This window comes from Enterobacter sp. CFEC122 (assembly GCF_052983755.1).
Genome location: NZ_JBRIQR010000015.1, coordinates 57128 through 114019 on the forward strand (window position 1 = coordinate 57128; position 56892 = coordinate 114019).

A 56892-nucleotide genomic window follows, 5' to 3' on the forward strand; every position below is an offset into this window, starting at 1 on the left:
AGCGCACGCCTGTCAATATGATCACCAGCATGCCCAGCATGATGACAATTTTTAACCCGTTCAGGGTAATGATGGGTTTAGCCATGGTGACTCCGCAATTTTCGTTATTTTTATAATAAAGGCGAAAGGCGTTGCAATAAACTAACCAAAATCAAACGGGGTGGGTAAAGAATTGCAAAGACTTTGAGTAAAATCCTGGCTTATGGTACAAATTCGGTGTGTTTAACTACCGAGGACAATTTTCATCCGCAAAGACGAGAAGCAACAACGCGGATAATTGTAATTTTATGGACAATATGTTCAGGACGTACTCTTCAAACAATACTGCTGTATACTCCACCTCTTTCTGCCTGCTTTCTGGTGAGCAACACTGGCGCACCGCACTCTAGTCATTTCTTCTGCCTGAGCTGGCGCTAAGCGCTTAGCTGACTGATTTCAATTCGTATTTTTGGGTTTGCTGCACGCAGCGGGCCACGATGGATTATATTCTCAAGCAGGAGAAAAACATGTTTTACTGGATTTTATTAGCACTGGCTATTATTGCTGAAATTACCGGCACGCTGTCGATGAAGTGGGCAAGCGTCAGCGATGGCAATACTGGTTTTATTTTGATGCTGGTGATGATTTCGCTTTCTTATATTTTCCTCTCATTTGCGGTGAAAAAAATTGCGCTGGGCGTCGCGTATGCCCTGTGGGAAGGGATCGGTATTTTGTTGATTACGCTGTTCAGCGTGCTGATATTTGACGAAACATTAACAACAATGAAGGTCGCCGGATTAACGACGCTGGTCGCGGGTATTGTGCTGATTAAATCAGGTACCCGTAAGCCGTCTAAAGTGCAGAAGGAGCAGAACCATGCAACAGTTTGAGTGGGTTCATGCGGCCTGGCTGGGGTTCGCCATCGTGCTGGAAATTCTGGCGAACGTCCTGCTGAAATTCTCCGATGGTTTTCGCCGTAAGCTCTACGGCCTGATGTCGATTGCTGCGGTTCTGGGCGCGTTCAGCGCGCTGTCCCAGGCGGTAAAAGGGATTGACCTGTCGGTGGCCTATGCGCTGTGGGGCGGTTTTGGTATCGCCGCCACGCTGGCCGCAGGCTGGGTGCTCTTCGGTCAGCGTTTAAATAACAAGGGCTGGATGGGACTCATCTTGCTGCTTGCCGGTATGATTATGATAAAACTCGCCTGACGGTCATTAAGCCATCCTTTACAGGCAGCGAAATTCGCTGCCTGTATTACGCTTAGAAAAGCAAAACCCTGAAGAGGATGGCGGATGTATCGCACATTAAGCTGGCGCAATATTCCCACCGCGAGAACGTTGTTTGCCATGGTCTTTATGGCGGGCATCGGCTTAATCATCTCCGTCGTCGCACTCCTCTATCTTTCCCTGCATCTTATCAGCACCAAAACCAATGAAATTGATGAACACCGCGCGGCGCTTTCCGTACAGGGGGCCATTCAGACATCGGTCAACCGCGTCTCCTCGCTGGTGCTGGATAACGCCGTCTGGGACGATGCGGTGCGGGAGGCCTACCGTCCCACGCTCGATACCAACTGGTTGTATAACACCTGGGGCGCCGGCTTTAAAATCAACAACCTCTATGATGGCACCTTCGTGCTTGATGAGCATTTCAACGTCATCTGGGGATCGTTTCAAAGTCAGCCATTTCAGGAGACGAATCTCGATTTTTTCGGTAAGGGGCTGAAGGCGCTTATTGCTCAGCACGCGCGCGCCTTATCAGGCGATAAAAATATCTATGCCGGGATCAGCAAAACGCGAAGCGGCGTCGCCTTTGTGGGCATTGGGCTGATTCGCCCGATGGTCGGAAGATTACAGGTTACCGACGGAACGCGCCGCTATCTGGTAATCACCCGTCATCTGAACGCCAGAATTTTATCCGACCTGGGGTCGACCTTTCAGATCGATAACCTGCACTTTACGCCGGATAAAATTAACGAGCTGAGTATGCCGCTGCGCAGTTCGGCAGGGGAGCTGCTGGGCTATCTTAACTGGCAGGCACGGCTTCCGGGAGCGCAGGCCGCCCGGGCGGCATCCTCTGATATCACCCAGATTGTCGTGCTGGCATCGGCCCTGATCCTGCTCTTTATTCTGGTGAGCAGCGTGGGGCTGTACAAGCTTGCGCGAGGAGAAAGCCAGGCACGTCTTGTGGCCAGAACGGACTGGCTAAGCCATCTGCCGAACCGGCGAGCGCTCATCGAGGCGCTGGATCGGGTGAGCTTACGCGGAGATATCGACGTCAAAAGCGTGGTGTTTATCGATCTGGATGGCTTTAAGGACGTGAATGACATCTACGGCCACAGCGTGGGTGACGATCTCATCGTGGCGATTGCGAAAACGCTGAGTGAACGGGTGCCGCCGGGGGGAATGCTGGCGCGTATGGGCGGGGATGAGTTTGCCATGACAATCGGCGGTGATAAGGCAGAGACACAGGCCACCGCTTTTGCCGTGTCGGTGCTGGATTCTCTCTCCACCCCGATTCAGCTGGGGGAACGCACCATCCATATCGGGGCCAGTATCGGGATCGCCAGCGGAACCCTGATTGAATGCACCAGTTCCGAGCTGTTTCGTCGCGCCGATATTGCCATGTACCATGCCAAAATGAGCGGGAAAGGGCGTATCACCCACTACGACGCCGAGCTGAACAGCGCCCGTGAGCGCAAGCTGGCGATTGAAAATCAGATTCGTAACGGTCTGGAGCGCGATGAGTTTGAGGTCTGGTATCAGCCGATTATTGACGCCCGCAGCCAGAAAATGAGCAGCGTCGAAGCGTTAGTCCGCTGGCCGCGTCGCCCGGAAGGGCCGCTGGGCCCGGATACCTTCATCGCCATCGCGGAGACCAGCGGTCTGATTTACAAACTGGGCCAGTTTGTGCTGCAGCGCGCCTGTCAGGACCTCCAGCCATACGGTGACTTAACGCTTTCCGTTAACATTTCTCCCGCACAATTCCGCGATCCCGCCTTCGAAGACAAAGTGGCCAGCGTGCTGGAAACCACCCATTTTCCTGCCAACCGACTGCAGCTGGAGGTCACGGAGTCTTATGTGCTCGAAAACCCGGAGCGTGCCCGCATGGCGATAGCCAATCTTAAAGCGCTGGGCACCGCGGTGGCGCTGGACGACTTTGGCACCGGCTATTCCAGCATTGGCTATTTGCGGCGTTTTAACTTCGACACCATCAAGATTGATAAATCGCTGGCCGGGCTGGTGGACCACGATGAACAGGCGGCCGCGCTGGTGAGCGGCACGGTGCGGATCGCCAACGCGCTGGGGATGGCGGTGGTCGCCGAAGGGGTCGAAACCGAAAGACAAATGAAACTGCTGCGGCTGGCTGGCTGCGATCAACTGCAGGGTTTCTGGTTCAGCCAGCCGATGCCGATTGAGTCAATCAGGGCATTACATCAGGTCAGACGATGCTGATTTACTGCTGCGCCAGCGCTTCCAGCTTGTCGCGAAAGCCGGTCACGGACAAGGCCCGGTTATCGGCCCGCCAGCGATCTTTCGCCGCCGGTGCAGAGCTCTGCACGCCAATCAACTGCCAGCCGTTATCTGTTTTCAGCATCAGCGGTGAACCACTGTCGCCCGGCAACGTATCACACTGGTGCGAGAGTACGCTGGTTTGCGCCCAGCCCGTCACAATACAGTCGGTGTGGGTGTAAAGGGTATCCAGATGGTCGACAGGATAGCCGGACTGCGTCACCTTCCGGTCGGCGGCTTTCAGCGCGGCGGTGAGTGCGTCTTTATCGCCGTCAAATAACGGCAGCGGCGTAATGCCGGAAGGGGGGTAGCGTAAAACGATCAGGCCAAAGTCCCATGAGGCGGCCGCCGGTGGCACGATCCAGCCGTCACCATCCGGTTTCAGCCGTTTGCCGAGAGACGGATCGACCCGGCCTTCAATGCCGTGTATTTCATAGCGCCAGGTCCCTTTTTGCGACACAAACCGCAAGGCCACCGCTTTATCCGGCTTGCCGTTTGGCGGCGTTAACAGACAGTGGCCTGCCGTCAGGGCAAGCTGAGGGGTGATCAGCGTCGCAGTACATAAGTTACCGCTGGCGGTTTCCAGTTGACCTATAGCATCCCAGGGCGCCTGGGTGGGATCGGCGACGCGCGTACGGTCGTCATGATTGAAAAAAAGCGTCTTTAGCTCTTTCGCGCTAATGGTGTCATCACCGCCATCATCCGCATGTGAGAATCCAGAAAAAAGACCAAACGTTCCCAGTAACAACACAACAGATTTACGCATATCTCACTCTGGTGGGGGTAATTATGATTATTAAAAGTGAACCCTATGAAAATACTATAGACGGGACAGCGCTAAAGTGGGAGTAAAATCAGCGTGCTACATTCAGGAAAGATAAAAATGGCTGGCGATGAGCGCGCATAAAATAAGCAGGATCAGAATCAGCTCAAACCGATAGCGCCGCAGCATACGCCCTCCGGATAAAAAAAACGGCGCGGAACCTGTTCCGGTTCAGCGCCGGTTTACCAACGTGCCCCGAAGGGCACGGTTTAGCTTGTACTCTTACGCAGCTGGCTGTGCAGCTGGTTTAGCAGCTTCGTGTTTTACTGCTTTTTTGTGATGCTTTTTAGCAGCCTGGGCTTTCTGCTCTACAGCCGGTTTGGTCGCTTTTTTGTGGTGCTTTTTAGCAGCCTGGGCTTTCTGCTCTGCAGCTGGTTTGGTCGCTTTTTTGTGGTGCTTTTTAGCGGCCTGGGCTTTTTGCTCTGCAGCCGGTTTAGCGGCTTTATGATGTTTCTTGTGATGGACAGTTTTTGCTGGCGCCGCGGTGGTCGTTGCAGCAGGTGCCGCAGCAGCCGGTGCAGCAGTGGTTTCAGCAGCGAACGCAGCAGAAGACAGACCCATAGCAGCGGCAACAACCAGAGCTAATACTTTTTTCATGTTCATACCCTCGAATTTGGTTTTTCATTTAACCCCACTGCGGGGCCGTTGAAATAACTATATCCCTGTAAATTCGGGGTTTCCGTGAGTGATTGGTATCGGCGTGTAACCATATGTACATTGCCGGGGTCCTGCACAGACGGCTCCCTCTCCCATGAGGGTGTACGGGCTGGGGTGAGGGGGAACATACGACTTCTTTACCTGAGGTCCCTCATCCCCGGCCAAACAGATTACAAATAGCGGGAGTTCAGATGCTCGCGGAAGTAACGGATATTCAGATCTTCACCCGTCGCCTGGGTGATTAACTGCGACGTGCTGAAGCGACTGCCGTGCTGCCAGATGTTCTGACGCAGCCACTCAAAGAGTGCGGAAAAATCGCCCTCAGCGATGGAGGCCTGCAGACCCGGAAGCGCCGTTTTGGCCGCATGGAACAGCTGCGCGGCATACATGGCCCCCAGCGTATAGGATGGGAAGTAGCCAAAACCGCCGTCGGTCCAGTGGATATCCTGCATGCAGCCGTTGCGGTAGTTGTCTTTGGTGGATAACCCGAGCCAGGCCTGCATTTTCTCGTCCCACAGGGCAGGGATATCGTCCACTTCTATCTCGCCGTTGATCAGCGCGCGCTCAATCTCATAGCGCAGCACCACGTGTGCCGGGTAGCTCACTTCGTCCGCATCGACGCGGATATAGCCCGGCTTCACGCGCTGGTTCCAGGCAATAAAGTTCTCTTCGCTGAACGCCGCCTGGCTGCCAAAGCGGGCGTGCACCGCAGGGAGAAGATGCTTGAGGAAGGCTTCACTGCGTCCCAGCTGCATCTCAAAGAACAGGCTCTGGGATTCGTGGATCGCGGTTGAGCGGGCGAGGGCAATCGGCTGTCCTGCCCATGCGCGCGGCAGGTTTTGTTCGTAGCGCGCGTGTCCGGTTTCGTGGATTACGCCAAACAGCGCGCTGAGCAGTTCATCCTCGTCGTAGCGCGTGGTGATGCGCACGTCTTCCGGCACGCCGCCGCAGAACGGGTGCGCACTCACGTCGAGGCGACCGCCGTTAAAATCGAAGCCGAGCATCTTCATGGCTTCCAGGCCCAGCTCACGCTGTGTTGCCGTCGGGAAAGGCCCCTGAGGAGGAACAAACGAGCGCTGAGCCTGCTTTTCCACGACGTTTGCCAGCAGGTCCGGCAGCCAGGATTTCATATCGCCGAACAGAACGTCCAGACGGGCGCTGGTCATGTCGGGCTCAAAAATATCCAGCAGCGCGTCGTACGGCGTACAGCCTTTGGCTTCCGCCCGCAGGCGCGCCTCTTCACGGCTGAGTTTGACCACCTCTTTCAGGTTGGCGGAAAAGCCCTGCCAGTCGTTGGCGGGACGCTGCGTGCGCCAGGCGTGCTCGCACCTGCTGCCCGCCAGGGATTTGGCTTCCACCAGCGATTCTGGCAGCAGGGTTGCCTGCTGGTAGTGGCGCGTCATTTCGCGCAGGTTGGCCTGTTCGACGTCATTCAGATCTTCACCTGCCGCCGCCGCTAACAGGTCGCCGACTTTTTTATCGGTCAGGATCTGGTGCTGCAGGACGCTCATCTCCGCCAGCGCCTCGCCGCGTGCGGCGCTGCCGCCGGGTGGCATCATGGTGAACATGTCCCAGCTGGCGATGGAGGTAAGGTGCGAGAAGCGGGAGAGACGCTGGAAGGTTTTCACAAGTGACTGATAGGCTGATATTTTTTGCAATTCTTATTTCCTCATGCCGGGGATGTGTTTCAGGGAGCATACAATGAAACAGACCCAATTCCCCAACATTTCCCACGCGGAGGAAATCTGTGCCGATCTCCTCCGTTGAAACCGTCCCCGGCATTCCGGGAGACGGTTTTCGGTGGGCACTCAGGACTTATCGCGCATAACCTGTTGCAGGATCGCCAGCGCCTGGTTGAACTGGGCATCCGGAATGGTCAGCGGATAAAGGAAGCGGATCACGTTGCCGTACTGGCCGCAGATCAATAACAGCAGACCCTGGGCGAGCGCCTTTTGCTGGATCGCCTGCGCGATGGCGGCCGACGGTTCACGGCTCTCGGGGTCAAAAAACTCCGCCGCAATCATCGATCCTCTTCCCCTTATCGCCACGAGCGCAGGGAAGGTGCCCTGAATCTCCTCCAGCGTGGCTTTCAGCCGATCGCCCAGCTCACGGGCGCGCGCGCACAGCGACTCGTTGTCGATAATCTTCAGCACCGCGTGCGCGGCGGCCACCGCAAGCGGGTTGCCTGCATAGGTGCCCCCCAGGCCGCCGGGAGCCGGCGCGTCCATGATTTCGGCGCGGCCCACCACGCCGGACAGCGGCATTCCGCCTGCCAGGCTTTTCGCCATCGTCATCAGGTCGGGTTTGTCCGCGTAGTGTTCCATCGCAAACAGTTTCCCCGTTCGGGCGAAGCCGCTCTGCACTTCGTCGGCAATCATCACGATCCCGTGTTCATCACAGATACGGCGGATGGCGGCCACCAGCTCTGGCGGGGCGACGTTGAATCCGCCTTCACCCTGAATGGGTTCAAAAATAATCGCCGCCACCTGTTTCGCCTCAATATCTGCTTTGAACAGGCGTTCTATCGCCGTGATGGCATCCTGCGTCGTGATGCCGTGCAGCTCGGAGGGATACGGCACGTGATAAACCGAGCCCGGGAAGGGGCCAAATCCCAGCTTGTAAGGCGTGACCTTGCCGGTTAAGGCCATGGTCATATAGGTTCGGCCGTGAAAGCCTCCCCCGAAGGCAATCACGCCCGGTCTGCCGGTGTGGGCCCGGGCGATTTTAATGGCATTTTCCACCGCTTCCGCGCCCGTTGTGAAGAACGCTGTTTTGGCCGGGCTCTGCACCGGGGCCAGCTCGTTAAGTTTTTCGGCCAATGAAACGTAGCTTTCATACGGCACAATCTGGTAGGCCGTGTGGGTGAACTGGTGAAGCTGTTTTTCCACTGCGGCCACCAGTTCAGGATGACGATGGCCGGTATTCAGTACCGCGATCCCGGCGGCGAAATCAATATAGTCGTTGCCTTCCACGTCGGTGAGCGTGGCATTCTCCGCCGAGCGGGCAAAGAAATTACACATTACGCCAACGCCGCGCGGGGTGGCAGAAAGTCTGCGCTGATGAAATTCCTGGTTACTCATGTCAGATACCCTTTTGTCGAAACGATCATACGCCAAGACGATCGCGCAGGCTGTAGTACGCCGCGCCCATCGCCGTAAATGGAATCCGCAGGCTGCGGCCGCCCGGGAAGGGGTAGTGCGGGAGGTTGGCAAACGCATCAAAGCGCTCAGCGTCACCGCGCAACAGTTCCGAGATCAGCCGTCCGGCCAGGTGGGTGCAGGTCACGCCATGGCCGCTGTAGCCCTGCATGTAATAGATGTTTTTATCCAGACGACCAAACTGCGGCATACGCGACAGGGTCAGCAGGAAGTTGCCCGTCCAGCGGTAGTCGATTTTGACGCCTGCCAGCTGAGGGAAAGTTTTCAGCAGCTTTGGCATCACCAGGCGCTCGACATCGTCCGGGTCGCGCGCGCCATAGACGACGCCACCGCCGTACAGCAGGCGGTTGTCGGCGGTGAGACGGTAGTAATCCAGCAGGTAGTTACAATCTTCCACGCAGTAGTTATTGGGGATCAGCGAGCGGGCGACCTCTTCCGGCAGCGGGGCGGTGGTCACCACCTGGGTGCCGCAGGGCATGCTGCGTTTTGCCAGCTCCGGTTCGATCTTATCGCCCAGATAAGCATTCCCGGCGACGATCACGTAGCGGGCCGTCACCTGACCATGCTGCGTGCTCACCACGGCCGGGCTGGTGTGCTGAATGGCGGTCACCGGGGACTGTTCATACACCCGCCCACCGTTCAGGCGAATGGCGTCCGCTTCGCCGATCGCCAGGTTCAGCGGATGAATGTGCCCCCCGCTGCGATCCAGCAGCGCGCCGGTATAGCGTTCGCTGTCGACTTCCCGGCGGATGGCGCTGGCGTCCAGCAACTCCAGCTGCGTGTTGCCGTAGCGTTCCCAGTTGGCTTTTTGCTCCTCCAGCGTCTCCAGCTGCTTATGGTTAAGCGCCACAAACAGCCCGCCGGGACGATAGTCGCACTGGATCTGATAGCGCTGGATACGCTCCCGGATGATCTCCCCGCCTTCAAACATCATGCTCCCGAGGGCTCTGGCAGCATCGGGGCCGTAGTTTTTCTCAATCACGTCGATGTCGCGGCTGTAGGAGTTAACCAGCTGGCCGCCGTTGCGTCCGCTGGCGCCGAAGCCGATGCGCGCCCCTTCAAGGAGCACCACGTCGTAGCCCATTTCGGCGAGATGCAGCGCGGAGGAGAGGCCGGTATAGCCGCCGCCCACCACGCACACGTCACAGCTGATCGATTCGTTAAGCGTCGGGAAAGGTTCGTAAGCGTTCGCGCTGGCCGCGTAGTAGCTGGTGGTATGTTCGGTCATGATTGAGGCTCCAGGGCAATCCAGATGGTTTTCAGTTCGGTAAATTTTTCCAGCGCGTGCAGGGACTTATCGCGACCGTTGCCGCTCTGCTTATAGCCGCCAAAGGGGACGGTCATATCACCGTCGTTATAGTTATTGACGAAGACCGAGCCGGCTTTCAGGCGGCGGCTCATGCGGTGCGCGCGGGAGAGATCGCGGGTCCATACCGCCGCGCCAAGCCCATATTCACTGTCGTTGGCCAGCGTTAAGGCGTCCTCTTCGGTTTTAAAACGGGTGACGACCAGCACCGGCCCGAAAATCTCTTCCCGGCACAGCGGGGAGGCAGGGTCGATGTCGACGAAAATGGTTGGACCGACTGCGGAAGGCCACGATTGTTCCCGCCCGTCCAGCAGCAGCGTACCTTTCCGGGTTCCCTCGCGAATAAACGTGTGGACGGTATCGGCGTGCGCGGCGTCGATGAGCATCCCCATCGTGCTGTCGGGGTCGAGCGGATCGCCCGGCTGCCAGTGGCGGGCCTGCGCCTTCAGCCTTGCCAGGAAGTCATCAGCGATGCTGTCTTCGAGCAGCAGGCGGGTGCCGGCGATACAGACTTGCCCCTGGTTATAAAAAATCCCGGCGGCGGTCGCGCTCACGGCCTTGTCCAGGTCCGGACAGTCGGCAAAGATAATGTTGGCGCTTTTGCCGCCCGCCTCCAGCCAGACGCGCTTCATGTTGCTTTCTCCCGCGTCCTTCAACAGCTGCTTGCCGGTACGGGTAGAGCCGGTAAACGTCAGCACCTCGACCTCCGGATGCAATGCCAGCGCCTGGCCCGCTTCGTGGCCGTAACCGCTTATCACGTTCAGCACGCCGTCAGGCAGGCCCGCCTCTTTCGCCAGTCCGGCCAGCCGCAGGGCGGTGAGCGGTGATTTCTCCGATGGTTTCAATACCACGCTGTTGCCCGCGATCAGCGCCGGGCCCAGCTTCCAGCAGGCCAGCAGCAGTGGGAAGTTCCAGGGGACGATGGCCGCGACAACTCCGATGGGCTCGCGCACGATCATCGCCAGCTCGCCCGGACCCGTAGGCGCCACTTCGCCGTAGACTTTATCCGCCGCTTCGGCGTACCAGCGAATGGCGCGTGCCGCGCCGGGAATATCGTCGCGCAGGCTGTGGCGGATGGGTTTACCGGTGTCCAGCGTTTCCAGTAAGGCCAGCTCTTCGCCGTGACGTTCCATTAAATCGGCGAGCGTATTGAGCACGGCCTTGCGCTGCGCCGGAGACGCCTGCGACCAGTCACCGCGCTCAAATACCGCACGCGCGGCCTGAACCGCGCGGTCCACGTCCGCCTGCTTGCCCCGTGCGACGTTCGCCAGCGTCTGCTGGGTCGCGGGATTGACGGTTTCAAACGTGGCATTATCGGCGGCGTCACAATAGGCACCGTTAATAAATAACCGGGTCTCAATGGCGCTGTTTTTTGCTTTATCCTGCCAGTAAGTCAGGTGCTGAAAATGCATATTCACTCCTTTCTTTCGCAATCAGATAAATAAAGGCATGGCCGTTTCAGGCAATACGAAGCCGTGGGGCATCCCGGGAATTAACCCGTTAAATGCCGACAGCGATCGTTTTTATATTTCCCGGCGTAAGCGCGCTTACGCCGGGACTGAGTGGTAATTAGAACGTGGTGGGAGTGTGGGCACTGATAATGCGGCAGATGCCTGCCGAGGTGTTGCTGAAGCTGTGCGGTATGCCGGTATTGATGGCATAGCTCTGCCCCGCAACCAGGTGATATTGCTGGCCATTAATGGTCAACAATATTTCACCTTCCAGTATCGTACCGATCTCCTCACCCTGGTGTTTGATCCTCTCTCCGGTCGTGGTTCCAGGCTGGTAAGTTTCAAAAATCATCGCCAGCGTACGGTTCGGATTTCCGTTATGAACCAGCTTCATCGAAACCCCCTGACTGCCTATTTCGATAAGGTCTTCCTGATTAATAACCACCTGCGGTTCATCAGGTTTTTCCGGTTCCGAAAAGAATTCCGAGAGCGACAGCCCATAAACTTTCAGCAGCTTTTGCAGCGTACTGATAGCAGGACTGACTTTGTCCTGCTCAATGGTGCTGATGGCACTGTGTGTTAACCCAGACAGTTCGGCGGCACGCCGCTGCGAGAGACCCAGTTGCTGGCGGATCTCAGACAGACGTTTCCCTGGCGCCAGTCCGTCATCGCTCATAGTTGCATTTCCTTTACGGTAGTGGTCAAAGCCGTTGCTTCTCGGCAATGTGGCTTTGACAGGCGGTGATAAAACCTTCAAACAACATACGGGACAGGGCGTACTCGCTGCTGTTCCATTCGGGGTGCCATTGCACGCCGAGGGCAAAAGGGTGGTCATGAACGCTGACCGCCTCGACCAGCCCATCCGTCGAGCGGGCCTCCACGCGAAGCCGTGGTCCTAACGTTCGTGCACCTTGCCCGTGTAACGAGTTTACCCAAAATGTGTTACAGCCTGGTATTAATTGAGACAGCAGTCCTCCCTCCTGAACCTGAACTTCATGAGACGGGGCGTATTGTAGCTCAACCGGCAGTTCAGGATCTTCCCGGTGCTCGAGCAGGTCGTTCTGCTCGAACAGGCGGCGATACAGCGTCCCCCCCGTCGCAACAACGAGTTCCTGCAGCCCCCGGCAGATGGCGAAAATGGGGATGCGCCTTTCGAGCGCGGCGGCAATCAGCGCCATACTCAGAAGATCTCGCCCGGGATCGGCGTCAGGCTCATCGCCGTTTTCACCATAAAGGTGCGGCTGCACGTTACTTGGGCTGCCCGGCAGGTAAATCCCGTCCAGGGTGGGCAGCAGAGCGGTGAGCAGCTCTGGCTCTGCCAGCGCATGCGGTAAGGCAATTGGTAAACCCCCCGCGTTAATAATGGCATTCAGGTACTTTTCTTGCAGGGTCTGGGTCTCATGACCCTTAAGCCTGTTTCTACACATCACCACGCCAATAACTGGCTTGTTCATTATATTTTCCATGATCGCCCTCACAAAGTGGACTAAATTTAGGCCATTTTCGCCTGATAAACGGCCTTTTCGTTCAATATTTTCTCAATCTAGCAACGGGATCTGCCTTTTGCAAACTTAATTTAACATTTGACAAACAATTTATTTGCATACAGATTCGATAGGGTGGACATTATATTTGACAGTCCAGAGCAGCGAACGCAAATCCCAAAAACGGTGGTAAATCATGGAAACCAATATCGTAGAAGTTGAGAACTTTGTGCAGCACACGGATGAGAGGCGGGGCAGCGCCTTTACGCAGGAAGTGAAGCGCTATTTAGAAAAGTATCCTGACACCCAGTTTATTGATGTCCTCCTGACCGACCTGAACGGCTGTTTTCGCGGCAAGCGCATCCCGGTTGCCGGACTGAGCAAGCTTGAAAAAGGCTGCTATTTCCCGGCATCGGTTTTCGCCATGGACATTTTAGGTAACGTCGTGGAAGAGGCGGGTCTGGGGCAGGAGCTCGGCGAGCCGGACTGTATCTGCGTGCCGGTGCCGGGCACCCTGACGCCGTCCGCCGCCGACCCGGAATACATTGGTCAGGTGCAGCTCACCATGGTCGATGAAGATGGCGCTCCCTTTGACGTTGAGCCGCGGAACGTACTCAACCGACTCTGGCAGCAGCTGCGCCAGCGCGGCCTGTTCCCCGTGGTAGCGGTAGAGCTGGAGTTCTATTTACTTGACCGTAAACGCGATGCCGACGGCTATCTGCAGCCACCCTGCGCGCCGGGGACCGACGTGCGTAACACGCAGAGTCAGGTCTACTCGGTTGATAATCTTAACCATTTTGCTGACGTGCTGAACGACATTGACGAACTGGCGCAGCTGCAGCTGATCCCCGCCGACGGGGCAGTGGCTGAGGCCTCCCCGGGCCAGTTTGAGATAAACCTGCACCATACGGAAAACGTGCTCGACGCCTGCGATGATGCGCTGGCGCTTAAACGTCTCGTCAGGCAGATGGCGGAAAAATATAAGATGCACGCCACGTTTATGGCAAAGCCGTATGAAGAACATGCGGGCAGCGGGATGCATATCCACATCAGCATGCAAAACAATCGAGGCGAAAACGTGCTCGCAGACGCCAACGGCGAGGATTCCGCGCTGCTGAAACGCGCGCTGGCCGGGATGATTGACCTGATGCCTGCGTCCATGGCGCTGCTGGCACCGAACGTCAACTCCTACCGCCGTTTCCAGCCGGGGATGTACGTGCCGACGCAGGCGTCATGGGCACACAATAATCGCACCGTTGCCCTGCGTATCCCCTGCGGCGATCGCCATAACCATCGGGTCGAGTACCGGGTGGCGGGCGCTGACGCGAATCCGTATCTGGTGATGGCGGCGATTTTTGCCGGCATTTTACATGGGCTGGATAACGATTTACCCCTGCAGGAAGAAGTGGAAGGCAACGGTCTGGAGCAGGACGGACTGCCGTTCCCGATTCGTCAGAGCGATGCGCTGTGGGAATTTATGCAAAACGATAGCCTTCGCGAGCGGCTGGGCGAACGTTTCTGCCACGTCTATCACGCCTGCAAAAACGATGAATTGCTGCAGTTTGAACGCCTGATTACCGAAACGGAAATTGAGTGGATGCTGAAAAACGCCTGATGACGTGCCCCGGTAAGGGGCCGCTTTGTTTCATCTGACACGTATCACCAAACGGCCTGCGCGGAGCCTGGCCTAACTGTTCGCTGGCACGCCAGCTTTCTCCCGGGAGTCGCGTTATGGAGCGCAGGCGGCACAGGGATTTTCTTAACGACACTGTGTGACGAGGTAGGAAATGATGCAGATGTTCAACTATCCGCAGGGCGAAGGGGGCCAGTCAGGCGCCTGCTGTGAGTGCGAGCCAGAGACGGTGCGCTGGTACGATCGCGTGTGTTCTTTACAACTTCCCCCTTTGCTAAGCAGGTTTGCGTTAAGGACAGCGCGATTGCAAACCACGGTAAGCATGGGGGGGACGATTTATGGCGACTAACACCTCTCTTGACTCGCCGCGCATGGCAGGAAGAACCCGGCTGCGCAGTTCCCTCAAGCTCTGGCAGGTGGTCATGATGGGGCTGGCTTATCTCACCCCCATGACCGTGTTTGATACCTTCGGCATTGTGTCCGGTATCAGCAACGGCCACGTGCCCGCCTCGTATCTCCTGGCGCTGGCGGGCGTTATGTTTACCGCCATCAGCTACGGCAAACTGGTACGACAGTTTCCGGAAGCGGGCTCCGCGTACACCTACACGCAGAAATCGATCGGCCCCCATTTAGGTTTTATGGTCGGCTGGTCATCGCTGCTGGATTATCTCTTCCTGCCGATGATCAACGTGCTGCTGGCGAAGATCTACCTTTCCGCGCTGTTCCCTGAAGTCCCGCCGTGGGTCTGGGTGGTGGGGTTTGTAACGATCCTGACGCTGGCGAACCTGAAGAGTGTGAATCTGGTCGCCAACTTTAACACCCTGTTTGTGCTGGTGCAGATCGCCATCATGGTGGTGTTTGTCATACTGGTGGTGCACGGTCTGCATAAGGGAGAGGGCGTCGGCACCGTCTGGTCGCTCCAGCCGTTTATCAGCGAGAACGCACACCTGATTCCGATTATTACCGGCGCGACTATCGTCTGCTTCTCTTTCCTCGGCTTTGACGCGGTCACCACGCTGTCGGAAGAGACGCCAAACGCGGCGCGGGTGATTCCCAAAGCCATCTTCCTCACCGCTTTGTATGGCGGGCTGATATTTATTGTTGCCTCGTTTTTCATGCAGCTCTTTTTCCCGACGATCGCGCGCTTCAAAAACCCGGACGCCGCGCTGCCGGAAATCGCGCTGTACGTGGGCGGCAAGCTCTTCCAGTCGGTGTTTCTGTGTACCACGTTTGTGAATACGCTCGCTTCAGGCCTGGCCTCGCACGCCAGCGTCTCTCGCTTACTGTATGTGATGGGGCGTGACAACGTGTTTCCGGAGCGGGTGTTTGGCTACGTGCATCCGAAATGGCGTACGCCAGCCCTGAACGTCATTATGGTTGGGATAGTGGCGCTGTCGGCCCTGTACTTCGATCTCGCGACCGCGACGGCGCTGATCAACTTTGGCGCGCTGGTGGCGTTTACGTTTGTTAATCTCTCGGTGTACAACCATTTCTGGCGGCGCAAGGGGATGAACAAAACGTGGAAAGATCGGTTCCACTATCTCCTGCTGCCGCTCATTGGTGCCGTCACGGTCGGCGTGCTGTGGATAAACCTCGAAGCGACGTCCCTGACGCTTGGCCTCATCTGGGCGGCACTGGGGATCCTTTACCTGACATGGCTCACGCGCCGTTTCCGAAAACCGCCTCCGCAGTTTGAAGCCGGTAAGATAGAGCAGGCCTGGGATTCCTGAACGAAAAACGGCACCAGTACGCTGGTGCCGTTTTTCTGAATGACGCGTCTTACCAGACATCAGCCCGCAGGCGTATTATCTCAGACGTTTATGCAGGCTTCCCCCCACCAGCAACGCCGCGCACAGCATCAGCGCAATAAACCCGCCCACGCCGTTCCAGCCGTAGTGATGCCAGAACACGCCGCCGAGCGTCCCGGCGATGCTGGACCCCAGGTAATAGCTAAACAGATAAAGAGACGATGCCTGACCTTTGGCGCGACGCGCGCGCGGGCCAATCCAGCTGCTGGCAACCGAGTGGGCGGCGAAGAAACCCGCGGAGAAGAGCAGCATGCCGGCAAAAATCAGCCACAGGGAGGAGAAGAGCGTCAGCAGCAGGCCGACCAGCATCACCGATGTGAAGAACAGCATGACCGGGCCGCGGCCATAGCGGGCGGTCATTGCCCCGGCCTTCGGTGAACTCCACGTTCCGGTCAAATACGCAACCGAGAGTAAACCGACAAGAGCCTGGTTCAGATGCCACGGCGAGAGCATCAGGCGATAGCCAATATAGTTAAACAGCGTGACGAACGAGCCCATCAGCAGGAAGCCGGTCAGGAACAGGCGCGGCAGCCCCTTGTCGCGCCAGTGCAGGCGGAAGTTGATAAACAGCGTTTTCGGGCGCAGCGATGTCGGGCGGAAATGACGCGATTCCGGCAGAATTTTCCAGAACATCAGGGCGGATGCCAGCGCGAAACAGCCGATGACCGCCAGCGCAATACGCCAGCTAAAGAAGTCCGTGAATACCCCGCTCAGCAGACGCCCGCTCATCCCGCCAATCGAGTTCCCGCTGATGTATAGCCCCATAGAGAAGGCAACAAAGCTCGGGTGGATCTCCTCGCTGAGGTAGGTCATCCCGACCGCCGCCACGCCGCTGAGCGAGAGCCCAATCAGCGCGCGCATCACCAGAATGCCGTGCCAGCTGGTCATCATGGTCGAGAGTAGCGTACAAACCGAGGCCAGCATCAGCGCGGTTACCATCACCTGTTTACGGCCGATGGCGTCGGACAGCGGCCCGGTAAAGAGCAGGCCAATCGCCAGCATACCGGTTGAAATAGAGAGGGATACGCTGCTGCTGGCGGGTGAAACGCCAAACTCATGGGAGAGCACGGGCAGGATCGGCTGAACGCAATAGAGCAGGGCGAAGGTCGCCAGACCGGCGGAGAAGAGCGCCAGCGTGACGCGCATAAATTGGGGGGTACCACGTTTAATGAACTGAACCGGCTGCGATGTTGCAGGTAAATCATCGATATCGCTCGCCGGATCGATATCAATGGCAGTTGTACGACTCACACAGTTTCCTTGCTTAAACATCCCCGTGATTTCTGGTGACGGGTATGACCACCTGATAAGGGTAGGAAAATGTAAATATTCTGTCTAATATATTAATAATCTCAAATGATACTTTAGAAATATGAATATCGAGCTGCGTCATCTCCGCTACTTTGTCGCCGTCGCCGAAGAGCTGCATTTTGGCCGCGCGGCGGCGCGGCTGAACATCTCTCAGCCTCCCTTAAGCCAGCAGATTCAGATCCTGGAGCAGCAGGTCGGGGCGCGCCTTCTGGCCCGCACCAACCGCAGCGTGAGCCTGACGGCGGCGGGTAAGCAGTTTCTCATCGATAGCCGACAAATTCTGAGCATGGTCGAGGACGCCGCCGCCCGGGCAGAACGGCTCTATCTCGGGGAGGCCGGAGAGCTGCGGATCGGGTTTACCTCGTCCGCACCGTTTATCAGCGCCGTCTCGGAAACCCTGTCGTCATTCCGTCGCCATTTCCCGGATGTTCATATTCAAACGCGCGAGATCAACACCCGCGAGCAGATCGCGCCGCTCAATGAAGGTTCGCTGGATCTGGGGCTGATGCGTAATACCCAGCTGCCGGACTCGCTGGCGTGGGAGGTGATCCTGCGCGAGCCGCTGATGGCCATGATCCCGCACGATCACCCGCTGGCGTCGCGTCCGGCGGTTTCGCTGGCAGAGCTGGCAAACGAGCCGTTTGTCTTTTTTGACCCGCAGGTCGGAACGGGTCTGTATGACGATATCCTGGGGCTGATGCGCCGCTACGATCTTGCCCCGGTCATCACCCAGGAAGTCGGGGAAGCGATGACCATTATCGGCCTGGTCGCCGCCGGGCTGGGGGTGTCTATTCTTCCGGCCTCCTTTAAACGGGTACAACTGCGCGAAATGCGCTGGGTGACCATCGCCGAAGAGGATGCCGTTTCAGAGATGTGGCTGGTCTGGGCAAAACATCGCGAACAGAGCCATGCCGCGCAGCGCTTCAAACAGCAGTTGATGAACGTCTCCGCCGGGCGGCATTTTCAGGGAAAAGTGGGCAAAAATGTGCAGTAAATCACATGGCTAAGTAAATATTTGACGGCAGCCCTGCAAGTGCTTCACCATAGCCAACAGTTTATTTCGAAGCTCGAAAATAAGGGAGTACGAGGTGGTCGCTGATAGTCAGCCAGGGCATATTGATCAGATTAAGCAGACCAACGCTGGCGCGGTGTATCGCCTGATTGATCAGCTTGGTCCGGTTTCGCGTATCGATCTCTCGCGCCTGGCACAGCTGGCACCCGCCAGTATTACCAAGATTGTCCGCGAGATGCTGGAAGCGCACCTGGTTCAGGAGACGGAAATTCAGGAGCCGGGCAGCCGTGGCCGTCCGGCAGTCGGGCTGGTGGTGGAGACGGAAGCCTGGCACTACCTGTCGCTGCGCATCAGCCGGGGGGAGATCTTCCTTGCGCTGCGCGATCTCAGCAGCAAGCTGGTGGTGGAAGACCGTCTTGATCTGCCGCTCAACGCTGAGGAACCGCTCCTCGACGCGATTGTTTCGCATATCGATCGCTTCTTTATTCGTCACCAGCAGAAGCTTGAACGCTTAACGGCCATTGCCATCACCATGCCGGGTATTATTGATACCGAAAATGGCATTGTTCACCGCATGCCGTTTTACGACGATGTTAAAGAGATGCCGCTGGGGGAAGTGCTGAAAAACCATACCGGCGTGCCGGTCTATATTCAGCATGACATCAGCGCCTGGACCATGGCGGAGGCGCTGTTCGGCGCGTCACGCGGGGCGAGGGATGTGATTCAGGTGGTTATCGATCATAACGTCGGGGCAGGCGTCATTACCGACGGACGTCTTCTCCACGCCGGAAGCAGCAGTCTGGTGGAAATTGGCCATACCCAGGTCGACCCATACGGTAAGCGCTGCTACTGCGGTAACCACGGCTGTCTGGAGACCATTGCCAGCGTGGAAAGCGTGCTGGAGCTGGCGCAGGTCAGGCTCAGTCAGTCCATGAGCTCCTCGCTGCACGGACAACCCCTCACGGTGGATTCTCTCTGCGCCGCGGCGCGTCAGGGCGATCTGCTGGCGAAGGACATCATTACCGGGGTGGGGAATAACGTTGGCCGCATTCTGGCGATTATGGTGAACCTCTTCAACCCGCAAAAAATCCTTATTGGCTCACCGCTGAGCCAGGCGGCGGAGATCCTCTTCCCGGCGATTACGGCCTGTATTCAGCAGCAGTCGCTTCCCGCCTACAGCCGGAACATTGCGGTAGAAAGTACCCAGTTTTCCAATCAGGGCACGATGGCCGGCGCCGCGCTGGTCAAAGATGCCATGTATAACGGCTCGCTGTTGATCCGCCTGTTACAGGGTTAACTCTTTTTTGCAGATGTAAGAAAAATTGCGCTATCTCAAGCCGGGTAGCGCACGCATCCCGTAGACTTCCTCCACTGAATTATTTACATGGTTTATATTTTCGAAGCATACCCAAGAGGTGGAGTGAGTCATGCTTAAGCGTTTCTTTGTTACTGGTACAGATACCTCTGTCGGCAAGACCGTTGTATCCCGCGCATTGCTGCAGGCGCTGGCAGCAAGCGGTAAACGCGTGGCAGGGTACAAACCGGTCGCAAAAGGGAGTAAAGAGACGCCAGAGGGATTGCGTAATAAAGACGCCCTGGTACTGCAAAGCGTCTCGTCACTGGAACTGCCTTATCACGCGATCAATCCTATTGCGTTAAGCGAAGAGGAGAGCAGCGTGGCGCACAGCGGCCTGATTAATTACCCTCTGCTGTCCAACGGTCTGGCGAGCCTGTGCGAGAAGGTCGATCACGTGGTGGTGGAAGGCACGGGCGGCTGGCGCAGCCTGATGAACGATCTGCGCCCGCTGTCGGAATGGGTGGTGCAGGAACAGCTTCCGGTGGTGATGGTGGTGGGGATCCAGGAAGGGTGCATTAACCATGCGCTGCTGACGGCTCAGGCGATTGCCAATGACGGCCTGCCGCTGGTTGGCTGGGTGGCCAACCGCATCAACCCTGGTCTGGCGCACTATGCGGAGATCATCGACGTGCTGAGCACCAAACTACCCGGACCGCTGGTGGGTGAACTGCCTTATCTGCCTCGCGCCGAGCAGCGCGAGCTAGCGCAATACATCAATCTCTCTGCCCTCAGTGGCGTGTTGACCGTAGATCGAGTCGTGGCGTAACGTCCGCGACAGCACGGACGCCAGCACGCAGGCGACCAGCAAACCGGGCAGTAAAAAATATTGCCCGGTCATTTCACAGACCATCAGCGCCGACATAATGGGCGCATGCGTGGTCGCGGCGAGTAGCGTCGCCATCCCCGCCAGCCCAAGCAGAATCGCCGTCTCAGCGCCCGGCAGCCACAGCGCGAAAAGCTGTGCAAACAGCATGCCCGTCGCCATGCCGACAAACAGCGTGGGCGTGAACACCCCGCCCGGCGCGCCCGATCCGCTGCTCGCCAGTACCGCCAGCAGTTTACAGATAAAGACGCCTGCAACGATCGACAGCAGCGGTGGGGCGAGCAGAAAAGCCTGAACCACGCTATAGCCGTTCCCCCACACCTTCGGCGTCAGAAGAGACAGCAGCCCGACGATCGCACCGCCGAGCGCCAGCTGCCACGGCGGCGAAAGCTTAAGGCGCAGGAACAGCCCGTGGCTGAACGCCATCAGCCACATCAGCAGCGGTCCGCAAAGACCCGCCAGCAGCCCCATGGCGACCAGCAGGGCATAATCAGTTGCGGTGAGTGTGCCGCTCAAATGGACCGCGTAGAGCGTGCCGGTTCCCGGCGCCAGGAGCTGCGTGGTGAGAAGCGCCACTACCGCCGCGATAACCACGGGCCCGAGCGAGGCCAGCATCAGGGTGCCAAACAGAATCTCCGCAATGAACAGGCTTCCGGCTAACGGAGCATGGTAGGCGCTGGCCATCCCGGCCGCGGCTCCGCAGGCGATCCATAACTTCCATTCGGATTTGGGCGTAAAGCGCCGGGCAAAAAAGGAGGCGGCGAGGGCGGCAAGCAGGATCATCGCCCCTTCACGCCCGATGGCGCTTCCGCTTGCCACGACAAGCAGCGAGGCAAGGGATTTCACCAGGCTGGCGCCGTAATCAAACTGACCGTCGCCGGTCTCCAGCGCTTCCATATAATCGGTGGGGGCATGAGGCCGCTGGGCGGTCAGCCGTTGCCATCCCCATAGTAACAGTCCCGCAGCCAGCCCGCCCAGCGCGGGCGTCAGCGCGCGCCGCCAGGGTGAGAGCGACGCGGCGGCATTCACCAGGCTGCCGCTGTCGTTGCTGAGAAGCAGCCACTCCAGCAGATACATGCTGTGGCGGAACACCGCAACGGCCAGCGCGGCCAGCACGCCGGTGACGGTAGCAATCAGCAGTCGACGAAACATCGCGCGGATGTCGGGGTACGTATGAAGACGTTGCATGGGTCGCGAGTAAACGGGAAAGATACAATATTGTGGCGGGAAATCGCGGGGTTAGCAAAAGGTATGCGTGCGGAAAAGCCGGGCGATGCCCGGCCGGAAAGATTAGTTCTCGCTATGTATATTCAGCGCCCGACGCGTACGACCTGAACTGAGATACTCGGCTATATAGTCCTGAGAAATCTCGCCGTTGTAGCGCCCGTCCTCATCCACGATCGGCATCCAGCTGGTGTTGCTCTCATACAGGCGTGACAGCACCACGCGCAGGTTGTCTTCGGCTTTGCCGGTCATGCGGAACGGATGCAGGATGTCGGCGCAGGTCCCGCTGGCGTTACGCGCTTCGCGACGCTTCACAAAGCCCAGCGGCTTGCCGTGCTCGTCCACCACGGTGATGGCGCGGATATCGTTATCATCCATGGTGGCAAAGGCTTCTGGCAGCGGCGTCGAACCCCGCACCGTAATGGTCGGCTGCTGATCGGTGACGTCGCCCGCCGAGACCAGCAGCAGGCGCTTCAGCGTGCGGTCCTGACCGACAAACGAGCCAACAAACTCATTCGCCGGTTTCGCCAACAGTTCGTCCGGGCTGGCGCACTGCACGATTTTCCCCTGACGGAACACCGCAATACGGTCGCCAAGCTTCAGGGCCTCGTCGATATCGTGGCTGACCAGCATGACGGTTTTTTTCAGCTTGCGCTGCATCTCGAGGAACTGGTTCTGGATCACCTCGCGGTTAATCGGGTCCACCGCGCCGAAGGGCTCATCCATCAGCAGCACCGGAGGATCTGCCGCCAGGGCGCGGATCACGCCGATGCGCTGCTGTTGGCCGCCGGACATCTCGCGCGGATAGCGATTCAGGAACTTATGCGGATCCAGCGCCACCATATCCATCAGCTCTTCGGCGCGGGTTTTACAGCGCGCTTTATCCCAGCCCAGCATGCGCGGTACGACGGTAATGTTCTCTTCGATGGTCATGTTCGGGAACAGGCCAATCTGCTGGATCACGTAGCCGATGTTGCGGCGCAGGGTGACGGTGTCCATCCCGCTGGTGTCTTCGCCGTTGATCAGGATCGTCCCGCTGCTCGGCGTAATGAGGCGGTTAATCATCTTCAGGGTGGTGGTCTTCCCGCAGCCGGACGGGCCGAGCAGGACGCACATTTCCCCTTCGGGCACGTTCAGGTTGACGTTGTCGACGGCCTTGAAGGTCTGGCCGTGCTTCTGTGAAAAGTGTTTGGTGAGGTTTTCCAGTTTTATCATTATCGAATCCCCTTCGGAGTCAGTACCACCTGCAGACGGTGCAGCAGCCAGTCGAGCACAATCGCTAAAAGACAAATCATCAGCGCGCCCGCAATCAGCATGCGGATATCGCTTCCGCCGATGCCGTTGAGCAGCAGCAGACCCAGACCGCCCGCGCCGATCACCGCAGCAATCGCCATCACGCCGATGTTCATCACCACGGCGGTGCGGATCCCGCCGAAAATCACCGGCAGCGCCATCGGAATTTCGACCCAGCGCAGGCGCTGCCAGAAGGTCATGCCGATGCCGCGTCCGGCTTCACGCAGGCCCGACGGCAGGCTGTCGAGCGCCGTATGGGTGTTACGCACAATCGGCAGCAGCGAGTAGAGAAACACCGCTGTGATCGCGGGCAGGGCGCCAATCCCCTGACCGATCAGCGAAAAGAGCGGAATCATCAGGCCAAACAGCGCAATGGACGGGATGGTCAGCACGATGGTGGCAATCCCCAGCACCGGCGTCGCCAGCCACTTGTGGCGAACAATCAGAATGCCGAGCGGGACGCCGATGAGAATGGCTAAGCCCACGGCCAGCGCCACCAGCCACAGGTGCTGCAGCGTCAGGGTTAACATGTAGTCCCAGTTGTCCAGAATGTAGTGAATCGTCTCCATAGCGCCTCCTACAGCAGCTGTTTGCTACGCAGGAAATCACGGGCGACCTGCTGCGGTGACTGATGGTCGATATCCACCTTCTTGTTCAGTTCGGTGATAACGTCGTTGTTGAGCTGGGCAGAGAGGGTGTTGAGCGCCTCTTCCAGGCCCGGATTGGCCTCCAGCGTGTCCTTACGCACCACCGGGGTGACGGCATAGCTCGGGAAGAAGCCTTTATCATCTTCCAGCACCTTGAGGTCGAAGCCCTTCACGCGCCCGTCGGTGGTATAAATCAGCCCGGCGTCGACGAAGCCGTCGCGCACCGCGTTATAGACCAGACCGGGGTCCATCTGACGGATCTGCGGGCGGTCCAGGTCCATCTTATAGGCGGCCTTAAGCGGCTTCATACCGTCGCTGCGCCCGGCAAATTCCAGGTCTAAGCCCAGCAGCCAGTTTTTGTCCGGGTTGGTTTTACGGATCTGCTCAATCTTCGCCACCATGTCCGACATGGTGTTGATATGTTCCGCCTCGGCGCGCTTGCGCTGCATGGCGAACGCATAGGTGTTGTTCATGTCGGCGGGCTTGAGCCAGACCAGACCGTGCTTCGCGTCCAGACGTTTCACCGTCTCATAAGACTCCTGGGGCGACATGCGCTTGTTGATATGGTTAAAGATGATTAATGACGTGCCGGTGTACTCCCAGGTCATATCAATCTGTTTGTTGATCATCGCGTTACGGGAAATCACCGTGGCGATATTGGTTTGCGGCTGCACCTGGAATCCTTTCTTCTGCAGGTACTGCACGGTCATCGCCGAGAGAATGTGCTGCTCGGTAAAGCTCTTGGTCGCCAGAATCAGCGGGGCCGCAATGGTCTGGCCGGTGAACAGCGCCGCGGCACACAGCGCCGCCAGGCCGGATATCAGTCTCATAAAAGCTCCTTGTTATTGTTATCGAGCGAGATGGGGACTCATCACGCGACCCAGCGCCGCCAGCAGGGTATCAAGGATCAGGGCGAACAGGGCGGTGGCCGCCGCGCCGAGGATCAGGGTCGGGAAATCGTTCAGATAAATGCCGGGGAAAATCAGCTCGCCGTAGCTGCTGGCGCCGATCAGGAACGCCAGCGGTGCGGTACCGACGTTAATGGCGGTGGCGATGCGAATGCCGGAGAGCATGACCGGCCAGGCGGCAGGCAGCTCCACCTGGCGCAGACGCTGCCATTTGGTCATCCCGATGCCGTTTGCCGCTTCCAGCAGCGACGGCGGGACCGAGCACAGCCCGGCATAGGTGTTGCGCACGATCGGCAGCAGCGAGGCGAGGAACAGGGCGATGATGGCCGGCGTATCGCCAATACCAATCACCACCATCGCCAGCGCCAGCACGGCCAGCGGCGGCAGGGTGTTGCCGACATTAAAGATTTGCATCACGTATTCGGCGATACCCCGCGCGGCCGGGCGGCTCAGCAGAATACCGGCCGGAATACCCACCAGCAGGGCAAAGAACATTGATGAGAAAACCAGAATCATATGCTGTTGCCCGAGATAGATCAGGTCAACCTGACGCGCTCTGATGGTCTCCAGCCCGATCCCCCAGACGAGGAGGGCGAGAACCACGATAATGGCGCCGACAAACAGCAGCGAACGTTTGAGTAATTGGTGCATTGCGGTGTGTCTCCCTGTGCGCATGCGTTATAGCAACCACCGGTTGCCTGTTGTTATGCCATGTTTCGGCAGGGGCAATTGACCTATAGCAAGCGTTTGGGAAGGGTTCCAGCGAAGGGGGAAAAACAGTAACCCTATGAAACTAGTGGCAACCTGAGGTCAGGCCTTATGGCATAAGGCCTGATTGTGGGGCGGGCAGAATAGTCCTAAAGCGAATATTCAGATGTGACAGTGTCACATCTAAAGGGCTTTTATGCCGAGTACAGGTCATTACCTTCATAGAGGGGCACGAACCCGTCGAACCCGCGACGAGACGGTGATAATTGAAACGGTGGCGACAAACGCGAGCATCACCCCCAGCGCCAGCATGGCGTTAAAGCCAATCCATCGGAACAGCAGCAGTCCCGCGATGCCGCCCGTGATGAACGAAAACAGGGTGGTTAAGTGGGTTTTTAGCTGGCTTTTTTGCGCCGCCGTATCTTTGGAGTAATCCCTGCGCAGCATCGCCACCATGACGGAGGCCAGGGAAATCCCCGCGTCCGTCAGCGTGCCGGTAATGTGCGTCGATCTTACCCGTCCGCCGGAAAGCTGCGTGGAGGTGGAATTATGAATGCCCATCAGAAAGCAGAGAAAAAGAATAATCTCGCGATTGCTGGTGAGCGCATGGAAATACATTTCGTAGAAGGAGACGCCGGTCAGTAATATCCCCTCGACAAAAAGGATCTGGCAAAAAACCAGCCTGACGTTATGGATAATTCCCCATATCACGATCGTGCGCGCAATAATGGCGCCAGCCACAAAAGAGAGAATTATCGAGCCGAAGAAAATCATATCGCTCAGATCGGTAGAAGAAACTTCGCTGGATAACTGTGAGGTGTTGCCGGTCATGTGTGAGGGGAAAAAGCCAAATGCCCCGAGGGCGATGGCGTTCAGCAAACCTGCCGAGGTCGCCAGCCAGAGAGCAAGCCGGCGATCCTCCTGGTGCGTTCGTTCTTTCTTGAGTTTAATCAGCAAGAATACCTCCGGGTTGAGCTTTGCCTGACTATTCAGGCTAGCAAAGCGGTGCAACGGGCTGTCCAGGATATGGCTTAATTATTATTCCCTCTGACGACAATCAGGGTTTCGTAATTAAATAAAACAGCCTCGTTGCGGTATTCATTCAGGCATTAAGTTTTATATCATGCCGTTATTGCCGTGACGCAAAAATGCCGGACGCTGGTTAAGTCGCTCGAACCAGGCCTCAATGGCGGGCACGTCTGGCTTATCAAATGGCGTCATTTTCCAGCGATTCACCGACAGCCCAAGCACCACGTCCGCGAGGGTAAACGTCTCGCCCGCCGCAAAGGCCCCGGTGCGCTGCAGCTGGTTTTCCAGAATGGTGATGCAGTGGTTCCACTCTTTGATTCCCGCCGCAATGCGCTCAGGGTCGTTAAAGTCCGGGTTTTTACGCCCCAGCGCCGGGAAGACATAGCGCCAGGCGTTGTTAAATTCAGTGGCCTGCCAGTCCATCCAGCGCTCAACGTTGGCGCAGGCCTGCGGTTCTGCGGGCAGCAGATCGTGACGTTCGGCCTTGCGCGCCAGATAACGGCAGATGGAATTGGACTCCCACAGCACGAAATCACCGTCAATCAGCACCGGCACCATGGCGTTGGGGTTCAGGGCGCGAAAGGCATCCGTTTCCGTCGAGGCAAAACCGCTGCCGTAATCTTCCTGCTGATAAGTGATGCCCGCTTCTTCGCAGGTCCAGAGCACTTTACGAACGTTGATGGAGGTGGTTTTGCCGAGGATGCTGATCATTGCGCAGGTGTCCTTTAGAGGATGTTATTGTTTAAAAACAATACACGATCGGTGAAGAAAAGCGTCAAAAAATCATCCGGCGCGTTATTTGTGAAGACGCGAAAGCAGAAACGTTAGCGCTGCCGCAAAGAGGAGCACTATGCCACTCAATGCAAACGAGCTCTGCCAGCTATAACGATCGAAGGCTATACCGCCCGCCGTTGAGCCGAGCGCAATGGCGAGCTGGATCACCGCGACCATCAGTCCACCGCCTGCTTCAGCATCCTTCGGCAGCGTTCGAGCAATCCACGTCCACCACCCCGTCGGCGCTGATGTTGCCAGCATCCCCCATAGGCCTGACAGCAGGGCCACAATCCACACGTTATGCCCGGCGAGAATCAACGCGACTGCGATGGCCGCCATCAGTAGAGGGATCGCGATCAGCGTTATGTAAAACGCGGCATTAAGCACCAGGGCAACGAAAAGGGTGCCCACAAAACCTGCAACGCCTATGGTGAGCAAAATTAGCGACAGCCCGGCTCCGCTCACCCGGGTGACGGTTTCAAGGAACGGGCGCAGATAGGTAAACAGCGCAAACTGCCCCATAAAGAACAGGCCGCAGGCCAGCAGACCAACGGAAACGGCAGGCTGGCGGAATAACCGAAAAACACTTCCTCGTGATGTACCGTTTTTACGCGCGTTCATGTCAGGCAGGCTTAAACACTGCCAGATGAACGCGACTATCGCCACGGGCACCAGACAAAGAAATGCGCCGCGCCAGCCAATAGTGGCCCCAAGATAGCTGCCAAGCGGGGCGGCCACCACCGTTGCCAGCGCGTTACCGCCGTTGAAAATGGCCAGCGCGCGCGCAACCTTATGCGGCGGAACAAGGCGAATGGCCGTTGCGGCAGACATGGACCAGAACCCGCCTATAGCGATACCGATCAGCGCGCGGCCTGTCATGTAAACCAGATAGTTTGGGGCGAAAGCGATAATCATCCCCGAGAGCGCCATCAGGAGCGTCATGCCCAGAAGAAGGTGTTTGCGGTTTATATTCCCGGCAAGCCGGGAAAGGAAGAGGCTGGTCAGCACCGCCAGCGCGCCGGAAATCGCGATCCCCTGGCCAGCGAGACCCTCCGTAACGCCCAAATCTCTGGCAAGGGGAGTAAGCAGGCTGACGGGCATAAATTCCGAAGCAATCAAGACAAATACGCACAGGGTCATGGCAAAAACGCCACTCCAGTGTGCATGCTCTGTGTTCTGTGATGTGGTGCGGCTCAGTGTAGGCATAGTCAGATTTCACAAAGAGCCACCCGTATAGGGCGGGTGGCGTAGAGGTTTATTTCAGGTTGGTTTTGAAGAACTGCTCAAACTGGCCGAAGGGGATCTTCCCGGCAGCATTATCGTAGAGATCGACATGGTTTGCGCCCGGAACAATCACCAGTTCCTTCTGCTTGCTGCCGACCGCTTTAAACGCATCTTCAGCAAAGTAGCGGGAGTGTGCCTTTTCACCGGTTACGATAAGCGTTGGGATAGTAATTTCCCTGCCGTAGCTCAGCAGCGGCATATTCATAAATGATAATGGCGTGGTCGCGGTCCACGCGCCGGTGGAGTTGACGGAGCGCGCATGGAAGCCGCGCGGCATACGGTAGTAGTCAAAGAATTCTTTGAGTACCGGATTCGGGTTGTCAGGTAACGCCTCCGGCAGAATACGTTCAGCTGCCGTCACCTTGCCGTTCTCATCGACATAAATGTCATGGCCGCCGTGCGCGAAGGTACCGTTCTCAGCATCTTTCCAGCGCTGTGCGTTCAGATACTGCAGAACGGCACGGCGGTCAGACGTTGAATAGCGATCTTTCCCGTCGCCCACGCCGTGGCCCATCGCCCGGCTCATGTCATACATCACGCTGGTGGCGACCGCCTTCACGCGGGTGTCCATGGATGCTGCGTTGAGCGCCATACCGCCCCAGCCGCAGATGCCGAGAATACCAATGCGGTTACGATCAACCTCTTTCTGCAAACCGAGGAAGTCCACCGCCGCGCTAAAGTCTTCGGTGTTGATATCCGGAGACGCTACGTTGCGCGGCTGGCCACCGCTTTCGCCCGTATAGGACGGATCGAACGCCAGGGTTACAAACCCATTTTCTGCCAGGGTTTGCGCATACAGGCCGCTGGACTGCTCTTTGACCGCGCCAAATGGCCCGCTGACCGCAATCGCCGCCAGCTTGCGGTCGCCGCGGTTTTTGGGAAGATACAGATCGCCTACCAAAGTGATCCCGTATCGGTTCTGGAAGGACACCTTACGGTGATCGACTTTGTCACTTTCGGCAAAGGTTTTATCCCATGTGCTCACCATCGAAACAGGCGCGTTTGGGTTGGTGGTTTCTGCATAACTCATTGTTGTCACTCCACTTAATGATGCACATAGCAGCATCGCAACGGACAGTTTTTGGGTAAATGTTTTCATAGAAATGAACCCTGGGTTGTTGTGTTGCGGTCATTATAGTTAGCAGAAATAGTGCTGATTAGAGGGCGAAAGCTGCTAGGATTCATATCATATTGTTATAAATGGGTGGGGATGATGGCGAAACGGGAAAACTATAATGAGCTGTACCTGTTCATGCAGGTGGTACGGGAGGGGAGCTTCACGGCGGCCGCGCTTCGGCTTGGGCTGGCGCAATCCGGGATCAGCCGCTCGGTTCGCGAGCTGGAAGAGCGATTGGGCGTTCAACTTCTGGTCCGCACCACGCGCAAGCTCTCGCTCACCCATGCCGGGGAACAGCTTTATCAGACCGCCGAGTCTGCATTCGATACGCTCGATACGGGTCTGGCGACCCTGGCACACTATCGTCAGACGCCGTCCGGCACGGTGCGTATTAATGCCAGCCAGCACGCTATCGATAAATGTCTGCTGCCAAAGCTCGCCATTTTTAAACAGCGTTACCCGGACATCAGGCTGGAACTGATCAATGAAAGCCGCTTCGTCGACATTATCGCCGAGCGGTTCGATGCGGGTGTCAGACTGGGGCCGGAAGTGGGGCAGGGAATGATTGCTGTGCGTATCACGCCTGATATGGAAATGGCCGCGGTGGCTGCCCCGGAACACTTCAGACGCTACGGTTTTCCGCAGACGCCAGCCGATTTAGTGGCTCATCCCTGCATTGCCTACCAGTTTGCCGACGGTAGTGACTATCAGTGGGACCTGGTGCAGGACGGGAAAAAAATCACCCATCGGCCAGAGGGGCAATGGGCGCTGTCTGACAGCTACATGGAAGCCGAGGCCGCCCGGCTGGGGCTTGGGCTGGCCTATGTCCCGGTGGAGCTGGTGGCTGACGATCTGGAGCGCGGAACGCTTATCCGGGTGTTGCAGCGCTATAGCCTGCGCATGGACGGGTTGTATCTCTATTATCCGCACCGCAACGTGTCGCCTGCCCTGAGGGCTGTGATCGATACGCTGAAAATTTAGGGCGGCATAACATCACGAGAGCGGACATACAAACTGCCCGCCGGTGAGCTATGACTAAAAATAAATCAGGACCGCTGTGGTGAGGCAAATTTTGCAGCAATCATTTCAGATGTGGGCTGTATTCCCCCAAGACTCCACTGTTCCGGTTCATGCTCGTCAATACGGATCCATACTGAACGCCGGAATTCAGGATCGCCGTTTCCCTCAATTTCAACAATAAGATCAGTCATACGACGTAGCAGTTCTTTTTTTTGCTCCGAATTAATCATTCCTTTAATGGTTTGCACATTTACGAAGGGCATTGTATTCTCCTTAAATAACTGAGTCTTTAAATCATACTCAGGTTACGAGGCAAACGAAGAGATGTCAAAAAATAAATCATTACCGTACTTATTACCTGAGCTTTGTGGGTTAGCGGCGGCCGCTGAGCTTCTTGGCGATCAATGGGTTTTGTTGATTCTGAGAGAGGCGTTTTATGGGGTAACACGCTTTGAAACGATACGGGATCATACAAAAATCACCCGGCAGACGCTGGCGAACCGGTTAAAAAAAATGACTGAACTCGGCCTGCTTTGCAAAATCCCTTATCAGGAAGAAGGGGCGCGTGAACGGTATGAGTATGTTCTCACCGCCAAAAGCCGCAGCCTTGCGCCGATTCTTTTCTCTTTGATGGAGTGGGGTCATAAAAACATACTGCACGACGCACCGCATATTGCGTTAACAGACAAAGAAAGTGGAGAAGTGGTGAATAGCGCCTATGTTACCGCCGACGGTAAGTTCGTTGACCCTAAAAACGTTCGGTTAACGTTTCACGACAGCCAATACTTAGCCGCCATGCCCCAGGCGCCTGACCATACAGACGCTTAAAGCTGCGGTTGAAGGACTGCCGGGAGTCAAAGCCCAGCGAGAGCGGTGATTGATACCCTTAAAATTTAGGGCAGCGTTGTCATTCTGGAAGGAGCCTCGCAAACCGCAAAGTAACCTTATGAAATTCAGCGTTATGTCTTTTCCTCTACGGGGCGCGGTCGTAAAGTGCCTGCGTTGCGGCACATCCGCAATCGGGCGTAGGAACCCGCATCTACAGAGCGATATTTATATGTCGCGACAGCGCCGATCTCGTTAAAATTGCGGTGGCGCTGACGGAGCAGCCGCAAGGCTGGCCGTTTTCTCTGTGGGCGGTATTCCTACCTCTGTCAGCGCTACCCCCTCGAGCGTAGGAACTCATCGGGTGGTTCACCCAATTTATACACTGAGGATGCCTTACGATGGCTACTATCCCAACCCTGACTTACCTTCCATCTGACGAAAACGTCATTCTGCAACTTATCTCCCGTCCGCTTCCGGCCGATGCCGATCTCTTTGACATCGCCGACAACTGCGCCGCGCTGGTGAGTGTGCTGGTCGAAACCGATGATGTCGCGAGCCGTACTGCGCTGTGCGAGCGTCTCCTTGAGGCTCTGCGCAGGCTGCGCGCACTCTGCGATGCCGATCTTCCGCCATACCTGATTGAACAGTTGATCATGGGTGAGAAAACCAACTCCTGCGTGCCCGACTGCTGGCAGGACAACTTAACGCAGGTGGACTATGTTCTGGCGCTGACGCAAGCCGTTATGGGGGGAACGCTGCCCGCTCACGTAGTGAAGGAGCTGACAGGCCTGCTGCACGATATGGTGTGGCTGCTGGCTGAGTTTGTGAAGGAGCCGCGCATTACTGCGCATTAAGGGGCTGGCGCGGAGGGGCGGCAGCGCCCCTTTGAAAGTGTGATTAACGCGATCGGTTCCCGGTATCCAGAAGCGACGTGCCGTAGGAGTTGTCGATAGTACAAAGCCAGCGACCGTCGCTTTCCTGCCGAAAAACATAGGTCGCGCGGCGCGACATTTCCGTTATTCCACCCTGACCATCAGGAAAACGCAGAACGGTTTCCATGATAACGAGGGCAGTGTCACCGCCTTCGATCACCTGCATCTCTCCTTGTTCCACAATCAATTGGTCCTGGAAATAATCCGAGATGGCAACAAACGCGCTGCGGATGTTGTCTTTGCCTTTAACAACCATTCCGGGCTTGACCACCAGAGCTGCATCTTCGGCGTAGTGTTTCATCAGCGCGTCATAGTTTTTGGTGGTGATGGCGCGATCGCAGGATTCGATTATCTGGCGTAGCGGGTGTGGGGTCATGCGTATTTTCTCAGAGAGGGGGAAAGCGTATTAACTTAACAGTCTGGCGTGTTTGTATAGCTACCAGGTTTTGTGGTTGGAAGGTTTAGCATAGAAGCGGATAGTTTTAAGGTTACGCCTGCTATGGGTGGTGAGCTCAACGGGGCGATTTCTAAACTGATATCGAGTCATTAAAACCTTCATCTGTCAGGTTTTGTGTCAGCAGTCACTACAGCAGGATAATAACTTCCTTGGGTAACTAAAGATTTTTTGCACAAAGTCGATAACTCCCCGGAAGACAGTCATTTGACGAAACAGTATTTATCAGGGGAAAAAGAAGTTGAGATTTCTAACATTGTTTATCCTCCTTATTGCTATTACTCTACATGCCGAAGAACATGATTATGGCCCACCTGTCTCTGTATGCCTGAACAAACATACCATTCCCTATATCAACACGATGATTCCAGCTGCAAATATTGTTAATGACGCTTATCTGACATGCCAGGGTGTCGTTGATGAATGGAATCGTGAGAGAGAATCCTTGCCCAAAGAAATGGTAATCAAGCAGAATAAGGAGTTGCGTGATATGTATATCAGGATGATTGAGATCCGTCGGAAAGCGAGTGCACACAAAAAATGAGGGACCCTTGTATCGATTGATTAGAACAAAAAGCAGACACTTAACGTTTGTCATGGAAACGCTTCGATTATTCGTAAAATATGAGAGCGCGAATTCACATCATCGTTGAATGCTATTTTATTAATAAAGGGATGACTTATGAAAGCAGGTGTTTTTTTAAATCTATTATTATTGACGTTATCATTTGATGTCGCGGCATTTACTCAATTCAAACCGGCGGTCTTAAATGCTGCTCTTTTATTCGATCATGATGCAACAACCGGGAACGTAAAACATAGCCTCCAGTGGATGCGGGATGTTACAGGTAAACTTCAGGTTATGACAGAAGTTAGATATGATCGCAGCGGATGCTTTACGAGTATCAACATGGTTGACAAGGCAAATGATCGAGAGTTTCATTTGGTCAATAAAGATGGCTTACTGACGTCACTTAAAGGCCAGCGTATTACCGGAAAAATAAATGAGCGCTGCGAAATTACTGAGCTTGAGAATGAAAAAGGTAATTACTTACTCAGTTATAATATACGTGGCTTGCTGGAAAAAATAATCGACAAAGATACGGGCGAAGTTGTAGAGCGATATGAATATCACAACAGCCAATTCCCCGTTCGCATAATAAACTACAAAGATCCAAAAGATGAACGCATCGTTTACCCATCCGGGAGTGCGCAATTCCTTGACTCAGAATTAGTGTCGAAAAGAGAGGACATCACTTTCATGGTGAAGCAAAGCTGTGCCTACACCGCTGATGGTAATGCAGATAAATGCTCGCTGATAGCATCCACTAACGACGACTATCGTGACTCAAGCCTCGTATGGATTTCTAATCACAAAAATGAATATTTCTAAATTATATTAAAAGGACTGAACCCACGTCACCTTCCCGAAAGGTTGATTAACGTCCTATTTTTTTTGTCAGTGCATCATCTCCTGCTTTGAAACGATGGTATCGTTAACATCAATCAGCAGGAGAGTACTACAGACAGCCAAAAAGCCGTAAGCAGTTATCTGCTTACGGCTTCCAGAACGGTGATGATTTTCTGACAATCAGGCCGCTTTCACAGCCCTGATTTTTTTTGCGTCAGCCGCGTCGGAGTCTGTTTTATCCGCTACAGCTGGAGCAGTGAGATCGGGAAGCTTGCTGGTACGCAGAATATGCTGCACGGTCTCTTTCTGCTCGGCGAGATACAGGCCAAGATTTTCAGCCTGCGTTTCATCCATCTGCATTCCGCTTTGTAACAGCCAGTCGGTGAACGCGTCGGCCATATCGAGCAGCTTGTCGTGAGCGTCAGCCTCTTTCTTACTGGCAAATGTCATTTTCTCTTCACCTTTTCTTACGACAACAAATTTTGTTTCAACAGCCATCGTGCACCTCGTTATACTGTATTTATATACAGTATAGCAGCAACAGATCGACGTTGCAGCAAAATATGCATTACTGGTGAAGCTGCTGCGTTTCGGGGCCACCCATACTGCGTCGCCATGCCCCAGGCGCCTGACCATACTGGCGCTTAAAGCTGCGGTTGAAGGACTGCTGGGAGTCAAAGCCCAGCGCGATCGCCACGTTCAGAATCTGTTCGTCGCTGTGGGATAACCGCTCAACCGATTTTTGCAGCTTTTGCGCGCGAATATACCCGGCGAGGGGATAGCCCGTATGCTCTTTGAATAGGCGCTGGAGGTGCCATTTCGAGTAGCCGGAACGCCTGGCGACGGTCTCAATGTCCAGGCGGCTGTCCAGGTTGTTGTCGATCCAGTCGAGTAAATCATGCATAAATGCGCCAGTGTTCATCTGGTTACCCCCACGCAGCGGATGAAAAAGTATCTTTGTCTGTTGCATTAAAAGGTGGCGCGTTTTTGCAGTAATTGCAAGTTTTATTGTTGCATTTAAATCCCTGACCGAAACGGGTCTTTTCACATCCGCTCAAATAGCACATAAAGTGCAACAATTATTCTTGCACTTAGTTAAGCGCCTTCCTACAATCGCCGCGAATAGTGTATTCGCAACTGTTACAGTTTTGTGGCGATGAACGACACAAATGGCCTTAAGACAGCCCCCGGACAAAGGAAGTGGCGCGGTGCCTCCTGCTGCGTCTTGCCCGGTGGCGACAATTATCGGAATAAAAATAATGAGCCTGCAAAAAACCTGGGGTAATTCTCATCTGAGCGCGCTGGGGGCCATGTTGCTCTCCGTGCTGCTCGTCGGATGCGATAACAGCGTCGCGCAAAATGCCGCGCCACCTGCGCCTGCCGTGAGTGCCGCTGACGTGGTGGTGAAATCGATTAGCCAGTGGGATAGCTTTAACGGCCGGATTGAAGCGGTGGAGAGCGTTCAGCTGCGCCCGCGCGTGTCTGGCTACATTGATAAGGTGAATTACACCGACGGCCAGGAAGTGAAAAAGGGCGAGGTGCTGTTCACCATTGATGACCGTACCTATCGCGCCGCGCTGGAACAGGCGCAGGCGAACCTGGCGAGAGCTAAAACGCAGGCCAGCCTGGCGCAAAGTGAGGCTAACCGTACCGATAAGCTGATCAATACCCATCTGGTCTCACGGGAAGAGTGGGAGCAGCGCCGCTCGGCTGCCGTTCAGGCGCAGGCCGACATTCGCGCCGCGCAGGCGGCGGTTGACGCAGCCCAGCTCAACCTGGACTTCACCAAAGTGACCGCGCCTATCGATGGTCGCGCCAGCCGGGCGCTGATCACCAGCGGGAACCTGGTGACTGCGGGCGATACCGCCAGCGTCCTCACCACGCTGGTCTCGCAGAAGACGGTGTACGTCTACTTTGACGTGGACGAGTCAACCTACCTTCACTATCAAAACCTGGCCCGCAGCGGGCAGGGGGCGTCCAGCAATCACACGGCGTTGCCGGTTGAGATTGGCCTGACGGGCGAGGAGGGCTATCCCCATCAGGGCAAAGTGGATTTCCTGGATAACCAGCTCACGCCGAGTACCGGGACCATCCGCATGCGCGCGCTGCTGGATAACTCACAGCGTCAGTTTACGCCGGGACTGTTTGCCCGCGTACGCCTGCCGGGCAGCGCGGAGTTCAAAGCCACGCTTATCGACGACAAGGCGGTGCTGACCGATCAGGATCGTAAATACGTCTATATCGTCGATAAAGAGGGGAAAGCGCAGCGTCGCGACATTACGCCGGGTCGTCTGGCAGACGGTTTACGCATTGTGCGGCAGGGGCTGAACCCTGGCGACAAAGTCATCGTCGAGGGTTTACAGAAAGTGTTTATGCCGGGTATGCCGGTTAACGCCAAAACCGTTGCCATGACCGCCAGCGCCGCCCTCAACTGATCCCTTGACCTGAGAATCCAACCCATGGACTTTTCCCGCTTTTTCATCGACAGGCCGATCTTTGCTGCCGTCCTGTCGATTCTGATTTTTATCACAGGGTTAATCGCCATCCCGCTGCTGCCGGTGAGCGAATACCCTGACGTCGTGCCGCCAAGCGTGCAGGTGCGCGCCGAGTACCCGGGCGCCAACCCGAAAGTGATTGCCGAGACCGTGGCGACGCCGCTGGAAGAGGCGATCAACGGCGTTGAGAACATGATGTACATGAAATCCGTCGCGGGCTCGGACGGCGTGCTGGTGACCACCGTGACCTTCCGTCCGGGGACTGACCCGGATCAGGCGCAGGTTTAGGTGCAGAACCGCGTCGCGCAGGCCGAAGCGCGTCTGCCGGAGGACGTGCGGCGTCTGGGCATTACCACCCAGAAGCAGTCGCCCACGCTGACGCTGGTGGTGCATCTGTTTTCGCCAAACGGTAAGTACGATTCGCTGTATATGCGCAACTACGCCACGCTGAAGGTGAAGGATGAGCTGGCGCGCCTGCCCGGCGTCGGCCAGATCCAGATTTTCGGCTCCGGCGAGTACGCGATGCGCGTCTGGCTGGACCCTAATAAAGTGGCGGCGCGCGGGCTGACCGCCTCGGACGTGGTCACGGCGATGCAGGAGCAAAACGTACAGGTCTCCGCCGGTCAGCTTGGCGCCGAGCCGCTGCCTAAAGAGAGCGACTTCCTGATCTCCATTAACGCCCAGGGCCGCCTGCATACCGAAGAAGAGTTTGGCAATATTGTCCTGAAAACAACGCAGGACGGTACGGTCGTCCGCCTGCGCGACGTGGCGCGGATTGAAATGGGCTCCGGGAGCTATGCGCTGCGTTCCCAGCTGAACAATAAAGACGCGGTCGGGATTGGTATCTTCCAGTCGCCGGGGGCGAACGCCATCGATCTGTCTAACGCGGTGCGCGCGAAAATGGACGAACTGTCCACGCGCTTCCCGGCAGACATGAAGTGGGCGGCACCTTACGATCCGACGGTCTTTGTGCGTGATTCGATCCGTGCGGTGGTGCAGACGCTGCTGGAAGCCGTGGTGCTGGTCGTGCTGGTGGTCATTCTGTTCCTGCAAACCTGGCGCGCGTCGATCATTCCGCTGATCGCGGTGCCGGTGTCGGTGGTGGGTACTTTCAGCATTCTCTACCTGCTGGGCTTCTCGCTGAATACCCTCAGCCTGTTCGGCTTGGTGCTCGCCATCGGTATCGTGGTGGACGACGCCATCGTGGTGGTGGAAAACGTCGAGCGAAATATCGAAGAGGGGCTTGCGCCGCTTGCGGCCGCGCACCAGGCGATGCGTGAAGTGTCCGGGCCGATTATCGCGATTGCGCTGGTGCTGTGCGCGGTGTTTGTGCCGATGGCGTTTCTGTCGGGCGTTACCGGTCAGTTCTACAAGCAGTTTGCGGTGACGATCGCGATATCGACGGTGATTTCAGCGATTAACTCGCTGACGCTCTCTCCGGCGCTGGCGGCACTGCTGTTAAAGCCCCACGGCGCGCCGAAAGATTTCCCGACCCGGCTTATCGACCGTCTGTTCGGCTGGATTTTCCGTCCGTTTAACCGCTTTTTCCTCCGCAGCTCAAACGGCTATCAGGGGCTGGTGGGCAAAACGCTGGGACGGCGCGGCGCGGTATTCGTGGTTTACCTGCTGCTGCTTTGTGCCGCAGGCGTCATGTTTAAAGCGGTACCCGGCGGGTTTATTCCCACGCAGGACAAGCTGTACCTGATTGGCGGCGTGAAAATGCCGGAAGGCTCCTCGCTGGCCCGCACCGATGCGGTGATCCGCAAAATGAGCGAAATCGGGATGAATACCGAAGGCGTGGATTATGCGGTCGCGTTTCCGGGGCTGAACGCGCTGCAGTTCACCAATACGCCGAATACCGGAACGGTCTTCTTTGGCCTGAAGCCGTTCGACCAGCGTAAACATTCCGCGGCGGAAATTAACGCGGAAATTAACGCGAAAATCGCGCAAATCCAGCAGGGCTTTGGCTTCTCCATTCTGCCGCCGCCGATTTTAGGGCTGGGTCAGGGGTCGGGCTATTCCCTGTACATTCAGGATCGCGGTGGTCTGGGCTATGGCGCGCTGCAAAACGCGGTGAACACCATGTCCGGTGCAATCATGCAGACGCCGGGGATGCATTTCCCGATCTCAACCTACCAGGCTAACGTGCCGCAGCTGGACGTCCAGGTTGACCGCGACAAGGCGAAAGCGCAGGGCGTGTCGCTGACCGATCTTTTCGGGACGCTGCAAACCTATCTGGGCTCGTCGTACGTCAATGATTTCAACCAGTTCGGGCGTACCTGGCGCGTGATGGCGCAGGCCGACGGGCAGTTCCGCGACAGCGTGGAAGATATTGCGAATCTGCGCACCCGTAACAGCCAGGGCGAAATGGTGCCGATTGGCAGTATGGTGAACATCACGACCACCTACGGGCCGGATCCGGTGATCCGTTACAACGGCTACCCGGCGGCGGACCTGATTGGCGATGCCGACCCGCGCGTGCTCTCATCAGCGCAGGCGATGACGCAGCTGGACGCGATGTCTAAGCAGATCCTGCCGAACGGGATGAACATTGAATGGACGGATCTGAGCTTCCAACAGGCCACCCAGGGCAACACGGCGCTGATCGTCTTCCCGGTCGCGGTCCTGCTGGCGTTCCTGGTCCTGGCGGCGCTGTATGAAAGCTGGACGCTGCCGCTGGCGGTGATCCTCATCGTGCCGATGACGATGCTCTCCGCGCTGTTTGGCGTCTGGCTGACCGGGGGCGATAACAACGTCTTCGTGCAGGTGGGGCTGGTGGTGCTGATGGGGCTGGCCTGTAAAAACGCCATTCTTATCGTGGAGTTTGCCCGCGAGCTGGAAATTCAGGGTAAAGGCATCATGGAGGCCGCGCTGGAGGCGTGCCGCCTGCGTTTACGCCCGATTGTGATGACCTCCATCGCCTTTATTGCCGGGACCATTCCGCTGATCCTCGGCCACGGCGCGGGTGCGGAAGTACGCGGCGTCACCGGGATCACGGTATTCTCCGGTATGCTGGGGGTGACGCTGTTTGGTCTGTTCCTGACGCCGGTGTTCTACGTGACGCTGCGTAAGTTCGTCACGCGCGGCAAAAAAGAGGAAAGGGACGTGCTGCCCGCGTAGGGACGTTGCTGATAATAAAAAACCGCCTTCACAGAGAAGGCGGTTTTGTTGCATCAGGAAAACGTTATGACGTTTTTTGATACTGGGCAATGAGGTCGGGGAGCGGATCCCATCCGCTGCTGTCGGCGTTTTTCACCGCTTCCAGGGCGCTAGCCACGGTATGGCGCTCCAGCACCGCTAACGACGCCTGCTCGGCCTCTTCGGAAATCGATTTAAAGTACCAGCAGGCGTTAGCGCTGACCACGCAGCGGGCCGGTACGTCAGGGCGCGACGCCCACAGTTTTTTATCTTCGATGACCGAAAGGTAGATGTCGCGCAGGGTGATCTCTTCCGGCGGGCGACCAAGATGAATGGAGCCGTTACGGCCAAGCGTTGAGACGATAATGCCGTCTCGCGTCAGCGGAACCATCAATTTGCGGATGAAGCTCGGGTTCGCTTCCAGGCCGTAGGCCAGAATCGCGCTCGTCGAACGTTCACCCAATTGCTCCGCCATCGCTACGCTGAGAACCATCTGCAAAGCTGTCGGGAAGCGGTAATCTAACATTTCTCTGTCCTGGGTTGCGGTGAATCTTGTTCTTTTTGGCACCGCAGAGGTGAATAAGCAATAAACAACAATATAACAAATACGGTAATTATTTTGAAGCAATCTGCGGCATTTGCGATCAAACCCCCTGTTCTGCTTTAGCTAAACGTGCGGTTCGGGAAGTCAACTGTGACCAGGAGGCCACCTTCTGCAGAAGTACTCAGATTTACGCTGCTGTTGTGCTGCTGCGCCACCGCTTTGACGATGGCAAGCCCCAGCCCGCTGCCGCTTTGCACCTGATTGGGATCGCGGAAAAAGCGGTCGAACACGCGCTCCTGCAGCTCGACCGGAATACCGGGGCCCGCATCGGAGACGCGCAGCTGAACGACGCGATCGCAGGCGCTCACGTCGACCTGAATCCGCCCGCCCTCGGGGCTGTACTTCACGGCGTTCTCAATGAGATTATCAATCAGCGACACCAGGCGTTCCCTGACGCCGTGGATCCAGACGTCATCCTCGGCAAAGAATTCCAGCTCAATTTTGCGCGCAGACGCTAGCGGTTCCAGCTCGGCCATTCGTTCCTGAATAAGCGCTGTCAGCGGCACGGGTTCCATCGCCGTATCAATGCGCGATTCACTGTGCATCATCAGCAGCAGCTGATTGACGAGGCGCGCGGCGCGGCTGTTGCTGCGAATCACGCCCGCAAGCAGCTCCTTCTGGCTCTCGCTGATGACCCAGGACTGCAGCGCCTCCACGTTGATGCGCATCGCCGCGAGGGGCGTACGCAGCTCGTGCGCGGCATCCGCGATGAAAATCCGCTCCCTTTCCGCGCTTTCACGCACCCGGGCAAGGAAGTCATTGATCGCGTCCACCATCTGGCGAAGCTCCCGGTGCTTCGGTACGGCTCTTAAAGGGGAGAGGTCGTCCGGCGTGCGTAACGTAATTTCATTGACCACCTTATTCCATGGACGCATCGCAATGCGGATTGAGAGCCACGCGGGAAACAGCAGAAACGGGAAGCAGACCAGCAGCGGCAGGATGTAGTACCCGCGAGAGTTCAGATAGATAAAGAAGTTCCAGCCGCTGGCTGGCGTGAAGAGGGTGACCTCCACGTCAGAGTGAGGGGATTTAAGGGTGCGGCTGGTCCAGGTACGATCTCCACTCTGAACGTGCTCCAGCTCGCCGAATCGGGTGTTTGTTATCCCCGCAGGTGCACCGTCGGAGGCAAAAATAACGGCATTATTCTTGCGAACGATGAGGTTAATCGACAGCACGGGATCTTCCCCTCCGCCGTAACCTTCCCGCAGGGCCTGGCTAAAGGCTTCCAGCACGGCGGTACGATCCTGCGGACGTCCGTCCATACGCTCAACCAGGGTAAAAACGGTTTCGTACGTTTTACTGCCCGTCAGGATGGGAGGGCTGCGCAGGTCCTCCCACAGAATGAAGGTTAGAAAAAGACACCACAGCAGGGTCAGCAGAAGCATCTGGGCGATGATAATTCGGCGCACCAGCGTCGGGCGCCTCAGGTGATACCAGACGTTTTGCATCAACCGCTCACCTTTTGAATGGAGACGGTATCAATGACGTACCCGACGCCCCGGACCGTTCGCACATAGCCGTCGCCGATTTTCCGCCGCAAATTTCCCATATGCACGTCGAGCGCGTTGCTGAGGTTCTCTTTGTTGCCGAATATCCTTTCTTCCAGAAACCTCCGGGTCAGCACGCGGTCCGCGCGCAGCATCAACGTTTCCAGCAGCGCGTATTCACTGGCCGTTAAATCGATATGGCGCGCACTCACCGTCACGCGACGCGTCGGGACATGAAGAGAGAGCCCGCGAATTTCTATCGCCTCATTTTCAAAACCCTAGCTGCGCCGTGCAAGGGCTCGCACTCGCGCCAGCAGCTCGGCGAGAATAAAGGGTTTGACGAGATAGTCGTCCGCGCCGGCATCCAGCCCGTACAGGCGATCCTGCAATGTCCCTCGCGCCGTCAGGATGATGACGGGGATCCCCTTGAGCTGCTGGCGCAAACGCGTCATCAGGCTCATGCCATCGCCGTCGGGCAGCCCCAGGTCGAGCAAAATAAGTTCCGGCACGCAGACGTCAAGCTGATGCAGCGCATCCTCTTTACGGCGAACCCATATGACGTCAAACCCTTGATCTGAGAGGGCGATACGTACGCCATTGCCGAGATCCAGGTCGTCTTCGATAAGTAGAATTTTCACATTGGTAACGGTATCAACCGTGAATGAAGAATTTCTTAAGAAAAAAACGGTAGCAGGAAATCTGTCCGGATGACAGCGCCCGCGCGCGCTTCAGTCTTTCTTCATTTTCGGCTCATAAGAACCTTAGGGTCACGCTTCAAAATGGGCGTTCCGGCGTTTAACCGCCTGCATCGTCATCATTTGCATCCATAAGGACTTCCTTAATGAGAAATATCGAACTGCGTCATACGTTCCCTCATTTACTTTCGGGCCGCTGCCTGAAAACCCTCGTGCCGGGCGTCGTTCTGGCGTTACTGGCTACGCCTGTACTGGCGGAAGAACAGCGCCAGGGTAACGTCTTAACCCTGGGAGGCGGCGTGGATGTGGGGCCGCGCTACTCGGGTTCAGATAAAATCCGCGTCTCAGCGGCTCAGGTAGTGGATTATTCCATGGCAAATGGCTTCTTCATCGGCACCACGCGTGGGATCGGTTACGGTAACAACGTTGGCAACCTGGATTACAGCGCAGCGCTGAGCTATCGAACGGGCCGTAAAGATAAAGACGTGAGCAGCGATTCCATCAGCTCCGGCAGCGACGAGCTGCGGGGGATGGGTGAGATTAAAGGCTCGGCTATCGTGGTACCCGGGCTGGGGTACAAGGTGACCGACTGGCTGAATCTGCAGCTGCAGGCTGAGGTTCCGGTGTCTGAGAGAGAGAACGGAGAGGCAGTGCATTTCGGCTTGAGCAGCCCGCTCTATACCTCACCAACAAATGCGGTGACGCTGGCGCTGACCGGCAGTTGGGGATCCGACAAGTATATGCAGACGTATTACGGGGTCAGCGCCGCCCAGTCGGCCGCATCGGGCTTTGCCCGACATGACGCCGGGGCCGGGATTTATGCCTGGTCGATGAACCTTGACTGGACCCACAAGCTCACCTCGCGCTGGAGCGTGCTTGCCTCAGCGGGCGTGACGCAGCTGACGGGGGATGCGGGCGATAGCCCGATTGTGCATCGTAAAACGTCGCCGACGGGGAGTTTGAAGGTGACGTACAGTTTTTGAGCATGTGATAACGACGTATATAAGCCGCTCCGGTTAAGATGGCGGGGCGGTACTGCTGGGTGACGGGAAGAGTGATGGACTGTCTCAATCTCATGGTGTGTAACAACCTGCTATCTATGCCAAAATGATTCAACATTAGCGATTAACGAGACTTATTGATATTGACCATTGTATTTATTCCATCACTTGCTTTCATCACGGTATCCGGCACGGCCAACCCCGGTTAAGCCGCAGTATCTGAACTACGTTTAACATCAGTCAGAATAATAAAAGAGTTAACGTTTTATTAGATTCGCAACAGTGTCGGCCTCCGTCCGGAGCATTTGAAAACCAGAACCTCACTAAGAAATGTGCCAACATGACGCGAGTAATATCTCTGTCCGGAGAATAATGTGTTCGGAAAACTGTTGTTAAACTACATGCCCGGTTTACAAAATTTGTTAGCCTACGATAAAAGCTGGCTAAAGCATGATGTTAAAGCCGGGTTATCCGTTGCGGCCGTAGCGCTCCCTGTTGCGATTGCATACGCTGAGCTGGCGGGGGTGGGGGCAATTGTAGGACTCTATTCCTGCGTTTTACCGATGATAGCTTACGCACTGTTTGGCTCTTCACGCCAGCTTATTGTGGGCCCTGATGCCACAACCTGCGCGGTGATTGCGGCCGTCGTATTTCCGCTTTCTGCAGGAAACCCCGAACTGCACTGGCAGCTGACGATCATCATGACATTGATGATGGGCGGGTGGTGTTTGCTTGCCAGTAAATTTCGGCTGGGCGCGCTCGCCGATCTGCTTTCTCATCCCATTCTTACCGGTTTACTTAATGGCGTAGCCGTGACGATTATCGTCGGGCAATTAGGCAAGGTGTTGGGGATTAAGCTTGATGAAGCGCAGGTTATTGAAAAAATAATCGCCTTGCCAGGTCGACTTTCAGATAGCCATTTATTAACCGTAGGAATATCCCTTTTTACGTTAATTATTTTAATGGTGATCAAAACGTATCGCAGCCAGTGGCCAGCACCTTTAATCGCCATTGTAATAACAACGGCACTGGTATGGGTGACCTCTGCACAACAGTATGGGATTGCCACGATTGGGGGAGAAGGCTTCCAGCCTGGTTTACCGGTCGTTCACTGGGGGGCGTTCCAGCCGGGGCCGATGCGTGATTTGGTGATCCCGGCGCTGAACCTGGCGTTGGTTAGTTTTGTCAGTCTGATGCTGACCGCCCGCAGTTTCGCCGCGAAAAATGGCTACGAAATTAATGCGGATGCAGAGTTCCGGGCTCTGGGTATTGCGAACATTATGTCGGGGTTATCTCAGGGGTTTGCTATCAGTGGAGCCGATTCCCGGACCGCGGTGAATGATTCAGTTGGTGGGAAAAGTCAGCTGGTTTCCGTGGTCGCCGCCTTAATCATCGGTATCGTCGTGCTGTTTTTCACTCAGCCATTACAATTCATTCCGGTATCTGCGTTAGGGATTGTTCTAATGTATGCATCGTGGTCATTGATTGATTTACGTGGGCTATGGAACCTTAGGCGCAGAAATAAACAGGCCTTTCGCCTGGCCTTCTTCACGTTTGGCTGTGTGTTAATTATCGGCGTTATCCAGGGGATCGGCCTTGCGGTGTTGCTTGGCCTGTTGCAGTTCCTTCGTACGGTATTTCGTCCCTCTGAGCACCTGCTGGGCACTGACGAAGAGGGAATGATTCACTCGTTAGGGAATACCACCGATATAAAAATGGTCCCGGGCGTGCTGATGTATCGATTTAACTCACCGTTGACCTATTTTAATGTGGCTTATTTTAAACGTCGGGTATTGAACCTGGTTGATGGGGCAGCCATACAGCCTAAATGGGTGGTCATTGATGCCGTTGCCTGCTTCACCTATTCAGACATCAGTGTCCTGGCAACCATTAATGAGTTAAAGCGCGATCTGAAAGGTCGACAGATTAAATTAATTCTTGCGGGCAGGAAAACGGAGTTAACACGCTGGTTTAAAGACAGTCGGCCAACAATGAATGATGATGACATGATTCTGGCGCCAGACCTCTACCTGGCACTTCGGTTCATTCAGAGCAAAGAGAGTGCGAGTGAGGGGGAATCAGTCGGTGATACATAACCAAATAGTGGTGAAAGGCTCGTAACGCATGCTACTGGCAGGCAGGGAACACTCACAATTTCTACCACCGAGGCTCAGCTACTGTTGGCCTGGACAGTGAGATGTTCCTTGCCTGCCTTACTTTCTTCTGCCATCTATCTCAGTAAAACCTGAATCAGCTGAACAAAGATATACACTGCCGCCGCCACTCGTATTGCCTGCCAAGCCCATCTGAGATAGCGCCATTCATAGCGTTCTCTGGCATTAGCCTCTGCTATAGCGGAGTCATAACGCTTTTTTTTCTTTCTCCTGACTTCGTCTATTACCCACAGGATGAGAATAAAGATAATGATGGTTTTCTGAAGTATGGGATTATCCACTAAAAATGACTCCGGCTTGCTCGCTGAAAAAGCAGAATAGAGGAACAGTCGTCACGTATCCACCACTAAATGTGGGGGTATGAATGAAATTTACCCTGATTCGATTTTGAGATGACCCTGCCCGTAGCCGGTTTCTCCGCTGTGAATGCGCAATCTCTGGTGCGACGTATCAGGCTGACGGCTATAAGCAAGGAGCGGGCCTTGAGTACCATTCATTTTCGCCAGAACAAAAATAGATAGGGTCGTGCCTACAAATAAATAAACTCATAACTCACAATGTAACTTCCAATATTATTCACACGGGCCGTTACCCACACCCCAGTCATTCCCTGCTTACGGTGGCTGTGCAGATATTCTTTGTTTGTACAAAGCTGAATCCATCTGTTGGTGTTCTGATCTTTTAACCAGAGACCCGCTTCACAATGGCCATGCTTACCTCTCGAAGGCCCCGGAAAGACAACCTCATATTCAGATTCATAGCCAATTATTTTGTCCGGGAAGAGATAGACATAAATATCATAACAATTTAAGCTCAATACAAACCCAAGGCAAAAGCCGCTAAAAAAAGCACTGGCAATATATTCTAATGTTTTGTTAAAAGTGCGCAGGTAAAAAGCGCGCATAACAAAAATTGTTCCAATCAAAACGCCAAGTGAAATATATGTCATCCATTCAGGGACGGATTTTTTAATATAGTATTATGGGAGATGCCAGATGCCCATGACATATACCAGAGCCATCCACCTAAAACGCTGAATATCACGGCTGTAACAAGTAATTTCTTGCGTTTATCTTCGAAAGAATAATTTTTAGTCATGGTTTTGTTTTGTATGTATCAAACGAAAGTGTTGACCTTACCAGGAAAAGCTATTTTATATTATTAAATTCAATATGCCTCCTGTTTCGAGTTAAATTTTTTGAGCTTCCTCTTTTGACCGTAGCTTGCTCGCTACCCGCGAGCAAGCCACACCCCTTAGCGATACAGCGTCTTTTCCGCAACCGGAATAAGGAGCCCGGATCGCCAGTCCGCGAGCGTCAGCTGCGCAAGCTTACCCAGCGCGGTATAAAACGGATGGTTGGCGTTCTCGACAAACACCGTCAGGAAGCGGGTGCTCCACGGCAGCAGGTGCCACGCCAGAAGCTGAGCGCACTCCGCCTCGCGGCCGTTCTCGGCCAGCCATGCCGCCAGCAGCAGCAAAGTCCCGAAGTGATCTTCCGGTTCATTCTGCTGCATTTCAAATGCGATAGCGTTCTCCCGCATCCACTGGCGCAGCGCGAGGGTCGAGTCGCCGAACAGCACGGATTCTCGGTCCAGCCAGACGGAGCCCCACGGTGGCGCGGGCAGGGCGTAAGGGCCAATAAACAGTCGTTGCCAGGCGTCCGTCAGCGGCTCATCGGCAGACGCGGCAAAGGTGTCGGCTACGGGTCGCAGCGTTTCCGAAGGCAGAGGCCAGTCCTGTACCCATTCGCCTGCGGTGAGAGCCTGCACCAGCGGCGCGGCCTGCTCGCTGTCTGGTGCGAAATAAAACAGCGCACCCAGCACCCGGGCGCTGAACGCGAACGATTCACGATGTGAGACATCTTTCATTACATCTTCCTTGCTCGCGCGGAGGGTGTCCGCGCGACTGAGTTAACCGATAATACAAACCATAAAATAAACCACGGTCACGCCATTCACCCGTTACACCTTCTCGATCTGTACCAGATTGGTGTGCTGCGGGTTGCCTTTGGCCAGCGGTGACGGGCGGTGCGTGGTCAGGGTGTTGATGCATGAGCCGTGGTCGACACGATCGCCACTCATATTGGCGTCGTGCCAGGCCCCCTGGCCCATAGCGCTGACGCCGGGCATGATGCGCGGCGTCACTTTCGCTTCAATTCGTACCTCGCCGCGGTCGTTAAAGACGCGCACCGTATCGCCGTTCTTAATGCCGCGTTTTTCGGCATCGACGGGATTAAGCCAGACCTCCTGGCGGCAGGCGGCTTTCAGCACGTCCACGTTACCGTAGCTCGAGTGGGTACGGGCCTTAAAGTGGAAGCCAAACAGCTGCAGCGGGAACCGCGCGCGCTCGGGCGCGTCCCAGCCGTCGAAGGTTGACGCGTAGACGGGCAGCGGGCTGATGGTCTCATCTTTTTCCAGCTCCCAGGTGGCCGCAATCTTCGCCAGCTTGCTGGAGTAAATTTCAATCTTACCCGATGGGGTTTTCAGCGGATTGGCTTCCGGGTTTTCACGGAATTTTTTATAGGCCACAAAATGGCCGTTCGGATCTTTGCGCTTGTAAATGCCCATTTTTTTCAGCTCGTCATAGGACGGCAGTTGAGGGTCTTTTTCGAGCATTTTGGCATACAGATACTGCAGCCACTGTTCCTGCGTCCGTCCTTCGGTAAATTTCTGATGGATATCCGGCCCGAGGCGTTTCGCCACTTCGCTCATGATCCAGTAGATGGGCTTGCGTTCAAACTTCGGCGCGGTCACGGGCTGAAGGAATATCAGGTAGCCCATGTTGCCCGCATAATCGTTTGGAATGATGTCTTCCTGCTCGACGGTCATCAGGTCCGGCAACACGATATCGGCATACTTCGCTGACGACGTCATGAAGTTATCAATGACCACAATCATTTCGCACTTGCTTTCATCCTGCAGGATATCGTGGGTTTTATTGATATCGGAATGCTGGTTGATGAGGGTGTTGCCCGCGTAGTTCCAGATGAACTTAATCGGCACGTCCAGCTTATCCTTGCCGCGCACGCCGTCGCGCAGGGCGGTCATCTCCGGCCCACGGGCGATGGCGTCCGTCCAGCTGAAGCAGGAAATTTGCGTTTTGACCGGGTTATCCGGCAGCGGCATACGTTCGATGGTGATGGTGTATGTGGACTCACGCGCGCCGCTGTTCCCGCCGTTGATCCCGACGTTTCCGGTGAGGATCGGTAGCATCGCGATAGCGCGGGAGGTCAGCTCGCCGTTCGCCTGACGCTGAGGTCCCCAGCCCTGGCAGATATAAGCCGGTTTAGCGGAGCCGATTTCCCGGGCAAGCTTAACGATGCGATCGGCGGGAATACCGGTGATGCGGGAGGCCCACTCCGGCGTTTTCGCCGTGTGGTCATCGCCCTGGCCGAGAATATACGCTTTGTAGTGACCGTTAGCGGGTGCGCCTTCCGGCAGCGTTTTTTCGTCATAGCCGACGCAGTATTTGTCGAGGAACGGCTGGTCGACCAGGTTTTCGTCGATTAATACCCAGGCAATACCCGCCACCAGCGCGGCATCGGTTCCCGGACGGATCGGGATCCATTCATCTTCGCGTCCGGCTGCCGTGTCGGTGTAGCGCGGGTCGATAACAATCATGCGCGCGTTGGACCGCTCGCGAGCCTGTTCCAGATAGTACGTAATCCCGCCGCCGCTCATGCGCGTTTCCGCCGGGTTATTGCCGAACATCACTACCAGTTTGGTGTTTTCGATGTCCGAGGTACTGTTGCCGTCGTTGCTGCCGTAGGTGTAGGGCATCGCGCAGGCAATTTGCGCCGTGCTGTAGGTGCCGTAGTGGCTCAGGAAGCCGCCGTAGCAGTTCATCAGGCGCGCCACCAGAGAAGCGTAAGGGGAGGAGTGGGTGATATTGCCCCCTACAATCCCGGAAGAGTAGTTGATATACACCGCTTCGTTGCCGTAGTTGGCCACCACGTCTTTCAGGCTGGCGGCGATCGTGTCGAGCGCTTCATCCCACGTGATGCGCTCGAACTTGCCTTCGCCGCGTTTGCCCACGCGCTTCATCGGGTAGTTCAGACGGTCAGGGTGATTGATGCGGCGACGAATAGAACGTCCGCGCAGGCAGGCGCGCACCTGGTGATCGCCATACACATCCTCGCCGGTGTTATCCGTTTCGACCCAGTACACTTCGTTGTCGCGGACGTGCAGACGCAGCGCACAGCGGCTGCCGCAGTTGACCGAGCAGGCGCCCCACACCACGGTATCTTCAGGAGGCTGGACGGCGTGCTTCACCGCAGCGGCAGCGCTTTTAAGGCCAAAGGGAAGCGAGATCCCACCAGCGGCAAGCGCCAGAGAACCTATCGCCGTAGATTTCACGAGAGTTCGACGGCTAATTCCGCCGTCGTAATGTTCAGCATCGGACATGGCTCACCCCATCATTATTATTGCGTATTATTTCTCCCGAAATGATATCCGTGCTAATGATGGGGTGAGTGTTACTTATTTGGGGGTATTAGATCTTAATCCTTATCAAATCAAAGGGAATTGACGCTCAATTACTGAGGTTCAGCTGCCGCACCGCTGCCTGTGCGGGTGTACAGAATTTTAAAGGTGTCGTTAGCGCAGTGGCCTACAACCTGCGTGCCCGGCTGATCGGCCTGGTCGTTCGGCACAATGTTCAGCGTAAAACCTGACTCAGGCACGCCGTTGTTGACGATCTTCTGCTGAATGTCGCTTTTCACGCGCTCGCAGGAATCCGGTGCCGCAAGCGCGGCCGTTGAGGCACTCATTAACAGCAGGGCGGTAATCCAGGGTAACCGTTTCATCTGTAGCTCCTTTTCTCTGTGTAGAGATTAATTTTAGCAGGCTTCGTGTAAACATCTGTATTTGCTAATATGATTGGGAATAATCTCCCTGTACGGAAATGAATGTGAAGAAATATGCAGCGATAACGCTCCTGGCAGCAACACTGGTGGGGTGCGACAACAGCTCCGCGCCGCTGTCGTTTACGCCCGAGATGGCGAGTTTTTCAAACGAATTTGATTTTGATCCGCTGCGCGGCCCGGTCAAAGACTTTACCCAGACGCTGTTCAACGAGAAGGGCGAAGTGTCCAAACGGGTCACCGGCACCGTCTCGACGGAAGGGTGTTTCGATACGCTGGAGCTACACGACCTGGAGGCCAACACCAGCGTGGCGCTGGTGTTGGATGCTAATTACTATCTTGATGCGGAAACCCAGCAGCGTAAAGTGAAGCTGCAGGGCAAATGCCAGCTGGCCGAACTGCCGTCAGCCGGGGTAACGTGGGATACCGACGACAACGGATTCGTGGTGGCGGCGCACGGCAAAGAGATGGAAGTGAAGTATCGCTACGACGCGGATGGTTACCCGCTGGGCAAAACCACCGTCTCAGGGGATCAGCATCTGTCCGTCCAGTCGACGCCGTCGAAAGACCTGCGCAAAAGAATGGATTACTCGGCAGTCAGCATGTTGAATGACAAGCCGCTGGGCAACGTGACGCAGAGCTGCGACTACGATCGCCACAATAACCCGGTGAGCTGCGATCTGACCATCACGGACGACAGCGTCAAACCCGCCGTTGAGCACAAGTACACCATCAAGAACACGATTGAATATTACTGAGCGTAAAGTGCATTTTGTGCGTTTCGCCCGGCGGCGCTACGCTTGCACGGGCCTACAATGAAGCACCCTGTAGGCCGGGTAAGCACAGCGCCACCCGGCAAGAAAGACAGCTCAATGGTTTATGACACGGTTTGTCATCAATCTTACTGCGCGGTAGGTTTCAGCAGGCTGGCGCCTGACGGTTTATGTCCGGCCAGGTGCTGATGCTGGAAAATGCACATGCGGATGGTGTTGCGGTATTCACCGTTGATAAAGAACTCGTGAATCAGCTCGCCTTCTACCATAAAGCCCAGCTTGCGATAGATATGGATCGCTTTTTCGTTCTCTTTGTCCACAATCAGGTAAAGCTTGTAGAGATTCAGAACGTTGAATCCGTAATCCATTGCCAGCCTGGCCGCGCGTGACGCAAGGCCTTTTCCCTGATGCTCAGGGGAGATGATGATCTGGAACTCCGCCCGACGGTGAACGTGGTTGATCTCAACCAGCTCCACCAGCCCGGCTTTTTCACCTTCACACTCCACCACAAAACGACGTTCACTCTGATCGTGAATGTGCTTATCGTAGAGATCGGACAGCTCGACAAAGGCCTCATAAGGCTCTTCGAACCAGTAGCGCATCACGCTGGCATTGTTGTCGAGCTGGTGAACAAAGCGCAGGTCTTCACGCTCCAGCGGACGGAGTTTAACGTCGCAGGGCACCGACATTATGGGGCTACCGTGCGGCCAGTGCGGCGATCCAGGCAGCGCAGGGTGTTAGGCTCCCAGTAGGCATTGACGTTTGCACTTTGCTGACACTTATCGCGCGCGTCAAAAGCGACATCTTCTTTGTCCCACTCTTTTTCGGCACGTTTGTTGACCTTCTGGCGAAGGCTACGGGTGTCATTCCATTGTTCTTTGTCCATCGCGGCGTTCTGGCGGCTTTGCGCGCTGTCACCAGACTCAATAATGAGCTTGCTGGTTTCCGCTGTCGCAGAGGCGGCAAAGGCGAACGATGACAGCGCCAGCAGGGCTGTCAGACAAAGGCGTTTGCTTAATGTGGTCATAGCGTTTCCTTTTAAATGGGTGCAGATAATCAAGTTACCCCGTACAGATTCTACACTAAAGCGAAATGACGGCATACCCGCGGAGCAAGTATGGAAAAGTAAAGGGCATCATCAGGTATGATGGTTAAATAAATCCTCACCTGACGTGAAATATGCTTAAAACGACGCTGCTTTTTTTTGCGACTGCGCTGTGTGAAATCATCGGTTGCTTCCTGCCCTGGCTCTGGCTCAAAAAGGGGGGAACCGTATTGCTGCTCATTCCGGCAAGCGTTGCGCTGGCCCTGTTTGTCTGGCTGTTAACGCTGCATCCGGCGGCCAGCGGGCGCGTTTATGCGGCTTACGGCGGCGTCTATGTCTGCACGGCGCTGCTGTGGCTACGCGTGGTGGACGGCGTCAAGCTCAGCGTCTATGACTGGGCCGGCGCGCTGATTGCCCTGTGCGGTATGCTGATTATTGTGGCGGGATGGGGCCGCGCATGAGCCCCCGGTTTTGTGATCGTTAGCTTATTTTACGATCATTATACTTGTATGGTAGTAGTGTAGTTGCGTAAATTTCCGGCATCACAACGAACGATGTAAGGAAAGGAATTATGAAGATTGTCGCGGCTGACGTGTTTGTTACCTGCCCGGGGCGGAACTTTGTCACCCTTAAAATCACCACCGATGAGGGGATTGTCGGCCTCGGTGACGCCACGCTAAACGGACGCGAGCTCTCCGTGGCCTCATACCTGAAGGATCACCTTTGCCCCCAGCTCATTGGCCGCGATGCGCACCGCATCGAAGACATCTGGCAGTTCTTCTACAAAGGTGCTTACTGGCGTCGCGGTCCGGTTACCATGTCGGCCATCTCTGCCGTGGATATGGCGCTGTGGGATATCAAAGCCAAAGCGGCCAACATGCCGCTCTACCAGCTGCTGGGTGGCGCCTCACGCGAAGGGGTGATGGTCTACTGTCACACCACCGGCCACACCATTGACGACGTGCTGGAAGATTACGCCCGTCACAAAGAGATGGGCTTTAAGGCGATCCGCGTGCAGTGCGGCGTGCCGGGCATGAAAACCACCTACGGCATGGCCAAAGGGAAGGGTCTGGCCTACGAGCCTGCGACCAAAGGCGACTGGCCGGAAGAGCAGCTCTGGTCCACCGAAAAATACCTCGACTTCACGCCGAAGCTGTTCGACGCGGTGCGCAGTAAATTCGGCTTCAATGAGCATCTTCTGCACGACATGCACCACCGCCTGACGCCCATCGAAGCGGCGCGCTTCGGCAAGAGCATTGAAGCGTTCCGCATGTTCTGGATGGAGGATCCCACCCCTGCGGAAAACCAGGCCTGCTTCCGCCTGATCCGCCAGCACACCGTTACGCCCATTGCGGTAGGCGAAGTGTTTAACAGCATCTGGGACTGCAAGCAGCTCATCGAAGAGCAGCTGATCGACTATATCCGCACCACCATTACCCACGCAGGCGGCATCACCGGGATGCGCCGCATCGCGGACTTCGCGTCGCTCTATCAGGTGCGTACCGGCTCGCACGGTCCGTCGGATCTGTCGCCCGTGTGCCATGCCGCGGCGCTGCATTTCGACCTGTGGGTGCCGAACTTCGGCGTGCAGGAATATATGGGCTACTCCGAACAGATGCTGGAGGTCTTCCCGCACAGCTGGCGCTTTGATAACGGCTATATGCATCCGGGCGACAAGCCGGGGCTGGGCATCGAGTTTGATGAAAAGCTGGCGGCGAAATACCCGTACGATCCGGCCTATCTGCCGGTGGCCCGTCTTGAAGACGGCACGCTGTGGAACTGGTAAGCGAGGAGCAAACGATGAAAAGCGTAGTGATTCAACAGCCGAACGAACTGGTAATTGAAGAGCGTCAACTCCCGGTACCTGGCGCAGGTGACGTCCGCGTCAGTATCAAGCTGGCCGGGATATGCGGGTCGGATAGCCACATCTACCGCGGCCATAACCCGTTTGCGAAGTATCCGCGCGTCATCGGCCATGAGTTTTTTGGCGTGATTGACGCCGTGGGCGAGGGCGTTGACAGCGCGCGCCTGGGCCAGCGCGTTTCGGTCGATCCGGTAATCAGCTGCGGGCACTGCTACCCGTGCTCCGTGGGAAAACCGAACGTCTGCACCTCGCTGGTGGTGCTGGGCGTTCACCGTGACGGCGGCTTTAGCGAATATGCGGTCGTGCCCGCACAAAACGCCTGGCCCATTCCGGATGACATTCCTGATAAGGACGCCGTCATGGTTGAGCCCTTCACCATCGCCGCCAACGTAACGGGGCAGGCGAAACCGACTGAACAGGACGTCGCGCTGATATATGGCGCCGGGCCGATGGGGCTGGTTACGGTTCAGGCCCTGAAAGGCGTCTATCAGGTGAAGCAGGTTATCGTGGTTGATCGCATAGACGAGCGTCTGGCGATGGCCCGGCGCAGCGGCGCGGATTGGGTCTTTAATAACGGTGAGCAGTCGCTGCAGGCCGCGCTGGAGGAAAAAGGCATCAAACCGACGTTAATCATTGATGCCGCCTGCCATCCCTCCATTTTGCAGGAAGCGATAACCCTGGCCTCACCGGCGGCGCGCATCGTGCTAATGGGGTTCTCCAGCGAGCCGAGCCAGATTGTTCAGCAGGGCATCACCGGCAAAGAGCTGGCGATCTTCTCCTCGCGCCTGAACGCCAACAAATTCCCGGTCGTTATCGACTGGCTGAAGAGGGGGCTGATCGACCCGGAAAAACTGGTCACCCATACCTTTGACTATCGCCACGTTAAAGACGCCATTGAACTGTTTGAGAAAGACCAGCGGCAGTGCTGCAAAGTTTTGCTCACGTTCGGCCAATAATCATTTACGCGGTTAAGCGCCTGCGCAGACAGGCGCTATGTGGTACGCATCTTACCTTTCAGAGATAGCCATTATGACGCAAGTACAACCTCAAAGAACCACATCCGATCTGGTGAAAGCCGCCGTTTCCGGCTGGCTGGGCACCGCCCTGGAGTTTATGGACTTCCAGCTTTACTCGCTGGGTGCCGCTCTGGTCTTCCATGAGATCTTCTTCCCGGAACAGTCCGCCGCGATGGCGCTGATCCTCGCGATGGGCACCTACGGCGCAGGCTATATTGCGCGCATCGTCGGCGCCTTTATCTTCGGCAGAATGGGCGACAGCATTGGTCGTAAGAAGGTGCTGTTCATTACCATCACCATGATGGGGATCTGCACCACGCTGATTGGCGTCCTGCCGACCTACGCGCAGATCGGGATTTTTGCCCCCGTGCTGCTGGTGACGCTGCGCATTATTCAGGGCCTCGGCGCCGGGGCCGAGATCTCCGGGGCCGGGACCATGCTGGCGGAGTACGCGCCGAAAGGTAAACGCGGCATCATCTCCTCGTTGGTGGCGATGGGGACTAACTGCGGGACGCTGAGCGCAACGGCGATCTGGGCCATCATGTTCTTTGCCCTCGATCGTGAACAGCTGCTCGCCTGGGGCTGGCGCGTGCCGTTCCTCGCCAGCGTCGTGGTGATGATCTTCGCCATCTGGCTGCGTATGAACCTCAAGGAGAGCCCGGTCTTTGAGAAAGTGAACGATGTGCAAGCTGCGCAGCCGGACACCTCACTGGGTTCCATGGTGAAAAGCAAATCCTTCTGGCTGGCGACCGGCCTGCGTTTCGGCCAGGCAGGCAACTCAGGTTTGATCCAGACCTTCCTCGCGGGCTATCTGGTCCAGACGCTGCTGTTCGATAAGGCCATCCCGACCGATGCGCTGATGATCAGCTCCATTCTCGGGTTTATCTCCATTCCGCTGCTGGGCTGGCTTTCCGATAAAGTGGGGCGCCGTCTGCCGTACATTATCCTCAATATCTCCGCCATTATTCTGGCCTATCCGATGCTGTCGATCATCGTCGATAAGAGCTATGCGCCGGGGACGATCATGCTCTGCATCATCGTTATCCATAACTTCGCCGTGCTGGGGCTGTTTGCGCTGGAAAATATCACCATGGCGGAGATGTTTGGCTCGCGAAATCGCTTTACCCGTATGGCGATCTCCAAAGAGGCGGGCGGTCTCGTAGCGGTGGGCTTTGGTCCGGTACTGGCAGGGATTTTCTGCAATATGACCGGCTCCTGGTGGCCGATTGTCGCCATGCTGGTGGCCTATTCCGTGATTGGACTGATCTCGGCGATCCTGATGCCGGAAGTGCGCGACCGTGATTTAAGCGCGGCGCAGGACGCAGCCGAGTCTGCGCCGAAAGAGACGGTCGGTTACGGTGCCGTCTCCTCGCGACGCTGATGGTTTATAGCTTGCGCTACCTGTCACACAACTTTGATTTTGTGTCACACCACATGAACAAAAGTTAATATAAATCAAAATCTCAAACGGCAGTATCAGTATGGTTGATGGCAGTAATTTTTTACCCCAACTGCCATTCTAGTTGGTGTAGTCAGCAGGCGCTGCCGCTTCAGAAAGAGCGGCAGCGATCCACAGCTTTCTAATAAACGAGTCTTAATCATGGAAAATACCTTATTACAGGCCAATGCGACGCTGCCTCAGTACGATCGCGACAGCCTTAAAGCTCGCATCGTTCATTTAGGCTTTGGCGCATTTCACCGGGCGCATCAGGCAGTGTATGCCGATATTCTCGCCGCTGAGCACGGCAGCGACTGGGGCTACTGTGAGGTTAACCTGATTGGTGGTGAGCAGCAGAT

55 protein-coding genes and 3 pseudogenes (2 of these 58 only partly in view) are annotated in these 56892 nt (G+C 56.1%); 25 read left to right on the top strand and 33 right to left on the bottom strand.

The window, feature by feature from the left end; translation table 11 throughout:
- A protein-coding gene (locus tag ACVCAM_RS12490) for an AI-2E family transporter (protein WP_023617736.1) crosses the window boundary here: on the bottom strand, nt 1–85 show its 5' end (the start). The gene continues 950 nt to the left of window position 1, outside the view; 85 of the gene's 1035 nt are visible here — the first part of the coding sequence; the start codon lies at nt 83–85; its stop codon lies beyond the left edge, outside the window.
- A 133-nt stretch (nt 86–218) separates the two neighbouring features.
- On the opposite strand from ACVCAM_RS12490, the gene ACVCAM_RS12495 reads away from it, so the two are divergent.
- From ACVCAM_RS12495 to ACVCAM_RS12510, 4 genes are all read left to right on the top strand, one after another.
- Nucleotides 219–389: a protein YdgV gene (locus ACVCAM_RS12495; protein WP_085930315.1), complete on the top strand. Its 171-nt coding sequence runs from the start codon at nt 219–221 to the stop codon at nt 387–389.
- A 117-nt stretch (nt 390–506) separates the two neighbouring features.
- On the top strand, nt 507–869 hold the full coding sequence (gene mdtJ, locus ACVCAM_RS12500; protein ID WP_008502463.1) for a multidrug/spermidine efflux SMR transporter subunit MdtJ: 363 nt from the start codon (nt 507–509) through the stop codon (nt 867–869).
- Complete coding sequence (gene mdtI, locus ACVCAM_RS12505; protein WP_008502462.1) at nt 856–1185, top strand: multidrug/spermidine efflux SMR transporter subunit MdtI; 330 nt, start codon at nt 856–858, stop codon at nt 1183–1185. The genes mdtJ and mdtI overlap by 14 nt, the downstream gene beginning before the upstream one ends.
- Nucleotides 1186–1269: 84 nt before the next feature.
- On the top strand, nt 1270–3432 hold the full coding sequence (locus ACVCAM_RS12510) for a bifunctional diguanylate cyclase/phosphodiesterase (RefSeq protein WP_059365127.1): 2163 nt from the start codon (nt 1270–1272) through the stop codon (nt 3430–3432).
- Nucleotide 3433: 1 nt separating this feature from the next.
- Here ACVCAM_RS12510 and ACVCAM_RS12515 read toward each other — a convergent pair whose 3' ends face one another.
- The 8 genes from ACVCAM_RS12515 to puuD all read right to left on the bottom strand — a co-directional run bounded on the left by ACVCAM_RS12515 (nt 3434) and on the right by puuD (nt 12350).
- Nucleotides 3434–4255: a trypsin-like serine peptidase gene (locus ACVCAM_RS12515; protein ID WP_008502460.1), complete on the bottom strand. Its 822-nt coding sequence runs from the start codon at nt 4253–4255 to the stop codon at nt 3434–3436.
- A gap of 279 nt (nt 4256–4534) precedes the next feature.
- On the bottom strand, nt 4535–4909 hold the full coding sequence (asr, locus tag ACVCAM_RS12520) for an acid resistance repetitive basic protein Asr (protein WP_021241183.1): 375 nt from the start codon (nt 4907–4909) through the stop codon (nt 4535–4537).
- Nucleotides 4910–5139: 230 nt separating this feature from the next.
- The gene (locus ACVCAM_RS12525) at nt 5140–6627 is read right to left on the bottom strand and encodes a carboxypeptidase M32 (RefSeq protein WP_407223295.1); all 1488 of its coding nucleotides are present in this window, start codon (nt 6625–6627) and stop codon (nt 5140–5142) included.
- A gap of 150 nt (nt 6628–6777) precedes the next feature.
- The gene (gene puuE / locus ACVCAM_RS12530; RefSeq protein WP_063435702.1) at nt 6778–8049 is read right to left on the bottom strand and encodes a 4-aminobutyrate transaminase; all 1272 of its coding nucleotides are present in this window, start codon (nt 8047–8049) and stop codon (nt 6778–6780) included.
- 25 nt (nt 8050–8074) lie between these two features.
- The gene (locus ACVCAM_RS12535) at nt 8075–9355 is read right to left on the bottom strand and encodes an NAD(P)/FAD-dependent oxidoreductase (protein ID WP_063453735.1); all 1281 of its coding nucleotides are present in this window, start codon (nt 9353–9355) and stop codon (nt 8075–8077) included.
- Entirely contained in the window at nt 9352–10845 is a 1494-nt protein-coding gene (gene puuC / locus ACVCAM_RS12540) for an aldehyde dehydrogenase PuuC (protein ID WP_407223296.1), read from the bottom strand. The genes ACVCAM_RS12535 and puuC overlap by 4 nt, the downstream gene beginning before the upstream one ends.
- 157 nt (nt 10846–11002) lie before the next feature.
- Entirely contained in the window at nt 11003–11560 is a 558-nt protein-coding gene (gene puuR / locus ACVCAM_RS12545) for an HTH-type transcriptional regulator PuuR (RefSeq protein ID WP_008502454.1), read from the bottom strand.
- A gap of 25 nt (nt 11561–11585) precedes the next feature.
- On the bottom strand, nt 11586–12350 hold the full coding sequence (gene puuD, locus ACVCAM_RS12550) for a gamma-glutamyl-gamma-aminobutyrate hydrolase (protein ID WP_023292584.1): 765 nt from the start codon (nt 12348–12350) through the stop codon (nt 11586–11588).
- Between the two features lie 214 nt (nt 12351–12564).
- Here puuD and ACVCAM_RS12555 point away from each other — a divergent pair, with 214 nt between their 5' ends.
- The 3 genes from ACVCAM_RS12555 (at nt 12565) to ACVCAM_RS12565 (ending at nt 15731) form a co-directional block, all read left to right on the top strand.
- Nucleotides 12565–13983, top strand: coding sequence for a glutamine synthetase family protein (locus ACVCAM_RS12555; protein ID WP_407223297.1), 1419 nt, complete (start codon nt 12565–12567; stop codon nt 13981–13983).
- 181 nt (nt 13984–14164) lie between these two features.
- Nucleotides 14165–14350, top strand: a complete 186-nt coding sequence (locus tag ACVCAM_RS12560) for a hypothetical protein (protein ID WP_447093608.1) — start codon at nt 14165–14167, stop codon at nt 14348–14350.
- The gene (locus ACVCAM_RS12565; protein ID WP_407223298.1) at nt 14340–15731 is read left to right on the top strand and encodes an APC family permease; all 1392 of its coding nucleotides are present in this window, start codon (nt 14340–14342) and stop codon (nt 15729–15731) included. The genes ACVCAM_RS12560 and ACVCAM_RS12565 overlap by 11 nt, the downstream gene beginning before the upstream one ends.
- Nucleotides 15732–15806: 75 nt before the next feature.
- On the opposite strand, the gene ACVCAM_RS12570 is transcribed toward ACVCAM_RS12565, so the two are convergent.
- Nucleotides 15807–17060, bottom strand: a complete 1254-nt coding sequence (locus ACVCAM_RS12570; protein ID WP_249564157.1) for an MFS transporter — start codon at nt 17058–17060, stop codon at nt 15807–15809.
- Nucleotides 17061–17181: 121 nt separating this feature from the next.
- Between ACVCAM_RS12570 and ACVCAM_RS12575 the strand changes: the two genes are divergently transcribed.
- The 3 genes from ACVCAM_RS12575 to bioD all read left to right on the top strand — a co-directional run bounded on the left by ACVCAM_RS12575 (nt 17182) and on the right by bioD (nt 20255).
- Nucleotides 17182–18114, top strand: coding sequence for a LysR family transcriptional regulator (locus ACVCAM_RS12575; protein WP_023327325.1), 933 nt, complete (start codon nt 17182–17184; stop codon nt 18112–18114).
- A 94-nt stretch (nt 18115–18208) separates the two neighbouring features.
- Complete coding sequence (gene mlc, locus ACVCAM_RS12580) at nt 18209–19429, top strand: sugar metabolism global transcriptional regulator Mlc (protein ID WP_008502447.1); 1221 nt, start codon at nt 18209–18211, stop codon at nt 19427–19429.
- Nucleotides 19430–19559: 130 nt separating this feature from the next.
- Complete coding sequence (bioD, locus tag ACVCAM_RS12585) at nt 19560–20255, top strand: dethiobiotin synthase (protein WP_219369692.1); 696 nt, start codon at nt 19560–19562, stop codon at nt 20253–20255.
- On the opposite strand, the gene clcB is transcribed toward bioD, so the two are convergent.
- The 9 genes from clcB to ACVCAM_RS12630 form a co-directional block, all read right to left on the bottom strand.
- Entirely contained in the window at nt 20190–21500 is a 1311-nt protein-coding gene (gene clcB / locus ACVCAM_RS12590) for a voltage-gated ClC-type chloride channel ClcB (protein WP_063453369.1), read from the bottom strand. The two genes, bioD and clcB, sit on opposite strands and share 66 nt — an antisense overlap.
- Before the next feature lie 102 nt (nt 21501–21602).
- Nucleotides 21603–22751, bottom strand: a complete 1149-nt coding sequence (gene osmV / locus ACVCAM_RS12595) for an osmoprotectant ABC transporter ATP-binding protein OsmV (RefSeq protein WP_023344013.1) — start codon at nt 22749–22751, stop codon at nt 21603–21605.
- Nucleotides 22751–23398, bottom strand: coding sequence for an osmoprotectant ABC transporter permease OsmW (gene osmW / locus ACVCAM_RS12600; RefSeq protein ID WP_407223299.1), 648 nt, complete (start codon nt 23396–23398; stop codon nt 22751–22753). Before osmW ends, osmV begins: the two co-directional genes overlap by 1 nt.
- A gap of 8 nt (nt 23399–23406) precedes the next feature.
- Nucleotides 23407–24306 (bottom strand): osmoprotectant ABC transporter substrate-binding protein OsmX, encoded by a 900-nt coding sequence (gene osmX / locus ACVCAM_RS12605; protein WP_407223300.1) that lies wholly within the window; start codon nt 24304–24306, stop codon nt 23407–23409.
- Between the two features lie 18 nt (nt 24307–24324).
- Nucleotides 24325–25035, bottom strand: a complete 711-nt coding sequence (gene osmY / locus ACVCAM_RS12610) for an osmoprotectant ABC transporter permease OsmY (protein ID WP_407223301.1) — start codon at nt 25033–25035, stop codon at nt 24325–24327.
- A 276-nt stretch (nt 25036–25311) separates the two neighbouring features.
- Nucleotides 25312–26049, bottom strand: a complete 738-nt coding sequence (locus ACVCAM_RS12615) for a YoaK family protein (protein ID WP_032651667.1) — start codon at nt 26047–26049, stop codon at nt 25312–25314.
- A 159-nt stretch (nt 26050–26208) separates the two neighbouring features.
- Nucleotides 26209–26832, bottom strand: a complete 624-nt coding sequence (locus tag ACVCAM_RS12620) for a glutathione S-transferase family protein (RefSeq protein ID WP_044596707.1) — start codon at nt 26830–26832, stop codon at nt 26209–26211.
- Between the two features lie 84 nt (nt 26833–26916).
- Entirely contained in the window at nt 26917–28101 is a 1185-nt protein-coding gene (locus ACVCAM_RS12625; RefSeq protein ID WP_032667266.1) for an MFS transporter, read from the bottom strand.
- 49 nt (nt 28102–28150) lie between these two features.
- A complete protein-coding gene (locus tag ACVCAM_RS12630) occupies nt 28151–29278 on the bottom strand; it encodes an alpha/beta hydrolase (RefSeq protein WP_032637711.1) in 1128 nt (375 codons plus the stop codon).
- A 114-nt stretch (nt 29279–29392) separates the two neighbouring features.
- On the opposite strand from ACVCAM_RS12630, the gene ACVCAM_RS12635 reads away from it, so the two are divergent.
- Nucleotides 29393–30277 (top strand): LysR family transcriptional regulator, encoded by an 885-nt coding sequence (locus tag ACVCAM_RS12635; protein WP_407223796.1) that lies wholly within the window; start codon nt 29393–29395, stop codon nt 30275–30277.
- A 65-nt stretch (nt 30278–30342) separates the two neighbouring features.
- Here the strand turns inward: ACVCAM_RS12635 and ACVCAM_RS12640 are convergent, their stop codons facing one another.
- Nucleotides 30343–30579 (bottom strand): tautomerase family protein, encoded by a 237-nt coding sequence (locus ACVCAM_RS12640; RefSeq protein WP_407223302.1) that lies wholly within the window; start codon nt 30577–30579, stop codon nt 30343–30345.
- A gap of 61 nt (nt 30580–30640) precedes the next feature.
- On the opposite strand from ACVCAM_RS12640, the gene ACVCAM_RS12645 reads away from it, so the two are divergent.
- Together ACVCAM_RS12645 and ACVCAM_RS12650 are read left to right on the top strand one after the other, a co-directional pair.
- Nucleotides 30641–31144: a winged helix-turn-helix transcriptional regulator gene (locus ACVCAM_RS12645; RefSeq protein WP_023311523.1), complete on the top strand. Its 504-nt coding sequence runs from the start codon at nt 30641–30643 to the stop codon at nt 31142–31144.
- A 398-nt stretch (nt 31145–31542) separates the two neighbouring features.
- A complete protein-coding gene (locus tag ACVCAM_RS12650; RefSeq protein WP_447093605.1) occupies nt 31543–31998 on the top strand; it encodes a hypothetical protein in 456 nt (151 codons plus the stop codon).
- 43 nt (nt 31999–32041) lie between these two features.
- On the opposite strand, the gene ACVCAM_RS12655 is transcribed toward ACVCAM_RS12650, so the two are convergent.
- A complete protein-coding gene (locus ACVCAM_RS12655; protein WP_025911441.1) occupies nt 32042–32452 on the bottom strand; it encodes a YybH family protein in 411 nt (136 codons plus the stop codon).
- A gap of 319 nt (nt 32453–32771) precedes the next feature.
- On the opposite strand from ACVCAM_RS12655, the gene ACVCAM_RS12660 reads away from it, so the two are divergent.
- Entirely contained in the window at nt 32772–33074 is a 303-nt protein-coding gene (locus ACVCAM_RS12660; RefSeq protein WP_025911439.1) for a hypothetical protein, read from the top strand.
- Nucleotides 33075–33212: 138 nt separating this feature from the next.
- Nucleotides 33213–33923, top strand: coding sequence for a YnfC family lipoprotein (locus tag ACVCAM_RS12665; RefSeq protein ID WP_025911437.1), 711 nt, complete (start codon nt 33213–33215; stop codon nt 33921–33923).
- Between the two features lie 198 nt (nt 33924–34121).
- Here ACVCAM_RS12665 and ACVCAM_RS12670 read toward each other — a convergent pair whose 3' ends face one another.
- The gene (locus tag ACVCAM_RS12670; protein WP_063616282.1) at nt 34122–34439 is read right to left on the bottom strand and encodes a YebG family protein; all 318 of its coding nucleotides are present in this window, start codon (nt 34437–34439) and stop codon (nt 34122–34124) included.
- A gap of 70 nt (nt 34440–34509) precedes the next feature.
- Nucleotides 34510–34863 (bottom strand): helix-turn-helix domain-containing protein, encoded by a 354-nt coding sequence (locus ACVCAM_RS12675; protein ID WP_447093606.1) that lies wholly within the window; start codon nt 34861–34863, stop codon nt 34510–34512.
- A gap of 337 nt (nt 34864–35200) precedes the next feature.
- Between ACVCAM_RS12675 and ACVCAM_RS12680 the strand changes: the two genes are divergently transcribed.
- Both ACVCAM_RS12680 and oqxB read left to right on the top strand, forming a co-directional pair.
- Entirely contained in the window at nt 35201–36376 is a 1176-nt protein-coding gene (locus ACVCAM_RS12680) for an efflux RND transporter periplasmic adaptor subunit (RefSeq protein WP_021241209.1), read from the top strand.
- 24 nt (nt 36377–36400) lie between these two features.
- Nucleotides 36401–39556, top strand: a pseudogene (gene oqxB / locus ACVCAM_RS12685) (multidrug efflux RND transporter permease subunit OqxB).
- A gap of 64 nt (nt 39557–39620) precedes the next feature.
- On the opposite strand, the gene ACVCAM_RS12690 reads toward oqxB, so the two are convergent.
- The 3 genes and pseudogenes from ACVCAM_RS12690 to ACVCAM_RS12700 all read right to left on the bottom strand — a co-directional run bounded on the left by ACVCAM_RS12690 (nt 39621) and on the right by ACVCAM_RS12700 (nt 42303).
- The gene (locus tag ACVCAM_RS12690) at nt 39621–40100 is read right to left on the bottom strand and encodes an RrF2 family transcriptional regulator (protein ID WP_008502426.1); all 480 of its coding nucleotides are present in this window, start codon (nt 40098–40100) and stop codon (nt 39621–39623) included.
- Nucleotides 40101–40237: 137 nt separating this feature from the next.
- Nucleotides 40238–41626 (bottom strand): sensor histidine kinase, encoded by a 1389-nt coding sequence (locus ACVCAM_RS12695; protein ID WP_407223303.1) that lies wholly within the window; start codon nt 41624–41626, stop codon nt 40238–40240.
- Nucleotides 41626–42303 (bottom strand): annotated as a pseudogene (locus tag ACVCAM_RS12700) (response regulator). Before ACVCAM_RS12700 ends, ACVCAM_RS12695 begins: the two are co-directional and overlap by 1 nt.
- Before the next feature lie 203 nt (nt 42304–42506).
- Here ACVCAM_RS12700 and ACVCAM_RS12705 point away from each other — a divergent pair.
- Together ACVCAM_RS12705 and ACVCAM_RS12710 are read left to right on the top strand one after the other, a co-directional pair.
- On the top strand, nt 42507–43343 hold the full coding sequence (locus tag ACVCAM_RS12705; protein ID WP_407223304.1) for a MipA/OmpV family protein: 837 nt from the start codon (nt 42507–42509) through the stop codon (nt 43341–43343).
- A 392-nt stretch (nt 43344–43735) separates the two neighbouring features.
- Entirely contained in the window at nt 43736–45457 is a 1722-nt protein-coding gene (locus tag ACVCAM_RS12710) for a SulP family inorganic anion transporter (protein WP_023327341.1), read from the top strand.
- Nucleotides 45458–45591: 134 nt separating this feature from the next.
- On the opposite strand, the gene ACVCAM_RS12715 is transcribed toward ACVCAM_RS12710, so the two are convergent.
- The 5 genes and pseudogenes from ACVCAM_RS12715 to ACVCAM_RS12735 all read right to left on the bottom strand — a co-directional run bounded on the left by ACVCAM_RS12715 (nt 45592) and on the right by ACVCAM_RS12735 (nt 50340).
- Nucleotides 45592–45816 carry a hypothetical protein gene (locus tag ACVCAM_RS12715; RefSeq protein ID WP_021241216.1) on the bottom strand — a complete coding sequence of 75 codons (225 nt, stop codon included), beginning with the start codon at nt 45814–45816 and terminating at the stop codon, nt 45592–45594.
- A gap of 248 nt (nt 45817–46064) precedes the next feature.
- A pseudogene (locus tag ACVCAM_RS12720) lies at nt 46065–46633 on the bottom strand (hypothetical protein).
- Nucleotides 46634–46789: 156 nt separating this feature from the next.
- Entirely contained in the window at nt 46790–47404 is a 615-nt protein-coding gene (gene dmsD, locus ACVCAM_RS12725; protein ID WP_023327344.1) for a Tat proofreading chaperone DmsD, read from the bottom strand.
- A 93-nt stretch (nt 47405–47497) separates the two neighbouring features.
- The gene (gene ynfE, locus ACVCAM_RS12730) at nt 47498–49939 is read right to left on the bottom strand and encodes a selenate/tellurate reductase subunit YnfE (RefSeq protein ID WP_407223305.1); all 2442 of its coding nucleotides are present in this window, start codon (nt 49937–49939) and stop codon (nt 47498–47500) included.
- Nucleotides 49940–50070: 131 nt separating this feature from the next.
- Nucleotides 50071–50340, bottom strand: coding sequence for a DUF1161 domain-containing protein (locus ACVCAM_RS12735; RefSeq protein ID WP_021241220.1), 270 nt, complete (start codon nt 50338–50340; stop codon nt 50071–50073).
- Between the two features lie 98 nt (nt 50341–50438).
- Here ACVCAM_RS12735 and ACVCAM_RS12740 point away from each other — a divergent pair, with 98 nt between their 5' ends.
- On the top strand, nt 50439–51155 hold the full coding sequence (locus ACVCAM_RS12740; protein WP_008502416.1) for a YnfC family lipoprotein: 717 nt from the start codon (nt 50439–50441) through the stop codon (nt 51153–51155).
- Between the two features lie 143 nt (nt 51156–51298).
- Here the strand turns inward: ACVCAM_RS12740 and speG are convergent, their stop codons facing one another.
- Together speG and ACVCAM_RS12750 are read right to left on the bottom strand one after the other, a co-directional pair.
- On the bottom strand, nt 51299–51859 hold the full coding sequence (gene speG, locus ACVCAM_RS12745; RefSeq protein WP_126306857.1) for a spermidine N1-acetyltransferase: 561 nt from the start codon (nt 51857–51859) through the stop codon (nt 51299–51301).
- Entirely contained in the window at nt 51859–52197 is a 339-nt protein-coding gene (locus ACVCAM_RS12750; RefSeq protein ID WP_008502414.1) for a DUF1283 family protein, read from the bottom strand. Before ACVCAM_RS12750 ends, speG begins: the two co-directional genes overlap by 1 nt.
- A 152-nt stretch (nt 52198–52349) precedes the next feature.
- Here ACVCAM_RS12750 and ACVCAM_RS12755 point away from each other — a divergent pair, with 152 nt between their 5' ends.
- The 5 genes from ACVCAM_RS12755 to ACVCAM_RS12775 all read left to right on the top strand — a co-directional run.
- The gene (locus ACVCAM_RS12755) at nt 52350–52676 is read left to right on the top strand and encodes a YnfA family protein (RefSeq protein ID WP_059361347.1); all 327 of its coding nucleotides are present in this window, start codon (nt 52350–52352) and stop codon (nt 52674–52676) included.
- Nucleotides 52677–52786: 110 nt separating this feature from the next.
- Nucleotides 52787–54001, top strand: a complete 1215-nt coding sequence (gene manD / locus ACVCAM_RS12760) for a D-mannonate dehydratase ManD (RefSeq protein WP_023292552.1) — start codon at nt 52787–52789, stop codon at nt 53999–54001.
- 14 nt (nt 54002–54015) lie between these two features.
- Entirely contained in the window at nt 54016–55035 is a 1020-nt protein-coding gene (locus tag ACVCAM_RS12765) for a Zn-dependent oxidoreductase (protein ID WP_407223306.1), read from the top strand.
- Nucleotides 55036–55108: 73 nt separating this feature from the next.
- Nucleotides 55109–56476 (top strand): MFS transporter, encoded by a 1368-nt coding sequence (locus ACVCAM_RS12770; protein WP_008502410.1) that lies wholly within the window; start codon nt 55109–55111, stop codon nt 56474–56476.
- Nucleotides 56477–56695: 219 nt separating this feature from the next.
- On the top strand, nt 56696–56892 hold the 5' portion of the coding sequence (locus ACVCAM_RS12775) for a mannitol dehydrogenase family protein (protein ID WP_407223307.1). Its footprint extends 1267 nt past the window's final position; 197 of the gene's 1464 nt are visible here — the first part of the coding sequence; the start codon lies at nt 56696–56698; its stop codon lies beyond the right edge, outside the window.

Bases quoted from the DNA above. Each gene is read 5' to 3' on its own strand.
- puuR (WP_008502454.1), bottom strand. From the start codon at position 11,560: ATGAGCGATGACGGACTGGCGCCAGGGAAACGTCTGTCTGAGATCCGC.
- mdtJ (WP_008502463.1), top strand. From the start codon at position 507: ATGTTTTACTGGATTTTATTAGCACTGGCTATTATTGCTGAAATTACC.
- ACVCAM_RS12555 (WP_407223297.1), top strand. From the start codon at position 12,565: ATGGAAACCAATATCGTAGAAGTTGAGAACTTTGTGCAGCACACGGAT.
- asr (WP_021241183.1), bottom strand. From the start codon at position 4,909: ATGAAAAAAGTATTAGCTCTGGTTGTTGCCGCTGCTATGGGTCTGTCT.
- ACVCAM_RS12675 (WP_447093606.1), bottom strand. From the start codon at position 34,863: ATGAACACTGGCGCATTTATGCATGATTTACTCGACTGGATCGACAAC.
- ACVCAM_RS12575 (WP_023327325.1), top strand. From the start codon at position 17,182: ATGAATATCGAGCTGCGTCATCTCCGCTACTTTGTCGCCGTCGCCGAA.
- ACVCAM_RS12740 (WP_008502416.1), top strand. From the start codon at position 50,439: ATGAATGTGAAGAAATATGCAGCGATAACGCTCCTGGCAGCAACACTG.
- ynfE (WP_407223305.1), bottom strand. From the start codon at position 49,939: ATGTCCGATGCTGAACATTACGACGGCGGAATTAGCCGTCGAACTCTC.
- ACVCAM_RS12650 (WP_447093605.1), top strand. From the start codon at position 31,543: ATGGCTACTATCCCAACCCTGACTTACCTTCCATCTGACGAAAACGTC.
- ACVCAM_RS12750 (WP_008502414.1), bottom strand. From the start codon at position 52,197: ATGACCACATTAAGCAAACGCCTTTGTCTGACAGCCCTGCTGGCGCTG.
- manD (WP_023292552.1), top strand. From the start codon at position 52,787: ATGAAGATTGTCGCGGCTGACGTGTTTGTTACCTGCCCGGGGCGGAAC.
- ACVCAM_RS12635 (WP_407223796.1), top strand. From the start codon at position 29,393: ATGGCGAAACGGGAAAACTATAATGAGCTGTACCTGTTCATGCAGGTG.
- ACVCAM_RS12705 (WP_407223304.1), top strand. From the start codon at position 42,507: ATGAGAAATATCGAACTGCGTCATACGTTCCCTCATTTACTTTCGGGC.
- ACVCAM_RS12755 (WP_059361347.1), top strand. From the start codon at position 52,350: ATGCTTAAAACGACGCTGCTTTTTTTTGCGACTGCGCTGTGTGAAATC.
- ACVCAM_RS12620 (WP_044596707.1), bottom strand. From the start codon at position 26,832: ATGATCAGCATCCTCGGCAAAACCACCTCCATCAACGTTCGTAAAGTG.
- ACVCAM_RS12765 (WP_407223306.1), top strand. From the start codon at position 54,016: ATGAAAAGCGTAGTGATTCAACAGCCGAACGAACTGGTAATTGAAGAG.
- bioD (WP_219369692.1), top strand. From the start codon at position 19,560: ATGCTTAAGCGTTTCTTTGTTACTGGTACAGATACCTCTGTCGGCAAG.
- speG (WP_126306857.1), bottom strand. From the start codon at position 51,859: ATGTCGGTGCCCTGCGACGTTAAACTCCGTCCGCTGGAGCGTGAAGAC.
- ACVCAM_RS12735 (WP_021241220.1), bottom strand. From the start codon at position 50,340: ATGAAACGGTTACCCTGGATTACCGCCCTGCTGTTAATGAGTGCCTCA.
- clcB (WP_063453369.1), bottom strand. From the start codon at position 21,500: ATGCAACGTCTTCATACGTACCCCGACATCCGCGCGATGTTTCGTCGA.
- ACVCAM_RS12665 (WP_025911437.1), top strand. From the start codon at position 33,213: ATGAAAGCAGGTGTTTTTTTAAATCTATTATTATTGACGTTATCATTT.
- puuE (WP_063435702.1), bottom strand. From the start codon at position 8,049: ATGAGTAACCAGGAATTTCATCAGCGCAGACTTTCTGCCACCCCGCGC.
- osmY (WP_407223301.1), bottom strand. From the start codon at position 25,035: ATGCACCAATTACTCAAACGTTCGCTGCTGTTTGTCGGCGCCATTATC.
- ACVCAM_RS12625 (WP_032667266.1), bottom strand. From the start codon at position 28,101: ATGCCTACACTGAGCCGCACCACATCACAGAACACAGAGCATGCACAC.
- puuC (WP_407223296.1), bottom strand. From the start codon at position 10,845: ATGCATTTTCAGCACCTGACTTACTGGCAGGATAAAGCAAAAAACAGC.
- ACVCAM_RS12690 (WP_008502426.1), bottom strand. From the start codon at position 40,100: ATGTTAGATTACCGCTTCCCGACAGCTTTGCAGATGGTTCTCAGCGTA.
- mdtI (WP_008502462.1), top strand. From the start codon at position 856: ATGCAACAGTTTGAGTGGGTTCATGCGGCCTGGCTGGGGTTCGCCATC.
- ACVCAM_RS12670 (WP_063616282.1), bottom strand. From the start codon at position 34,439: ATGGCTGTTGAAACAAAATTTGTTGTCGTAAGAAAAGGTGAAGAGAAA.
- osmV (WP_023344013.1), bottom strand. From the start codon at position 22,751: ATGATAAAACTGGAAAACCTCACCAAACACTTTTCACAGAAGCACGGC.
- ACVCAM_RS12645 (WP_023311523.1), top strand. From the start codon at position 30,641: ATGTCAAAAAATAAATCATTACCGTACTTATTACCTGAGCTTTGTGGG.
- ACVCAM_RS12640 (WP_407223302.1), bottom strand. From the start codon at position 30,579: ATGCCCTTCGTAAATGTGCAAACCATTAAAGGAATGATTAATTCGGAG.
- dmsD (WP_023327344.1), bottom strand. From the start codon at position 47,404: ATGAAAGATGTCTCACATCGTGAATCGTTCGCGTTCAGCGCCCGGGTG.
- ACVCAM_RS12565 (WP_407223298.1), top strand. From the start codon at position 14,340: ATGGCGACTAACACCTCTCTTGACTCGCCGCGCATGGCAGGAAGAACC.
- osmX (WP_407223300.1), bottom strand. From the start codon at position 24,306: ATGAGACTGATATCCGGCCTGGCGGCGCTGTGTGCCGCGGCGCTGTTC.
- ACVCAM_RS12560 (WP_447093608.1), top strand. From the start codon at position 14,165: ATGTTCAACTATCCGCAGGGCGAAGGGGGCCAGTCAGGCGCCTGCTGT.
- ACVCAM_RS12655 (WP_025911441.1), bottom strand. From the start codon at position 32,452: ATGACCCCACACCCGCTACGCCAGATAATCGAATCCTGCGATCGCGCC.
- ACVCAM_RS12535 (WP_063453735.1), bottom strand. From the start codon at position 9,355: ATGACCGAACATACCACCAGCTACTACGCGGCCAGCGCGAACGCTTAC.
- osmW (WP_407223299.1), bottom strand. From the start codon at position 23,398: ATGGAGACGATTCACTACATTCTGGACAACTGGGACTACATGTTAACC.
- ACVCAM_RS12680 (WP_021241209.1), top strand. From the start codon at position 35,201: ATGAGCCTGCAAAAAACCTGGGGTAATTCTCATCTGAGCGCGCTGGGG.
- ACVCAM_RS12695 (WP_407223303.1), bottom strand. From the start codon at position 41,626: ATGCAAAACGTCTGGTATCACCTGAGGCGCCCGACGCTGGTGCGCCGA.
- ACVCAM_RS12770 (WP_008502410.1), top strand. From the start codon at position 55,109: ATGACGCAAGTACAACCTCAAAGAACCACATCCGATCTGGTGAAAGCC.
- ACVCAM_RS12515 (WP_008502460.1), bottom strand. From the start codon at position 4,255: ATGCGTAAATCTGTTGTGTTGTTACTGGGAACGTTTGGTCTTTTTTCT.
- ACVCAM_RS12630 (WP_032637711.1), bottom strand. From the start codon at position 29,278: ATGAAAACATTTACCCAAAAACTGTCCGTTGCGATGCTGCTATGTGCA.
- puuD (WP_023292584.1), bottom strand. From the start codon at position 12,350: ATGGAAAATATAATGAACAAGCCAGTTATTGGCGTGGTGATGTGTAGA.
- ACVCAM_RS12510 (WP_059365127.1), top strand. From the start codon at position 1,270: ATGTATCGCACATTAAGCTGGCGCAATATTCCCACCGCGAGAACGTTG.